This window comes from Arthrobacter zhaoguopingii (assembly GCF_009828595.1).
Classification (GTDB): Bacteria; Actinomycetota; Actinomycetes; order Actinomycetales; family Micrococcaceae; genus Arthrobacter_D; species Arthrobacter_D zhaoguopingii.
In genome coordinates this window covers 1-56100 of sequence record NZ_WPNY01000008.1, presented here as the reverse complement: position 1 = coordinate 56100, position 56100 = coordinate 1, and the positions used below count along the sequence as shown (strand labels likewise).

Here is a 56100-nt window from a genome sequence, read left to right as displayed (position 1 = left end):
GATACCGGCATCGCGCGGGCTGATCCGTCCCTCGGGGCTGACCGCGGCGGCCTCCGTGATGATCATCGCCGCACCGCCGGTCGCAAACTGGCCGAGGTGCACCAGGTGCCAGTCCGTCGGGACCCCGGGGGCGCCGACCGGATCGCAGGAGTACTGGCACATCGCGGCCACCCACCCCCGGTGGGGCACCGTCAGCGAACGCAGGGTGATCGGGTCGAACAGGCCGGGGGTGGTCGTGCCGGAGGCGGTGGTGCCGGAGGTCATGGAGTCCTAACGAAAGTGGTGTTGCGGAACGGCCGGCGAGGCGGCCTAGAAGAGCGCCCGGGCGAGGGCGGCCCGGGCCTTGGTGACGCGGGGGTCGGTGGGGCCGACGATCTCGAACAGTTCGAGCAGCCGCTTCCGGGCCGTTTCCTTGTCCTCGCCGGCGCTGCGGGCCGCGAAGGAGGTGACGCGTGCGAAGGCGTCCTCGACGTGTCCCCCGCTCAGGTCGAGGTCGGCGACGGCGAGCTGGGCCTCGACGTCGTCCGGGCGCTCGGCCCCGGCGGTGCGGATCGCGACCGCGTCGGACCCTTCGAGGCGCTGCATGAGTTCGACCTGCGCGAGGCCGGCCTTCGCGTCGGCGTCGGCCGGCTGTTCGGCCAGTGCCCGGCGGTACGCCGCGGCGGCCGCGGCGTAGTTCCCGGCCTCGATGGCGTCGAAGGCCTCCTGGTGCAGCGGCGGCAGTTCGGGTTCCGGCGCTGGCGCCGCGGGCGGCGCCTGTGCGCCGTCGTTGAGGGTGCCGGTGACCCCGTTGGCCTCGGCGACCTTGAGCAGTTCGTCGATGAAGGCGCGGATCTGCTCGGCCGGCAGCGCTCCCTCGAACATGGGCACCGGCTGGCCCTTGACCACCGCCACGACGGTGGGAGCGGCCTGCGCCTGGAACGCCTGAGCGATCTGCGGCTGGGCCTGGAGGTCGGCCTTGGCCAGCAGGAACCGGCCGTCGAAGTCGATGGCAGCTGCCTCGAGGACGGCGCTGACCTGGGCCGACTGCTCACTCCAGGAGGCACCGAGGTCGACGATCACCGGAACCGAGGCGGACAGCTGGATCAGCTGCGGGAACGTCTGCTCGGTCACCTGGACGATGTACGGGCTGGCGGCGGCGGGCCGGTCCGCGGCCGGCCGGGCCGCCGCCTCCGCGCGGGCCTTGACGGCGGCGAGGTCGACGGCGCCGTGAAGGTTCATTGACGGCGGCACGTTGCCGCGGCCGGCTGGTGTGGACAATGGCTTGCCTTTCGGATCAGGAGTTCGTGAACGGGGGTGCCGGAGGCGTCTACTTGAGCTTGGCGGCCAGCAGCTGCTGCGCGGCGCCGATCACGCGGATCTTGTCCTTGCTGCCCGCCGGTGGTACGTACATCATCACGGCCTCACCGTAGTTGACGTCAATTCCTTTTTCGGTCTTTTCCCGGCCGGTGAGGGTCTCGTAGATCGTCCCGTTGAGGTCGATGGAATCGCCCCTGCCCTTCGGCACGCTCGAGTAGGTGTGCTTGAGGTATCCAAAGACGACGGCGCCGCCTTCCTCGGTGCCCAGCGCCCGGGTGTTCGGCGCCTGGGCGACGTGGCGGAAGGAGATGGTGGCCGCGGCGTTGTCCCGATCGGCCACGACACCCGACTGGAATCCGGTAATGGCGTCGGCGAAGGAGTTGGCCTCGAAGGTTCCCTTGTGCTTGCCCTTGGGCGAGGTCAGGAAGTCGGCGATGGCGGCCACCGCGGTCTGCGGTGCCATGGCGAGCCCTTCGTCGGCGTCGGGCGCCAGTTCCTTGAGCGCGCCGTCGGCCGCGGAGGCCGGGAAGGTGGTGCCCGGAAGCATCTGGATTGCGGAGACCAGCTTGTAATTGGTCCGCGGATTGTCCTGGGTCAGCACCAGTGCCTGCGGGACGGGGTTCCCCTCGCCCTTGGTCAGGGCCACAACCGTGCGCGGCCACTCCCCGGCGGTGGGGATGATGCGGGTGAGCACCGGTGACCCGGCCACCGGCGCGGGGGCCGAGGCCTTCTTGTCCTTGGCGCGCACCGCGTATCCGGCGGTGCGCAGTTCGAGCGCCGCACCGCCGGCGCGGGGTTGGAGCAGCTTCGAGTCGGCGGCGGCGTCGGCCTCGGCGACCGTGGTCGCGACGGACTCAAGGATGCGCTCGAGTTGGGATTCGAGCACGGCCGGGGCACCCGGCTTTGCCGTCCCGGAGCCGCCCCCGGGGGCTTTGGTCTGCTGCTGGACTGCCGGCTGCGCGGCGGCCGGGCCTGCCACGGCCGTTCCGGCCAGCAGTACTGCGGCGGCCGCGGCCACCGGGTGGACCATGCGGCGCGCACGGACCCCGCGGTCCGCGAGGGCGCGCTGCTGGCGGAGGTAGGCCCGCGAACCCTCGGGCGCCGGGGTCGGGCGGCCGCGGCCGGATCCGGTGCTGCGCGGGGAGATGAAAAGCAGTGCGATCCCCAGGACCGCGAGGAGGGCGCCGGCGACGATCAGGGGCACGGCCAGCGGTGTCGAGGCGTCGTTCGGCTCGGTGATGGAGATGTCCGAGGGCGCAGCGGCGGTTCCGTCGGATACGAGCAGGATGGAGAAGTCACCCTCGGCAGGGTTGATCCAGCGATGGGTCACCGAGCCCTCCGCCGTCTCCTCGCTCGTCCACAGGTCCGCGCCGCGGGGATCGGGCACGGTGGCCTCGCCCTCGGCGAACTCCGTCGTGAGCTCCTCGTCACCGACGCCGGTGACCCGCAGGTGGGCTGCGTCGCCGACCCACGCGTCGACGTCCGCCGCCCTGCCCACGGCAAGGGTGAACGGACCGCCGCTCTTCACGGTGATATCGACGTCGCCTGCGTCGTCGTTCCGGGCGGCGGCGTCGATGACCGTCACCGGCCCGGCCTCCGCCCCGGCGGGCACGCTGAAGGTCACCGTCTCCGGTGGGGCCCAGAACGTGCGCTGGCCGATGCCAATCAGCATCAGCAGCACGCCGGCAATAATGATCGGGACTGCAGTTTTCACGCGCACGCGGGTACCTATTCGTTGTCGTGTGGAGCGGACCTCCCGATCCGCGGCGCACCGCCGGCCGTCCGCGGGCACGCACGGGCCAGGCTGCACTTTCTCTCGATTTAGTCTTCCCATGGTAGCGAAGTTGCCCGTGGGGAACTGATTCATGTGTACCGGCTCACTCCGCTCCGGCGCCAGCGCCCGCCGCCCGGGGCGCACCACGGCCGCCCGGAGTGCGCGGAAAGGCCTGCCTTCCCCGAAGCCCGGCTGTAGTGTTTCGCTTGTGATTCAAAGTGGAATGCAGCACCAGTGAAAGCAGACCGCAGCGTGACGAACAATGAGGAAGTGCCGGTCAACGCGCCCCTGCCGGGGCCGGACGGCGAGTCGGCGGTCCATAACGGCGACGGCGGCGGAATCGACCCTGCCGGCAGCGGAGCCGACCCTGCCCTCGCCCAGGGCCGGATGGCTGCGCTGTTCACCCGGCTGCGGCGGCCGATCCCCGGGGCCCAGCCGCGGCGGCGGTTCGAGTTCCCGCCCGAGGTGGACCCGCTGCCCGTCCCCGTCGACCCCTCGGTGCAGCTCACTGACGAGCGGCTGAAGTTCGGCGGGCTGCCTCCCCGCTCGATGCGCCAGCACCCGATCCACTTCGGGTTCATGGCCAGCGTCGGGGCGGGCCTGGCACTGCTCGCCTACTTCATGATCATGAACGTCGGGCAGCTGCTGCTGTGGATCGGGGCGGCCCTGTTCATCGCCCTGGGACTCGACCCGATCGTGAGGTGGCTCGACGAACGCGGGGTGCCGCGCCCCGCCGGCATCACCCTGTCCCTGACGGTTCTGGTGGGCCTGGTGGTGGGGTTCTTTGCCACGCTGATTCCCACCATCGTGAACCAGACCTCCCAGATCATCGAGCGCGGCCCGGCCTACGCCCAGACCTTCCTCAACTCCGACTTCTTCCGCACCGTGGACCGGCAGTTCCAGGTCCGTGACCGGGCCTTGGTGGAGATCAACAACTTCTTCGCCGAGGACGGCATAGTCAGCGGGATCTTCGGCGGCGTCCTGGGGGTGGGTACCGTCATCCTGAACGGCCTGTTCGGCACCCTGATCGTGCTGGTCCTGACCCTTTACTTCCTGGCCTCGCTCCCCTCGATGAAGAAGTGGGCCTACCGGCTCGCACCCCGGTCGCGGCGGGCCCGCGTGCAGTCATTGTCCGAGGAGATCACCCGCAGCGTGGGCATGTACGTGATCGGGCAGGCCTGCGTGGCCCTGCTCAACGGCGCGTTCGCCTTCATCGTCATGTCCATCGCGGGCGTGCCGTTCTCGGTGCTGCTGGCCTTCGTCGTCGTCCTGCTGGCGTTCATCCCGCTGGTGGGGGCGCTCATCGCCGCCTGCTTCGTCAGCCTGGTGGCCCTGACCGTCGGGTGGCAGACCGCGCTGCTGTTCGCCATCCCGTACCTCGCCTACCTGCAGTTCGAGGCCTACTTCATCTCCCCGCGCATCATGCAGCGGGCCGTGGCGGTCCCCGGCGCTGTCGCCGTCATCGCGGTGATCGCGGGAGGCAGCCTGCTCGGCGTACTCGGCGCCCTCATCGCCATCCCCACCGCGGCGGCGATCATGCTGCTGCTCAAAGAGGTCTTCATCGCCCGGCAGGACCAGCAGTAGGGGCGCCGGCCGGCGCTCAGGAGGCGGTGGCCGCCTCGCCCTCCCACTGGGTGGGCAGCGGTGAGGCCTGCCCGGGAAGGACGACCTCGACGATCTCGTTCAGCGCCCGGGCAGCGTACTTCTCCCCCACCCACAGGTGCTTGGCACCGTCGACCGGGGTCACCACCGCCTGCGGAACGGCGGCGAAGCGTTCCTGCGCGGCCGGCGGGCGGAGGTAGTCGTCAAGCTCGGGGACCAGCACCGTCAGGGGCAGTCCCGAAGCGGCCCAGGTGTCCAGGTCGGCGTCGTCAGCACGGTGGAGCGGCGGGGAGATCAGGACCGCGCCTTCGATGTGCTCGGCGACCTGGTCGGAGGCGCCGTACTTCAGGCACAGCTCGGTGCCGAAGGACCAGCCCACGAGCCAGATGTTCTTCAGGCCCTGGTCGACCGCCCACCGGACCGCCGCCTCGACGTCCAGGCGTTCGGCGCCGCCGCCGTCGAAGGTTCCCTCGCTGCATCCCCGCGGAGAGCAGGTGCCGCGCGTGTTGAACCGCAGCACGGCGATCCCGGCGAGGGCCGGCAGCCGGAAAGAGGCCTTGCGGAACAGGTGGGAGTCCATGAACCCGCCGTGGGTCGGCAGCGGGTGGAGGGTGACCAGGGTCGCCTTCGGCTCCCCGTCCAGGGGTGCGGCGAACTCGCCGACGAGCGTCAGTCCGTCGGCGGTCTTCAGCTCGATGTTCCGCCGCTCGGCGGGCAGCACCGTCGAGGCGCGGATGTCGATCGGTCCGGTGCTTGGGGTGAACTCGTAGTCCTGGGGATCACTGGCCATTTCCCCATTCTAGGTGCCCGCCGGCGGGCCGCCCTCAGTACCGGTAGCTGCGGGTGTTCCAGCAGTGCACATGCCAGTGCCTGCGGTCCGCCAGGGCCGACTCCGCCCCGAGCAGCGAATCCTCACGCCACACCACGAGATGGGCGACCCCGGGCGGAATCACCCGGTGGCACCCGGGGCAGGTGTACTCCTTGGCCGCGTTGCGCTCGGTGATGCGGCGCACCGACCATTCGCCGTCCGGGGCGCTCACTCGCAGCGGAAAGCCGGCCCGTGCCCGCTCCAGGTCGAGCTCCGCCGGAACCGGCGCCGTGCCGCGGGAATGGCCCCTGGTGCGGCGGGGGCGGTTCGAGCGGGGCATGGTCCAAGTCTGCCCGAACTTCCGTCCGGGCCGAAACCCCGCCGGCGGCCGGGCCGGCGCGCCGCGGACACGCTCCGGGGCCGCCGGCCCGGCGGCCGGCCGCCAAACGGTACAGTGAAGCGTGTGCGTCTAGTCATTGCCCGCTGCTCCGTCGATTACATCGGCCGCCTCCGCGCCCACCTGCCGCTGGCCACCCGCCTGCTGATGGTCAAGGCCGACGGCTCCGTGCTCGTCCACTCCGACGGCGGCTCCTACAAGCCGCTGAACTGGATGAGCCCGCCGGCCTCGCTGCGCGTCAGCGCCCCCGACGAGGCCGACGCCGCCGAGGGGATCTCCGAGGTGTGGACCGTCCAGCACGCCAAGAGCGATGACCGGCTGGTGATCAATATCCGCGAGCAGCTCCACGAGTCCTCGCACGACCTCGGCGTCGACCCGGGCCTGGTGAAGGACGGGGTCGAGGCGGACCTGCAGCGCCTGCTGGCCGAGCAGATCACGCTGCTCGGCGAGGGCTTCACCCTGATCCGGCGGGAGTACATGACCGCGATCGGGCCGGTGGACATCCTGGCGCGCGACGGCTCGGGCGCCACCGTGGCCATCGAGCTCAAGCGGCGCGGCGACATCGACGGCGTGGAACAGCTCACCCGCTACCTTGAACTGCTCAACCGCGACCCCCTGATGTCGCCGGTGCGCGGCGTCTTCGCGGCCCAGCAGATCAAGCCCCAGGCCCGCACCCTGGCCGCGGACCGCGGCATCGACTGCCTTACGCTCGACTACGATGCGATGCGCGGCGTCGACGATAAAGAGTCCCGTCTGTTTTAGCAGTACGTCCGGCTCCGGCACGGGCCGGTTCCGGCGCATAGAATCGGACCATGGCCAACCTGCAGGGCACGTCCAACCACCTTTCCGGGCGGATGGTGACCGATTCGGGCATCATCGAGGACGCCGTGCTCAGCTGGGAGGGTTCACGCATCACCTACGCCGGGCCGGCCCGGCCGGCCGACGGGGCGGGCACCCCGCCGCTGCCCGAGGGAGCGCTGATCCTCCCCGGGCTGGTCGACCTCCACTGCCACGGCGGCGGGGGCGGCGACTTCACCTCCGGCAGCGCCGAGGACATCCGCACGGCCGTCTCCTTCCAGCACCGCCGCGGGACGACGACGCTGCTCGCCAGCACGGGCGCCGCCCCGGGCGAGGACTTCCTGGGGGCATTTGCGCTCCTGTCCGCCGCAGCCGATGAGGGCCTGATCGCGGGAATCCACGCCGAGGGCCCGTTCCTGTCCCCCGCACGCGCGGGCATGCACGACCCGGCTCATCTCCAGGACCCGGATGAGGGCCTGCTGACGGACCTGGCGGCCGCGGCGGGGGGCCATCTGATCTCCATGACGTACGCCCCGGAACTCGAGGGCACCGACACGCTCGTCTATGACCTGGTCACGCACGGGGTCATTCCCGCCATCGGGCACACCGACTGCACCGCCGAACAGGCCTCCGCCGCCCTCGACCTGATCAATGAGGAACTCGCCTCGACCGGTTTCGACGGGTTCAGCGGCCGGCCCATGGCCACGCACCTGTTCAATGCGATGCCCGCCATCCACCACCGCTCCCCCGGGCCGGTCCCGCTGCTGCTCGAGCGGGCGCGCGCCGGGGAGATCGCCGTCGAGCTCATCGCCGACAACGTGCACCTGCACGCCGACACCGCACGGATGGCCTTCACGCTCGCCGGACCGGCCAATATCTGCCTGGTCAGTGATTCAACAGCGGCCGCGGGGCGGGAGGACGGGGTGTTCCGGCTGGGCCGCAGTGAGATCACGGTGCGGAACGGCGTGGCCCGCAGGGGAGGGTCCGAGGCGCCGGCCGGTGGGACACGGACGCTGCTGGAGGTGGTGCGCTGCGCAGTGGAGGCCGGCGTGGAGCTCCACGATGCCGTGGTTTCGGCGTCGGCGGTCCCCGCCGGCGTTCTTGGGCTGGCCGATGAACTCGGCAGCCTGCGCCCCGGCCTGCGCGCCGACGCGGTGATCGTCTCCCCCGGGCTCGACCTGCTGGGGGTTCTGAGGGCCGGGGTCTGGCTGAAACTGCCCTGACGCCAGGGGCTGCTCAGCGCCAGGTGCCGATGCCGATCACCGGACCGGCCTCAAGCCAGGAGGACAGGCCCGCATAGACCGGATATTTCATGGCCAGCTGCAGCTCGGAGCCTTCGTAGGCCAGCGTGACCACGATGCAGCCGGGCAGTACGCGGCCATCCTCGGCCTCGGTGGGCTGGCGCCACCCCTTGAGCTCAAGCGAGCTGCGCAGGTAGCGGTGGGGCGGCACGGGGCTGAGCGACATCAGCCGCAGCCATTCGAGGTGGGTGTCCGTATAACGACAAACCCCCATCCGCCACCCCTTGTCGGGGAGGCGGATGGAGGCGTCGAAGGTACCGAGCGTCCGGCCCAGCTGGTAACGGCGCAGCAGGAACGCGCCGACCAGCAGGACCAGCACGCCGAAGACGGCCGCAATGAGAATCAACAGCAGACTCAGACCGTCCATGGTGGTGGTGTCAGCGGTTTCCCGCGGAAACCGAATCGCCGATCGTGGCGTTGTCGGCAACGATGACCACACGGTTGCTGTCGACGGAGAAGAATCCGCTGTCGACCGCCACCACGACGCGCTCACCGCTCACCGGCTGGATGGCAAGTTCGCCTTCCCCGAGCAGGGCGAGCACCGGAGAGTGACCGGGAAGGATCCCGATCTCGCCCTCGCTGGTGCGTGCCTTGACCATGGTCGCCTGGCCGGACCACACGAAGTGGTCGGCCGCGACGATTTCGACTTCGAGCTCTGCAGAGGCCATGAGCTTTACTTTCCGGTCCGCTCTTGGATCTTCGCCCACTGGCGCTCGACGTCGTCGAGCCCGCCGATGTTGAAGAACGCCTGCTCGGCGATGTGGTCGAGGTCACCGTTGCAGATGGCGCTGAAGCCTTCGATGGTGTCCTTGATGCTCACGGTCGAGCCTTCAACGCCGGTGAACTGCTTGGCGGTGTAGGTGTTCTGCGAGAGGAACTGCTGGATGCGGCGCGCACGGGAGACGACGATCTTGTCCTCTTCGGACAGCTCGTCGACACCCAGGATCGCGATGATGTCCTGGAGTTCCTTGTTCTTCTGCAGGATCTGCTTGACCCGGACCGCGGTGTTGTAGTGGTCGTGGCCGATGTACTGCGGATCCAGGATGCGCGAGGTCGACGCGAGCGGGTCGATGGCCGGGTACAGTCCACGTGAAGCGATTTCGCGGGAGAGCTCGGTCGTCGCGTCGAGGTGCGCGAAGGTGGTTGCCGGCGCCGGGTCGGTGTAGTCGTCGGCGGGGACGTAGATCGCCTGCATCGAGGTGATCGAGTGGCCCTTCGTCGAGGTGATGCGCTCCTGCAGGAGGCCCATCTCGTCGGCGAGGTTCGGCTGGTAGCCCACGGCCGAAGGCATGCGGCCTAGCAGGGTCGACACCTCGGAACCGGCCTGGGTGAAGCGGAAGATGTTGTCGATGAACAACAGCACGTCCTGCTTCTGGACGTCGCGGAAGTACTCGGCCATGGTCAGGGCCGACAGCGCGACGCGCAGGCGCGTTCCCGGCGGCTCGTCCATCTGGCCGAATACGAGCGCGGTGTCCTTGAGCACGCCCGCCTCTTCCATTTCGACCCAGAGGTCGTTGCCCTCGCGGGTACGCTCACCCACACCGGCGAAGACGGAGGTGCCGCCGAAGTTCCGGGCGACACGGGTGATCATTTCCTGGATGAGGACGGTCTTGCCGACGCCGGCGCCGCCGAACAGGCCGATCTTTCCACCCTTGATGTAGGGGGTGAGCAGGTCGATGCTCTTGATGCCGGTCTCGAGCATCTCGGTCGAGCCCTCGAGGGAGGCAAATGAAGGAGCCTTGCGGTGGATGGGCCAGCGCTCGGTGATCTGCAGGGCGGATTCCTCGACGTCGAGGGGCTTGCCCAGCACGTTGAAGATGTGGCCCTTGACGCCGTCGCCGACGGGCACGGAAATCGCCGAGCCGGTGTCGTGCACCACGGTGCCGCGGACGAGTCCGTCGGTCGCCTGGAGCGAGATCGCCCGGACCAGGTTGTCGCCGAGGTGCTGCGAGGTCTCAAAGGTGATCATGTGCGTCTCACCATTGAGGGTGATCTCGCAGGTCAGCGCGTTGTAGATTGCGGGGATCGCGTCAGCCGGAAACTCGACGTCGACAACCGGGCCAATGACACGTGCAATACGGCCGGTAGCTCCGGGGGCAACTGAGTCCGTACCGTGTTCAACAGTCTGGGCAGTCATCTCTCTCACTTCATTTACGTAGATGGCGTGGAACTAAGTTTATCTTGTGGATCAGGAGGCGCTGAGCGCGTCGGCGCCGGCAACGATCTCCGAAAGCTCCTGCGTGATCTCCGCCTGGCGGGCGGTGTTCCTCAGGCGCGTGTACTTCTTGATCAGTTCGGTGGCGTTGTCCCCCGCCGACTTCATCGCCCGCTGACGGGCGGCGAGTTCGCTGGCGGCTGCCTGCAGCAGAGCCGCGAAGATCCGGGACTCGATGTACCGAGGCAGGAGGGCATCAAGGACACGCTCCGGCTCCGGCTCGTACTCGTAGAGCGGCAGCAGATCCGAGGCATTCGAGGTTTCCTCTTCAACGACCTCGAGCGGAAGCAGCCGGATGACTGTTGGCTCCTGCGTCACCATTGAACGGAAGCGCATGTACACAACGTGGATCTCGTCGACGCCGCCGTCTTCGTAGCCGGTGATGAATTCGTCGACGAGCGCGGTGCCGATCTCACGGGCGGTGGCGAACTCCGGCGCGTCGGTGCCGCCGGTCCAGGCCTTCTCGTAGGAACGGTTGCGGAAGTCGAAGTACGCCTGTGCCTTCCGTCCGACGAGGAACGACTTCACTTCCTTGCCCTCGCTGCGGAGCATCTCGAGCAGCGATTCGGCCTGCTTGAGCACGCTGGCGGAGTATGAACCGGCAAGGCCGCGGTCCGAGGTCATGATCAGCACCGCGGCGCGGCGCACCTCGGTGTGCTCGGTGGTCAGCGGGTGGTCGATCTCCGACTGCGACGCCACTGCGGAAACGGCACGGGTGATCGCATTGGCGTAGGGCAGCGACGCCGCGACGCGGGTGCGCGCCTTGCCGATGCGAGAAGTCGCGATCAGTTCCATCGCCTTGAAGATCTTCCGCATCGAGGTCGTTGAGGAGATCTTCTGGCGGTAGACCCGAATCTGGGCTCCCATACTTGTCCTTTCCTTCGCTCCCCGTCCGGGGAACGACTAAGGCTCCAGGCGCCGGCCGCCGTCCCGCATTCCTGCGGGACGGCGGCCGGTGGCCCTTAGCGCTTCTGCTTGACGATCTTTTCCTGGTCCACTGCGTCCTCGGAAAGGGCGTCGTGCTTCTCGTTGGCCGTGAGGCTTTCGGGACCCTGGCCGAAGAAGCCCTGCTTGAAGGCCTCGACCTGGCTCTCAAGCTCCTGGACTGTCGAGTCCTCGAGCTTGTTCGTCTGGGCGAGGGTCGTCAGGACCGACGAGCGGTTCCGCAGGTGGTCAAGGAATTCGCTTTCGAACTTCCGGACGTCGCTGACGGGAACCTCGTCGAGGTGGCCGTTGGTGCCGGCCCAGATCGAGACAACCTGCTCCTCGACGGGCATCGGGGAGTACTGGCCCTGCTTCAGCAGTTCGGTCAGGCGCGAGCCGCGGGTCAGCTGCTGGCGCGAGGCCGCATCGAGGTCCGAGGCAAACATGGCGAAGGCCTGCATGTCGCGGTACTGTGCCAGGTCGAGCTTCAACGTGCCCGAGACCTTCTTCATGGACTTGACCTGCGCCGCACCTCCGACGCGGGACACCGACACACCGACGTCGACCGCAGGACGCTGGTTGGCGTTGAAGAGGTCGGACTGGAGGAAGATCTGTCCGTCGGTGATGGAGATGACGTTGGTCGGGATGTACGCCGAGACGTCGTTGGCCTTCGTCTCGATGAGCGGCAGACCCGTCATCGAGCCGGCGCCCAGCTCGTCGGAGAGCTTGGCGCAACGCTCGAGCAGGCGGGAGTGCAGGTAGAACACGTCGCCCGGGTAGGCTTCGCGTCCCGGCGGGCGGCGCAGCAGCAGCGACACCGCACGGTAGGCCTCGGCCTGCTTGGACAGGTCGTCAAACACGATCAGGACGTGCTTGCCGCCGTACATCCAGTGCTGGCCGATGGCCGAGCCCGCGTAGGGTGCGAGGTACTTGAAGCCGGCGGGGTCGGAGGCCGGGGAGGCCACGATCGTCGTGTACTCCAGGGCGCCCTTGTCCTCGAGGGTCTGGCGCACGGCCGCGATGGTCGAGGCCTTCTGGCCGATGGCGACGTAGATGCAGCGGACCTGCTTGTTCACGTCTCCGGAGGCCCAGTTGTCCCGCTGGTTGATGATCGTGTCGATCGCGATCGCGGACTTGCCGGTCTGGCGGTCACCGATGATCAGCTGGCGCTGGCCGCGGCCGATCGGGATCATCGCGTCGATGGCCTTCAGGCCGGTCTGCATCGGCTCGTGGACCGACTTGCGCATGGTGACGCCGGGGGCCTGGAGCTCGAGGGCGCGGCGGCCCTCCGCAGCGATCTCGCCCAGCTCGTCGAGCGGCTGGCCGAGGGGGTCGACGACGCGGCCGAGGAAGGCGTCACCGACGGGAACCGAAAGGATCTCACCGGTGCGGTGGACTTCCTGGCCCTCTTCGATGCCGCCGTAGTCGCCGAGGACGACCACGCCGATCTCGCGGGTATCAAGGTTCTGGGCCAGGCCCAGCGTGCCGTCCTGAAAACGCAGCAGCTCGTTCGCCATGACCGAAGGCAGACCCTCAACCTTGGCAATGCCGTCGCTAGCGGTGGTGACGCGGCCAACTTCGACGCGCTCCGCATTTCCGGGTTCGTAGGACGCCGCAAATTCGTTCAACGCATTACGGACATCTTCGGCGTTGATGGTCAATTCGGCCATCTGCAGTCCCTGCTCTCCTGTGTTGCGATCACCGCCGACGGCGGTGACCTGTGTGTAATTCAATGTTGGATGTTGCTTGGCGCGAAAAGGCGCCTATCCCGCCAGCCTGCGGCGGAGCTCGGACAGCCTCGTGACCACCGTGGAATCGACCATTTCGTCGCCCACGCTGACCCGCACACCGCCGATCAGGGAAGGATCAACGTTGAGGTTGACCTGCAGTTCGCGCCCGTAAAGGCGGTTGAGGCCGGCAGCAAGCCTGGACTGCTGCTCCGCCGTCAGCGGACGGGTGACGCTGACAGTGGCAATCCAGCGCTGCTGCCGGGCGGCAACCAGTTCAACGAAGCGCTTGACGAGCGCCGCCGGCTTGAGCCCGCGCGGTGCGGTCACAGCCTGGCGGATGAGGAGTTGAGCCGCATCACCGGCCTCGGGGACGAGACGCAGCGCAAGGGCTGCCTTCGCCTCCGGGCCCGCCTGGCGGTCGGACAGCGCACGCTGAAGATCGTGGTTCGAATCGACGACGGCGATGAAGGAGAACAGGTCGCTTTCCAGCTTTTCCAGCCCCTGCGGGCCGCTCCCCTGGGATTCCGCCACCGAGATGGCCACCGTCGCAGCGAGCGTCTCCAGGGCATCGCCGATGTCGCGGGCGTTGGCCCACCGTTCGGCGACGAGCTCCTTGACCACTGCAACGGCGTCAGCCGAGACCCTGCCCGCCACGAGCTGGTCCACCAGCGTGGCCTTGTCCCCGCCCGTGCGGGAAGGGTCGGTCAGCGCACGGCGCAGGCCCGCATTGCTGTCGAGGATGGAGAGGACTCCGAAAAGCTCCTCGGCCAGTGACAGCGGGGCGCCGGGGAGCCGCGTTTCGAGCTCCCGGCGGACCGTGGCGAGGGACTGGCTTGATACACCGGCCATTATTTCGCTGCACCTGCGCTCTGGTTGTCCAGATCGGCGAGGAAGCGGTCAACGACGCGCGCAGAGCGTGCGTCATCGGCCAGGGACTCCCCGACGATGCGGCTTGCCAGCTCGGTGGCGAGCGTGCCGACCTCGGCCCGCAGGGACACCACGGCGGCCTGGCGTTCGGCCTCGATCTGGACGTGGGCCTGCTCGGTGATGCGTGCCGACTCGGCGGCCGCCTTCTCCTTGAGCGAGGCGAGGATCTGTGCACCTTCGGCGCGGGCCTCCTCGCGGATGCGGTTGGCCTCCGCGCGGGCGTCCACAAGCTGCTGCTTGTACTCCTCGCGTGCCGCATTGGCTTCGGCCTGGGCGGCTTCCGCCTTGGCGATACCGCCCTCGATGGCCTCCGTGCGTTCTGCGAACGTCTTCTCGAACGCCGGCATGACGAACTTGATGACGATGAACATCAGGACCGCGAAGCCCGCTAGCGTGACAAGGATTTCCCACCCGTTCGGGATGAGCGGGTTTGCGCCCTCTTCCGCTGCCATAATGGCTGCATTAAACATGTTTCACCCGTCTTTCTTCAACTGGTCTTCGGATTTCCAGCCTGGAGTTCTTAGGCGCCGATGACGAAGGCGAAGACCAGACCGAGGATCGCGAGGGCTTCGGTCAGAGCCAGGCCCAGGAAGGCGATCGGCTGAAGAACGCGCTGTGCCTCGGGCTGACGTGCTACGCCGTTGATGTAGGCGGCGAATACGAGACCCACGCCGATACCACCGCCGATTGCGGAGAGACCGTATCCAACGAGGTTGAGGCTACCCTGTACTTCCATTGTGTTCCTTTCAAGATGCCGCCTTGGTGCGGCAGGTTGTTTGGGATCATCCCCGACGGGGAAGAATTTGTGATCAGTGGGCGTCGGCGTGAAGCGCGCCCTCGATGTAGATCGCGGCCAGCAGGGTGAAGACGTACGCCTGGAGGACCATGATCAGAGCTTCGAGCATATACATCGCCACCGCACCGCCCAGGACGAGCACACCGGTTCCCTGCAGCAGAATGCTGCCCGAGAGCGCCATGTATTCGATTGCGGAGCCCGCAAGGGTGATGATCAGGTGGCCGGCGAGCATCGTCGCGAAGAGCCGGAGCGAGTGCGTGACAGGCCGGACGAGGAAGTTGGAGATGATCTCGATCGGGATCAGCAGCGGCATGATGTACCACGGCACGCCCGAGGGCACGACGGCCAGCTTGAAGTAGCGCAGGCCGTGCTTCTTGACGCCGATGGCGATCCACAGGATGTAGAAGATCGCGGCGATGGCGTAGGCGCTGCCCGGGTGGGAGAAGGTCGGGATCTGCAGCAGCGGGATGGCGCCGAAGATGTTGTTGACCAGGACGAAGAAGAATGCGGCGAACAGCCAGGGAACGTACTTCAGGTAGTCCCGGCCGCCGATGATGTCCTTGCCGATGGAGTTGCGGACGAACCCGTAGGCGGACTCCCCGAGGAACTGCAGCTTGCCCGGAACCATCTGGCGGCGGCGCGAGGCGGCCATGAAGAAGGAGGCGATCAGGATGACGGAGAAGATGACAAGGAGCATCTGCTTGCCGAAGCCACCTTCGAACCAGACGCCGTATTCACCGCCCCAGGGGAGGATGTCCGGATAGTGGGTGTCTTCAATCGTGGGGGCAACGAAACCCTCATCGGTTGTTGCGGCCGGGAGCGCAAGCGCGATCAACGCGTTTCCTCTCTGCAGTGTCCATCGTTGGGCATGATTCCACCGGCGACAGCGACACTGCTCCGGCTGATTAAGTTTTTAGGCATCACTTCGGGCTGATCTCTGGAGGCTCGGGGCGGCCCTGCGGCGCGCTGCCGGAATCAGAGAGTTGCGATCGGGTGAGGTTGTGCATGTGGGAGAGGTAGAAACCGCCCCCGGCACCCAAGAGAGCCCCTGCGAGCACTATCCAACGTGTTCCCAGAAGATTATCCAGCCCCCACCCTATCAAACTCCAGACCAGGATCCCGCCAGCGATGTAGCTGAACACGGCGATTCCAGCGTTGTAACCGCCCTCGCCGTACCGGCCCCGATCGTCCTGCCCTCGGCCCGCTGCGGGCCCTGGTTTACGGCTCACGGCCGGCCTCCGAATCGTCGTTGTAGAGCTGATGGCGCGCCTTCGAGAAGACGAGGACCTCGACGACCTGCCAGAGGACGACGGTGCCGACGGCGGCACTGAAGAACCAGGTGCTCTCGAGCCACGGCGGGGTGCCCAGCACGAACAGGACCGCGGCGAACCCCACGACCTTGATCGCGTAGGTCACGGCGAAGAGCCCGAGGGCGCCCGAGGGGTTGGTCTTGCCCGCGAAGTGGCCGATGAGGAGGCTGATACCGAAGAACAGGGCGACGACGGCGTAGCCGAAGGCGGCGCTGAGCGCTGCCCCGCCTCCGGCGATCAGGCCGGCCGCAGCGGACACCAGGAGTGCGGCGGCGCCGGTGGCGAGCAGGCACTTCCTGAGGATGTCCAGCCACGGCGAGGCCGTGGGGCCGGAAACACCGGGCGGTGCCGGGCTCCCGTTGACACCCGGGGCGTCCGATGTACTCAATGCATTCCGTCCGTGGAGGGGAGGTGGTGGGCTGCGGGCCCCGCTGGGCCGCGGCCGAGGCAGCGGCTGGCGCTCCCGCAGGCCTTTCTATTCTACAGCAGATAGAATTCGCCTGCTGCTGCGGGCGGGCCGCGCCGGAGCCCTAGGCGGTGCGGCGCACCCGGCGGGCCGCGCCGGCGGCGAACATCCGCGGCGAGTTCACGTAGAGGGCGACGACGGCCGCGGCGAACAGCGAGCCTGCCACCGCCACCGGCGCCTGGGCGGTCGCGACGGCAAATCCCGCGGCGCCGGTCAGCGCCGAGCAGAGCGTGACCAGCAGGGCCACCTGCACGTGGCCCAGGCCCGTGTCGGTCAGCCGCTGGTACACATGGGAGCGGTGGGAGGCGTAGAGGCGCTCGCCGCGGCGGGCGCGGCGCAGAAAGGTGGTGAAGGTATCGGCGAGGTAGATGAGCACCGGGGAGAGCAGGTACTCGAGGTACACCCCTGCGAGCAGCCCGGTGATGGCCGTGGCCGCGATCGAGGCGCCGAGCAGGTAGCTTCCGACGTCGCCGAGGAAGACGAAGCCGCGGCCGAGGTTCCATGGCAGGAAGGCGAGGAACGCCATCGCGATAACGAGGCCGGTCACGGTAAGCCACTGCTGGCCGCTCAGGACTCCCCCGATGGCGTAGAAGATGCCGACGACGGCCCCGTGCATGCCGGAGATACCGTTGATGCCGTCCATGAAGTTCGCCGCATTGATGTAGGCCGCCACGGCCACGGCACCGACGGGCACCCACCAGTAGCTCTGGCCGATGGCGGCGGCCAGTGCCGCGGTTCCGAGCGCGCCGATGAGCAGCTGAAGACCGGCGCGGGTGAGGATTGAGACCCCGCGCAGGTCCTCGATCCAGCCCAGCACGGCGGCCGCGCCGAGCATGGCCAGGATGATCAGGACCAGCGACCGGTCGACTGCGACGAGACCGGTGAGCAGGGCGAGCACCAGGCCCACGGTGATTCCGCCGGCGACGGCGATGCCCATTCCGCGGATCACCACGGTGGTGTGCGAGGAGCGGTCGTTGGGCACGTCGAGGACCCCCAGCCGCCCCAGGAGGGGCTTCACCGCGAAGGGAAGCACGGCGCTGACGGCGAAGGCCGCGCCGGCGACGAGGAGCAGCAGGACGTTCACGAGAGCGCCCTGCCCTCGGGGGTCTTCGGGAAGCCGGCCTGCGCCACCGCGGTGAAGGAGCCGCGGCTCCTCCATTCCTGCAGGTCGAGCCGTGCCGGGTCCAGCGGGGCGACCGGGGTATGCGAGATCTTCGGGTGCAGCGGGCGCGAGTCGTTCTCGTCGATTCCGACGAGGTCCTCGTGCAGCTTCTCCCCCGGCCGCAGTCCGGTGAAGACGATCGGGACCTCCTTGCCGGACATGGCGATCATGCGCTGGGCGACATCGAGGATCTTCACCGGCTCCCCCATGTCGAGGATGAGCACCTCGCCGCCGCGGCCGATGGCTCCGGCCTGCACCACGAGCTGGCAGGCCTCGGGGATCGTCATGAAGAACCGGGTCACCTCCGGGTCGGTGACGGTGACGGGTCCGCCGCTGCGGATCTGCTCGGTGAACAGGGGAAGCATCGAACCCCGGCTGCCGATCACATTGCCGAAGCGCACCGAGACGTATTTCTGTCCTGTGCTCGCCGCGTGCCACGCGGTGACCTTCTCGGCCACCCGCTTGGAGTGCCCAAGGACCGAGGTGGGGTCGGCGGCCTTGTCGGTGGAGATATTGACGAAGTTGGTGACGCCCGCCGCGGCCGCGGCCCGCAGCACGTTCACCGTGCCCTGCACGTTCGTCTTCCACGCCTCCTCGGGGTACTGCTCAAGCAGCGAGACGTGCTTGAGCGCCGCGGCGTGGAAGACGACCTCAGGGCGGCGGTCTTCGAAGATATTGAGCAGCGTGTCGGCGTCGCGGATGTCCGCGAGCACCGTGTCCCGACCGGTGAGCAGGCCCCGTCCCGTCAGGGAGATCTGGGTGGTCTGCAGGCCGGTCTCGTCGCGGTCGAGCATGATCAGTTCGGCGGGGTGGAAGCCGGCCAGCTGGCGGCACAGCTCAGAGCCGATCGAGCCACCGGCGCCGGTGACCAGCACCCGCCGTCCGGTGATGTAGCCGGAGACCTCGTCGGCGTGGATGTCCACCGGGCGGCGTCCGATGAGGTCCTCCACGGCCACCTCGCGGAAATCGGAAAGCCCGGAGCCGGCGTCGAGCATCTCGCGCAGCGGCGGCAGCACGAGCACCTTGATGTTCAGCCCGGCGACCAGGTCCGAGACTCTGCGCACCGTGGCGGCCTCGACGTCGGAGAACGCGATCACCAGCACCGAGGGCCGGGTGCGGGCCACCACCTCGGGGAGGTCATCGAGCCGGCCGAGCACGGGCACCGTGGCGAGCCGCAGGTGCTTCTTGGCCGGGTCGTCGTCAATCAGCCCGACCGGAAAGTAGGGCGACTCGGGGTCCTGCATCATGCGCGAGACCAGCGAGTTGCCGAGGAACCCGGCACCGTAGATCAGGGTGCGCTGGGCGTTTTCCCCTGGCCGGGCCTTGCTTTCCACGTACATGCGCTTGAGGTAGCGCGTCGAGGCAAGGAAGATGCACGCGAACGGGAACGCGATGATGCCGATGCTGCGGGGGATCTCGATGACCGTGAAGAAGGCGACGCTGACGAGCACCAGCAGCACCGACACGATCACCGTGACGATCACCAGCAGTTTCGCCTCGTGGAAGCTGCCGAAACTGTACCGCCCGCGGTACAGGGCGAAGCTGAGGCCCACGAAGAGCTGCGCCACGACCGCGACGGCGCAGAAGACCACGACACCCCCGGCATTGATGTCGTTGACGATCAGCTCGTACCGCAGGACCAGGGCGAGGAGGATCGCGACAACCCAGGCGGCGGCGTCGAGCAGGTACTGGGACCAGAGCCAGAGCGCGGGCTTGTCCGTCCTTGGCCGTCCGGGCTCGGTGCCCGGGCCCCTGGATTCACTGGTGCCGTCGGTTCGTCTCATGGTTCCTAACAACGTCGTGCAGAAGGTTCAGCGCCGACGCGCTACCGCGTCGGCAGGCCCGGCCGGCGGCCTGTGGCGGTGTAATAGACTCGTTCTACCCGAGAATACTAGCCGCACTACCTCCGCACGCCCCTTGCCGGGCGCGCGCCGCGGGTCCGGAAGGAACAGCTTGAACGACATCGAGGCCGCCGCTGCACCCGGTGCGCTGCAGGGGCAGAACCTGATGCTCGTGATCACCACCTACAACCGCTCGGACTACCTCCGCGGCCTGCTGGACTCGGTTCGGGCGCTTCGTCCCGCGCCCACCGCTGTGGTCGTCGTCGACAACGCCAGCACCGACGACACGCCCGGGATCATCGCCGAGGCGGCGGCGCAGACACCCTTCCCGGTGTATCACCACCGGCTCGCCACCAACACCGGCGGCGCCGGCGGATTCGCGGCCGGCATGGAGCGGGCGCTGGCCGAGGGAGCCGACTGGCTGTGGATCATGGACGACGACGTCACCGCGGTGCCCGGCGCCCTGGCGGCCCTCGCCCCGTTCACCGAGCAGCACAAGTGCCTCCACGGCCGCCGCTGGGACGCCGCCGGGCGGCCGTTCTTCTGGCAGCACCGGTTCGTCGACTTCCTCGGGATCCACCTGCCGGTGCCCGGGGATGTCTTCCGGGACTCCCCCGTCTTCCGCACGAACGTCGGCTGCTTCGAGGGGATGCTCGTGCACTCAAGCGTTGTCCGCGAGGTGGGGCTGCCCGACGCCCGGTTCTTCCTCGGCGGCGACGACTCAACCTACGGGTGGCTCATCTCCCAGACCCATGAGGTGGCCTACGTCGACGCGTACGTGCTCTCCAAGGCCCGCCCCCAGCGCCAGATCAACCTGGGGATCCGGCACCTCAACGATTCGAGCGACCTCAGCAGGTTCTACTCGATGCGCAACCGCGGCCTGGTCGCCCAGTACCTGCGCACGCGGGGGCGGTACACCCCGGCGGGATTCGCCCTCGGCACCCTGCTCACGGCGGGCAAGGAAGTGCTGCGCCTGGTGGCCGTCGAACGCTCGGTGAGCGGACTTCCCGCCCTGGCCCGCGGCTGGCGGGAAGGGCGGAAGATCCGCCGGGACCCGGACTGGCAGCCGATGCCCCCGCTGACCGGGGCGGCCCGCTGAGCTGATCAGCCCCGGTCCGGCTGGTGCTGCACCGGGCCCCGGCCGGGCTCCCCGGCCGGCGCGGCGTCTGCGGCTGCTGCCCCGGCTGGCACGTCTGCTTCCACGGCGGGTACGTCTGCTTCCACCGCCGGTACGTCTGCTCCTGCGGCGTGCGCGCCTGACGCGGGGGCAGCTCCGCCGGCCGGATCGGGTGCCTGCCCGTCGGCCCCCACGATCGCGGGCACCACCTCGCGCAGCCGCTCAAGGGACAGCGTGCCCTGGCGGACGACCCGCAGCACCCCGGCGGTGGCGTCGACGATCGTTGAGCCCACGGCGTTCTGAGGGCGCGGGCCGTCCTCGAGGTAGACGGCCACCGTGCCGTCGAGCTGCTCGAGGGCCTCGGCCGCGGTCCGCGCGGCGGGCTGTCCGGTGCGGTTGGCCGAGGAGACGGCGAGCGGGCCGGTGAGCGTCAGCAGGTCAAGCGCCACCCGGTCGTCGGGCATCCGCAGGGCAACGGTGCCGAGGGTTTCTCCGAGGTCCCAGGTGAGCGAGGGCTGGGCGTGGAGGATGAGCGTCAGCCCGCCGGGCCAGAACGCCTCGGCCAGGGCACGGGCGTCGGGGTGGATTCCCGTGGCGAGGCCCTCCATCGTCTGCGGCCGGGGAATCAGCACCGGGGGCGGCATGTTGCGTCCCCGCCCCTTCGCGGCGAGCAGGGCGGCAACCGCACGGGGCGAAAAGGCGTCGGCCGCGATTCCGTACACCGTGTCCGTCGGCAGGACCACGCACTGCTGGGAGGCAAGGGCCCGCTGGGCGGCGGCGAGTCCCTCGCCGCGCTGGGCGGGATCGGTGCAGTCGTAGGTTGTTGTCACAAGACCATTCTTTCACTGCGCAGGTCTTTACCAGCGCGGGTCAATACCAGCGGGCTATGCATGCGGCGGGCGCACGGGCCCACCGGCCGCGGACTTCAGCGGGCTGTGCTCTTCATCAGCTCCTCCGGCGCCCCGAAGCCCCTGCCGCGGAAGCCGGCCGAATAGGCCCGGGCCCAGCGCACCAGGCCTCCGCCGTCCCGGACCGAGAGGAAGTAGTACGGGAAGCCGACGATATCCGCGGCGAACCAGCGCAGGTTGCGGTAGCGGCGGGTGAGGTAGCCGCGGTTGCGGAAGTAGCAGTACCGCTTGAAGTCGCCCTCGGGGATGACCGGGGTGATGAAACCGCGGAAGATGGGCTTCATCTCGGCCCAGGACGCGGGGTGGCGCACCGCGACGGTCGCCACCGTCCCGTATTTCAGGCCGGCCTTCCGGACCTTCGCGAGGAAGTCCACCTCGTCTCCGCGGATGAAGAACTTCAGGTCCGGCAGGCCCACGGTGTGGAAGACCTCCCGGCGGATCAGCGCCCCATTGAAGAAGTGAAGCATGTCCGGCAGGTACCCCAGCGGTTCGAGCCGGGTGCGGTCGTTGGTCAGCAGACCGTTGATGCGGAAGTTGAACGAGAGCCGGTTCGGGTCCTCGGTGGCGACCACGAGGGGGCTGACGATGTCGAGCCCGTGCTCCTCCGCGGCTTCGAGGAGGACCTCGAGGCAGCGGGCGTCCTCAGGGTGCCCGTCGTCGTCCATCAGCCAGATCCAGTCGGCGCCGCTGGCCAGCGCGGCGAGGATGGCGTAGGCGAAGCCCCCGGCTCCACCCAGGTTTGCCTCCGAACGGAGGTAGTTGATGTTGCCGTCCGCTGCGGCAACGACGTCGGCCGCCGGGCGCGTGCCCGAATCGACGAGGGCGACCGAGGAAACGGGAACGCTCTGCTGGGCGAGGCCCTTGAGCAGCAGCCCGAGTTCCTCGTGGCGGTCAAAGGTGACGGCCGCTACGGCTACGTTGGTCATGCATTCGTCCTTGGGTCGGGGAGGCCTGCCGCCGCGGAGGTGCCGGCGGGTCGGGCGGGGTAAAGGGTCTGTCCGGGCTGAACCTGCACGGCGCTGGTGGCCCGCTGCCTGCCGTTGAGGTCGAGGTGGGTGGTGACGTCCGAGAAGGTGCCGGCCCGCCGGAGCATCGCCGCGATGGCTTCGGCCTGCACTTCGGCGTGCTCCATCACGAAGAAGCCGCCGAGCTTCAGCAGCCGCGCCGCTGAGGCCGCCGCCGCCGTGGGGAGCACCATGCCGTCCTCTCCCCCGCCGTACAGGGCCTCGGGCGGATCGTGGAGGGCCACCTCGGGTTCATGGGGAGTGGCGGCGGCGGGAATGTAGGGAGGGTTCGACACGACGATGTCGAAGCTGCCGTCGTGCTCGGGAAGCGCCGTCGCGAGGTCGCCGCGGACCAGCCTCACTCCGCGCGGGAGGAGGTTGACCTCGGCCCAGGCGGCGGCGAGTTCGCTGAGTTCCACGGCGTAAATCTGCGCACCCGGGACCTCGTCGGCGAGGGCGGCGGCGATGGCGCCGGAGCCCGTTCCCAGATCGACGATCTTCAGGGCCGGCCGCTCCCCCGCCGCGGCACCCGGCGCGTCCCCGGCGGTGCGGTCGGTGGGTGAGGCGGGAAGTCCGGCGGCGAGGCCCGCCGCGTGGTCGACCACCAGCTGCACCACCGACTCGGTTTCAGGCCGCGGGATGAACACCCCGGGTCCCACAGCCAGTTCGACGTGTCGGAAGTAGGCAGTCCCGGTCAGGTGCTGCAGCGGGATCCGCTGGGCCCGCTCGGCGACGAGCCCGGCGAAGCCTGCGGGGATGGTTGCGCCGGTCAGCGCCAGGGCGCGGACCCGTCCGACGCCCACACCCAGCAGGTGCGCCGCCAGCAGTTCGGCGTCGACGCGGGGGCTGGGCACCCCCGCCGCGGCCAGCGTGGCCGCTGCGGCGCGCAGCCCGTCGCTCAGCGGCGTGTCGGGATCCACCGGATCAGTCGTCCGTGCCGATGGCGTCCAGGCGGGCCTGCTCGTCCATCTCGATGGCGGACTGCACCACCGGCTCGAGGTCGCCGTTCATGACGGCGTCCAGGTTGTAGGCCTTGTACCCGGTGCGGTGGTCGGCGATCCGGTTCTCGGGGTAGTTGTAGGTGCGGATGCGCTCGGAGCGGTCCATGGTGCGGATCTGCGACTTGCGGATGTCGGAGTTCGCCGCGTCGATCTTCTCCTGCTCGTGCGCGAGGATGCGCGAGCGAAGCACGCGCATGGCAGCCTCGCGGTTCTGCAGCTGGGACTTCTCGTTCTGCATGGCCACCACGATCCCGGTGGGAAGGTGGGTGATGCGCACCGCGGAGTCGGTGGTGTTGACTGACTGGCCGCCCGGGCCGGAGGAGCGGTACACGTCGATCTTCAGGTCGTTCTGGCTGATCTCGACCTCTTCGGGCTCGTCGACCTCGGGCAGGACGAGGACGCCGGCGGCGGAGGTGTGGATGCGGCCCTGGGACTCGGTGACCGGAACCCGCTGCACGCGGTGGACGCCGCCTTCGAACTTCAGGCGTGCGTACACGCCCTCCGCGGGGTCGTTGGAGCTGCCCTTGATGGCCATCTGCACATCCTTGTAGCCGCCGAGGTCGGACTCGGTGGCGGAGATCAGCTCGGTCTTCCAGCCGCGGGATTCGGCGTACCGGACGTACATGCGCAGCAGGTCCCCGGCGAACAGTGCCGCCTCGTCGCCGCCCTCGCCGCCCTTGACCTCGATGATGACGTTGCGGCTGTCGTTGGGGTCGCGGGGGATCAGCAGGCGGCGCAGGCGTTCCTGCGCTGCCGCCAGCTGCTCCTCGAGCACGGGCACCTCGGCGGCGAGCTCGGGGTCCTCCCCCGCCATCTCACGGGCCGCCTCGTGGTCGTCCTCGAGCGCGCTCCAGCGGTTGTGCGCGTCGACGATGCGGCCGAGCTCGGCGTACCGGCGTCCGAGTTTCCGTGCCAGCGACTGGTCGGCATGGACCGCGGGGTCGGACAGCTGAAGCTGAAGTTCCGCGTGCTCGTCGAGCAGGCCCTGGATGGACTCAAACATTGGTGCTACCTCTTTCGGCTCGTGCAAGCCAGTCTAGTGATTACTCGAGGACGCAGAAATCGCAGGGGCACCCCCGCGGGGTTTGTATCTGCTGCGCCCTCGACGCCGTTAACGAAACAGCCGCCCCGGGGCGTGCTGACCACGAAAGTGGCCTGCACGCCCGGAGGCGGCTGGACGGACGCTAATCCGAGTCTTTGGACCCCAGGGTGGTCTTCTGGACCTGCATCAGGAACTCGACGTTGGACTGCGTCTCCCGGATCTTGTTGGTCAGCAGCTCGAGTGCCTGCTGCTGCTCGAGCCCGGAGAGCACCCGGCGGAGCTTCCACATGATCTTGACCTCGTCCGGCGACAGGAGGTTCTCCTCGCGCCGGGTGCCGGAGGCGTTGACGTCAACGGCCGGGAAGATGCGCTTGTCGGCCAGGTGGCGCGACAGGCGGAGCTCCATGTTGCCGGTGCCCTTGAACTCCTCGAAAATGACCTCGTCCATCTTGGACCCGGTCTCCACCAGCGCGGTGGCGAGGATGGTCAGCGAACCGCCGTTCTCGATGTTGCGCGCCGCACCGAAGAAGCGCTTCGGCGGGTACAGCGCCGCCGAGTCGACGCCACCGGAGAGGATGCGGCCCGAGGCCGGAGCGGCCAGGTTGTAAGCGCGTCCCAGGCGGGTCATCGAGTCGAGGAGGACGACGACGTCCTTGCCCATCTCCACGAGGCGCTTAGCGCGTTCGATGGAAAGTTCGGCCACGGTGGTGTGGTCGTCGGCGGGACGGTCGAAGGTCGAGGCGATGACCTCGCCCTTGACGGTGCGCTGCATGTCCGTGACTTCTTCGGGACGTTCGTCGACGAGGACCATCATGAGGTGGACCTCAGGGTTGTTGATGGTGATCGCATTGGCGATGGCCTGCAGGATCAGCGTCTTACCGGCCTTGGGCGGGGACACGATCAGACCACGCTGGCCCTTGCCGATGGGAGCCACGAGGTCGATCACACGCGGACCGATCTTCTTGGGCTCGGTCTCCAGGCGCAGCCGCTCGGACGGGTAGAGGGGCACCAGTTTGGCGAACTCCACCCGGTCCCGAAGGTCTTCGGCCGGGATGGCGTTGACCGAGGTCACGCGCACCAGGGCGTTGAACTTCTGGCGGGTGCTGGCCTGGGTCTCGCCGTCGCGGGGTGCGCGGATGGCGCCGACAACGGCGTCGCCCTTGCGGAGGTTGTACTTCTTGACCTGGGCCAGGGAGACATAGACGTCGTTCGGGCCCGGCAGGTAGCCGGAGGTGCGCACGAAGGCGTAGTTCTCCAGGATGTCGAGCACGCCGGCGACGGGCAGCAGCACGTCGTCCTCGGTGACCTCGACGTCGTCGACGTCCGGATTGGCGTTGCGGCCGCGGCGGCGGTCGCTGCGCTCGTTGCGGTCGCGGAACCTGCTGGTGCGCTCTTCGTCGCGGGAGTTGCGCCCGGTGCGGTTACGGCGGTTGCGGCCACGGCCCTCGTCCTGGCTGTCCCCGCCGCGGTCGGCCCGGTTGTCGTTCCGGGAATCAGACCGGTTGTCGTTCCGGGTGTCGGCCCGATTGTCGCTCCTGCTGTCCCCGTTCCGCTCACCGCGGGTGTCGTCATCGCGCTCGCCCCGGTTGCGGCTGCGGCGCTCGTTGCGGTCACGGCCCTCGCCCTGCTGCGCGTTGCCGGAATCGCCGGCGGTGCGGGTCTCCTCGGCGTCGGCGCCCTCGGTGGTCGAGACCTCGCCGCGGTCATCGCCCCGGCGTCCGCGCCGGTTGCGCTGGTTGCGTCCCGAGCCTTCGCGGTCGCCGTTGCCGCGGTCTGCGGTCTCGGCGGGGGCTTCGGCGGCGGCGGTCTCGACAGCGGTGTCGGAAGCTGCCTCAGGGGTGCCCTGGGCGGTGACGACGCCGTCGCTTCCGGCGCGGCGGTTGCGGTTGCGGGTGCGCGGGGCGCGCTCGGCCGGGGCGGTGCTGTCGGCGGCCTCAGAGGCGGCGTCCTGGCGCGCGGCCGGGGCCTGCTGGCGGTCCGCGGCCGGGGCCTGCTGGCGGTCCGCGGCCGGGGCCTGCTGGCGGTCGGCAACGGCGGAACCGCGCTGGTGGTCTGAAATTGCGGAAACCAGGTCGCTCTTGCGCATCCGCGAGCCGCCGGTGATTCCCAGCTGTCCGGCAAGCGCCTGGAGCTGGGCCAGCTTCAGGCCTGCGAGTCCGCTGCTCTTTGAAGCCGGTGCGCTGACTGGTTCAGCGCTGGATGTATCCACACCTGGCAACAGGTCAGTGGTATCAGTCACGAAGGATCCTTCCCCCTCGTCGGGCGGCCACTTTCGAAGTGTGCCGCGTAGGTTAGCCCCGCTGCCGCTCTAGATGGACAGGAGGTGTTCGGCTGACCCGTTATGGTCGGGTTCGCCGCATGTGCTGGAAGCCTGGGGAATTCTGCGCGTCAGGTCGGACCTGGCCGCACAACGATGATTTCGGAGGCTACACCGGAGATTGCGCCACTGCTGATAAACCTGCAGTTTCTCGGCGGTCTAAGACAAGGACGGCCGGCTCAACAGAGGCACTCTTCAGAACCGTAAGTACGGTTCCTACCTTTGGTGCACTTCCACTTTAGCACCTTCCCGCGCAACATCGAGCCGAAGAATCCGCCAGCCGCCCGGCGTGTCGGACGCGGCGGCAAGGGCGCGGGCGGCCCCGAGTGCCCGCGCTGCCTCCTCCTCGCCGACGGCGAGGGTCATGACGGTCGGCCCGGCACCGGAAATCACCGAAGCGAACCCCTGCGCCCGCAGTGACTGCATCAGGGCCGCGCTCGGAAGCATGGCCGAGGCGCGGTACTCCTGGTGCAGCGCATCGCGGGTCCCGGGATGGAGCAGGTCCGGCCTCACGGTCAGGGCATGTACGAGCAGCGCCGCGCGGCCGGCGTTCGCCGAGGCACTCCCGTGCGGCACCGACGTCGGCAGCAGCCCGCGTGCGCTCTCGGTGGACAGGGCGGTGTCGGGAATGACGGCGATGGGGATGATGTCGGGGTGGACCTCCACCCGGGTGCTCTGGAAGGCCCTTCCGGTCTCCCAGGAGATGGCCAGCGAGCCGAGCAGCGCCGGGGCGACATTGTCGGGGTGGCCCTCAAGGGTTGAACACCACTGGAGCACCGCCGCGTCATCGAGCCGGTGGGCCTGGGGCAGCAGCGCGTTCGCGGCGAGCACCCCCGACACGATGGCCGCGGCGGAGGAGCCCAGTCCGCGTCCGTGGGGGATCACGTTGACCGTCTCAATCTCGAGCCCGGGCGCCGACCAGCCGGCGTTGGCGAGGGTTCCGAGCAGGGCGCGGGCCACGAGGTGCGAGCCGTCGGTGGGCAGGTCCCCGGCGCCCTCCCCCGTGGGGAGCACCTCGGTCGTGCCGGAGTCGAGGGTGCGCACGCGCACCGTATCGAACAGGCCGAGGGCCAGCCCGAGGCTGTCGAACCCGGGGCCCAGGTTCGCGCTCGTGGCCGGCACGGTGACCCGAACGGCCTGGCCGGAGTCGACGAGGCGTGCGGGGGCCGAGAGCACGGCGTCCTCAGGCACGTGCGCGGTCCGCGGTCTCTTCGAGCCCGAGGGCGGCCGCGACGCTCACGACGTCGAACTCGACCTTGGTGGGCTCGACGTCGGAGCCGTCGGCGGTGCGCAGCGCCCACTGGGGGTCCTTCAGCCCGTGGCCGGTGACGGTGATGACGATGGTCTTGCCCACGGGGGCGAGGCCCTGGCCGTGCTTCTTCAGCAGCCCGGCCACTCCGGCGGCGGAGGCCGGTTCGACGAAGACGCCTTCGCGAGCGGACAGCCAGCGGTGCGCCTCGAGGATCTCGTCGTCGCTGACGGCCTCGATCAGACCGCCCGATTCGTCGCGCGCGGCGACCGCGAGGTCCCAGGAGGCCGGGTTGCCGATCCGGATGGCCGTGGCGATGGTGTCGGGCTCGGTGACGGGGTGGCCCTTCACCAGCGGCGAGGCACCCTCGGCCTGGAAGCCCCACATCACGGGGGTCTTCGTCGCCACCGGGGCGAGTTCTCCCTCCGCGGTGGCATAGGGCGCCGCGTATTCCTTGTAGCCCTTCCAGTACGCGCTGATGTTGCCCGCGTTCCCGACCGGAAGCAGGTGGTAGTCAGGGGCGTCCCCGAGGCTGTCGACGACCTCGAACGCGGCGGTCTTCTGGCCCTCGAGCCGCGCCGGGTTCACCGAATTCACGAGGAACACCGGGTAGGCCTCGGCGAGCTTGCGGGCGACATCGAGGCAGTTGTCGAAGTTGCCGTTGACCTGCAGCAGCTGGGCACCGTGGGCGATGGCCTGGCTGAGCTTGCCCATCGAGATCTTCCCGTCGGGCACCAGGACGGCGCAGGTGATGCCGGCCTGGGTGGCGTAGGCCGCGGCAGAGGCCGAGGTGTTGCCGGTGGAGGCGCAGACGACGGCCTTGGCGCCGGCGGCGACAGCCGCGGTCATTGCCATGGTCATGCCGCGGTCCTTGAAGGAGCCGGTGGGGTTCATCCCCTCGACCTTGAGGTACACCTCGGACCCGGTGAGCTCCGAGAGGGCCCGGGCGCGCACGAGCGGGGTGCCTCCCTCACCGAGTGTGACGACTTCGGTGGACTCGGTCACGGGCAGTCGGTCGGCGTATTCGCGGATTACCCCGCGCCACTGGTGGGCCACTTAGATTCCCTCTACTCGAAGAACGGATGTCACTGAACGAATGACGGGCAGCGCCGCGACCTGCTTGACGGTCGCCGCGAGCGAGGCCTCGGTGGCGCGGTGGGTCACGATCCGCAGCTCCGCGGTCCCCTCCGCGCCGGGGTCCGGCTGGTGGATGCTCTGCCTCATGGTTTCGATCGAGACGCCGTTGTCGGCGAAGATCGCCGCGATCCGGGCCAGCACCCCCGGCTGGTCGGCGACGTCGAGGCCGATGCAGTAGCTGGTGCTCACGGTGTCGATGCTCAGCGCCGGGACGTGCCCGGTGGTGGTCTCGGTGCGGCCCGGGCCCCCGAGCACCATGCGGCGTGCGGCGCTCACGACGTCGCCGAGCACGGCCGACGCGGTGGGGGTGCCGCCGGCGCCCTGGCCGTAGAACATCAGTTCCCCGGCATTTTCGGCCTCGACGAACACCGCGTTGAACGCTCCGTGCACCGCGGCCAGCGGGTGGTCCCGGGGCAGGAGCGTCGGATGCACCCGCACGCTGACCCCGGGGTCGCCGGCCTCGTCGGACAGCAGTTCCGCGATGGCCAGGAGCTTGATGACGTACCCGTCGGCCTTGGCCGCTGCGATGTCGTCGGCGGTCACCTGCGTGATGCCCTCGCAGTACACGTTCTCCAGGGCGAAGCGCGTGTGGAAGGACAGCGAGGCGAGGATTGCGGCCTTCGCCGCGGCGTCGTGCCCCTCGACGTCGGCGGTGGGATAGGCCTCCGCGTAGCCGAGCTCCTGCGCGGCACGCAGGGCATCCGCGAACTGCGCCCCGGTGGTGTCCATCTGGTCCAGGATGTAGTTCGTGGTGCCGTTGACGATGCCGAGCACCCGGGTGATGCGGTCCCCCGAGAGACTGTCGCGGATGGGCCTCAGGATCGGGATCGCGCCGGCGACGGCGGCCTCGTAGGAGAGCTGCACACCGGCGGCATCGGCCTTCTCATAAAGGGCCGGGCCGTCCTGGGCGAACAGCGCCTTGTTGCCGCTGACCACCGTGGCTCCGTGCTCGATGGCGCGAAGGATCAGCGAGCGGGCCGGTTCGATGCCGCCCATCAGTTCGATGACGATGTCGGCGTCCTCGACGAGCGACTCCGCGTCGGTGGTCAGCAGGGCGCGGGGGATGCCGGGGCCGCGGTCGCCCTCGAGCGAGCGCACGGCGATGCCGACGAGCTCAAGGGGCGCGCCGGCGCGGGAGCCGAGCGCCGCGGCGTCGTCGAGGAGGATGCGGGCGACCTGGGAGCCGACGTTTCCGGCGCCGAGCAGGGCGACGCGCAGGGGGTTGGCGGGGGCTTCGGAAAGACTCATGCGCTGGATCGGGCTCCTGGGGTCGGGGTGGCGGCGCGCTGGACGTCGCGGGCCAGCAGGTCCGCCTCGGTCTCGCCGCGGACGATCAGCCGGGCGGTGCCGCCGGCGACGGCCACCACCGGCGGGCGGCCGAGGTAGTTGTAGTTGCTCGAAAGCGCCCAGCAGTAGGCACCGGTGCCGGGCACGGCGAGCAGGTCCCCCGCGGCGGTGTCGCCGGGAAGATAGACATCGCGCACCACGATGTCCCCGCTCTCGCAGTGCTTGCCGACGACGCGGGACAGCGCTGGGCCGGCACCGGAGACGCGCGAGGCGAGCACCGCGGAATAGTCGGCGTCGTACAGCACGGGCCGTGCGTTGTCGCTCATCCCGCCGTCGACCGAGACGTAGCGCCGCGGCTCGGTGGCGGGCTGCCCGGGCCCGGCCGGGACGGTGTCGACGTGGACCGTCTTGGTGGTGCCGGTGGTGTAGAGGGTGAAGGTCGAGGGGCCGACGATCGCGCGCCCGGGCTCGATCGAAATCCGGGGGACGGCAAGCCCGAGGTTGGCGCAGGTGGAGCCGACGACGGCGGCCATCGCGCCGGCGATCTCCTCCGGGCCGCGCGGCACATCGGCCTCGGTGTAGGCGATGCCGTAGCCGCCGCCGAGGTCGAGTTCGGGGAGTTCGACGCCGTGCCGGTCCCGGACGGCTGCCAGGAAGCCGAGCAGGCGGCGGGCGGCGAGTTCAAAGCCTTCGGCCTCGAAGATCTGCGAGCCGATGTGGCAGTGGACCCCGAGCAGGCGCAGGCCGGGGTGCGCGAGCGCGGCGTCGACGGCTCGGGAGGCCGGCGAGGCGCCCTCGGGATCGGACGGGTCGGCGCCCAGCGACAGGCCGAACTTCTGGTCCTCGTGCGCTGTGGCGATGAATTCGTGGGTGGAGGCGTGGACGCCCGGGGTCAGTCGCAGCAGCACGTTAGCGCGCACCCCGCGGGCCTCGGCCAGGTCGCCGACGATCACGATCTCCTGAAGACTGTCGACGACGATCCGGCCAAGGTCCAGGTCCAGCGCCCGGTGAATCTCCGCGGCCGACTTGTTGTTCCCGTGAAGGCCCAGCCGCTCCCCGGGCAGCCCGGCGCGCATGGCGACGGCGAGCTCACCGCCGGAGCAGGTGTCGAGGTTCAGCCCCTCCTCGGACACCCAGTGGGCGATCTCCGAGCAAAGGAAGGACTTGCCGGCGTAGTACACGTCCACTTCCCCGCCGATGACGGCGAACGCGGCCCGGAACGCGTCACGGAAGCCGGCGGCGCGGGCGCGGAAGTCCGCCTCCGAGACCACGAACAGCGGCGTGCCGAACTCGGCGGCCAGCTCCTCGACGGACACGCCGTCGACGGCGAGCACCCCGTCGGCGGAGCGCGCCACGTCGCGGGCCCACAGTTTGCGCTCCAGCGCGGCGGGGTCGGCGGGGACGGTGAGCCAGTCCGGGGCGAGGGGTGATCCGGCCGCCATGCTCACATCCTTTCCGGGGCGGAGACCCCGAGCAGCGTCAGTCCGTTCGCGAGCACCTGCTGGGTGGCGTTGTTCAGCCAGAGCCGGCTGCGGTGGACCTCCTCGACGGGCTCCCCGCCGATAGGCGCGATGCGGCAGGCGTCGTACCAGCGGTGGTAGGTGCCGGCGATGACCTCGAGGTGGCGGGCGACCCGGTGCGGCTCCCGGAAGGCCGCGGCCTGCGCCACGACGCCGGGGAACTGTCCGAGTGCGGCGAGGAGTTCGCCCTCGGTGGGGTGGCCCAGGGTCGAGGCGTCAAAGCTGCTGGTGTCGACGCCGGCGGACACGGCGTTGCGCTCAACGGCGTGGGTGCGGGCGTGGGCGTACTGGACGTAGAAGACGGGGTTCTCGTTGCTGCGCTTGGTCAGCAGGTTCAGGTCGATGTCGATGTTCGAGTCCGCCGAGAACCGCGCGAGGGTGTAGCGGGCGGCGTCGACGCCCACCGCCTCGACGAGGTCCTCGAGGCTGACGACGGTTCCCGCACGCTTGGACATCCGGACGGGCGTGCCGTCCTTCACCAGGTTCACGAGCTGGCCGATCATCACCTCGATCGTGTCGGGGTCGTCGCCCAGCGCCGCGGCGGCGGCCTTGAGCCGGGCCACGTAGCCGTGGTGGTCGGCGCCGAGCATGATGATGTTCAGGTCGAACCCGCGCTGGCGCTTGTTCACCATGTAGCCGATGTCGCCGGCGATGTAAGCGGGCGTGCCGTCGGAGCGGATGACCACGCGGTCGCGGTCGTCGCCGAAGTCGGTCGACTTCAGCCACCAGGCGCCGTCCTCGAAGAAGAGGTTGCCTGAACCCTTGAGCTGCTCGAGCAGGCCTTCGACGAAGTTGTTCTCGAAGAGGGAGTGCTCGTGGAAGTAGACGTCGAAGTCGACGCCGAACTCGTGGAGTGATTTTTTGATGTCGCCGAACATGAGGTCAACGCCGATGGCGCGGAACTGCTCGAGCGCGTCGGCCTCGTCCAGCGAGGGGATCGAGGGATCCTTCGCGAGCACCCGGTTGGCGATGTCGACGATGTAGTCCCCGCCGTAACCGTCCTCGGGTGCCGGCTGGCCCAGGGCGCTGGCGTAGAGGGAGCGGGCGAAACGGTCGATCTGTGCCCCGTGGTCGTTGAAGTAGTACTCGCGGGTGACGTCGGCGCCCTGCGACTGCAGGATGCGCGCGAGCGCGTCGCCAACGGCCGCCCAGCGGGTGCCGCCGATGTGGATGGGGCCGGTCGGGTTGGCCGAGACGAACTCGAGGTTGATCCTGCGGCCGGCAAGGGTGGTGTTCGTTCCGTAGGCGGTGCCCGCCTCGACGATGGTGCGGGCGAGTTCGCCGGCGGCTCCGGCGTCGAGGGTGATGTTGAGGAAGCCCGGTCCGGCGATGTCCACCGAGGCGACGCCGTCGATCGCCTCGAGGCGGTTCTTGAGGATCCCGGCGAACTCGCGGGGATTCATGCCGGCCTTCTTGGACAGCTGCAGGGCGATGTTCGTGGCCCAGTCCCCGTGCTCGCGGTTCTTCGGCCGCTCGACGCGCACTTCCGCCGGGAGCTCGATGTCGAACTCCCCGTCGGCGACGGCGGTCTTCAGGCAGGCGGAAATAGCGGAGGAGAGTTCTTCAGGAGTCACCCGTCCAGCATAACGGCGCACGCCGCGGCTGCCGTTTTGTGTGACGGGTGGGACAGCCGGGGCACGGAAGGGGTCCCGGACGCCATCCGGGCCTCCGCCGGGAACGAATACAGGGCAGCCGGGTTGTTCCTGCCGGGTTGTTCCTGCCGGGCTGCTGCACAATTGTTGAGTCACCAGTGTCCGCCCGGCGCAAGCAGCCGGGCGATTCCCGGGCCCTACCGTCAAGGAGATAACCGCCGTGAAAGACCTCGAAGCCGGATCCGCCGACACCCGCACCCGCAGCATCACCGGGAAGCGCGTGCTCCACGCACTGGCGGCGGCATCGCTCCTGGGTGTCGCGGGCTGCGCCGGAACGGCCCCATCGCCGGGCTCGGAACCCGCAGCGGAGGGCGCGAGCAGCGCCCCGGCCGAGGCACCGGCCAGCAGCGCGGCACCCGAGGCACCGGCCAGCGCCGGGCCGACCGAAGCGGGCCCCGCCGCGTCCGACCAGACATACGAGGACGGCGAGTTCACGCAGGTCGGCTCCTACGTCTCCCCCGGCGGCACCGAGGAGATCGGGGTGACCCTGACTCTCGAGAAGGACGTCGTGACGGCGGTGACCACCGAGCCGATGCCGTCCAACCCCACAGCCAAGCTGTACCAGGAACGCTTCAGCGGCGGCATCCAGGAGGAGATTGTCGGCAAGAAGCTCGACGATCTGAAGGTGGACAAGGTGGCCGGGTCCTCCCTGACCAGCGGTGGCTTCGCCGAGGCGACGGACCTCATCAAGAGCGAAGCTCAGCTCTAGTCGATGGCGGTCGGGGGCAGCTTCATCTTCGAGGCCATCGGGACCCGCTGGCAGATCGACACTGCCGCTCCGTTGGAGCCCGGGGTCCGTACCGCCATCGCCGGCCTCATCGAGGACTACGACGCCCTGTATTCGCGCTTCCGCCCCGACTCCGCGGCGGCCGCCCTCGCCCACGGCGGCGGGCGGCTCGAGCTTCCCGCGCACGGCGCCTCCCTGGGCCGGCTGTACCGGAGGCTGTACCGGCTCACGGACGGCTCGATGTCTCCGCTGGTCGGGTCCGTCCTTGAGCACCAGGGCTACGACGCGCTCTACAGCTTCACGCCCAAGGGGCCACCCGCCCCGGCCCGGGCCTGGGATGCGGCGCTCGACTGGGTGGGCACGGTCGTCACGGCCTCCGGGCCGGTCACCCTCGACGTCGGCGCCGCCGGAAAGGGCCAGCTCGTCGACCTCGTGGGCGGTCTGCTCGCCGACGCGGGGCAGACCGAATTCCTCGTCGACGCCAGCGGCGATATGCTCCACTCGGGCACCACGGCCCTCACCGTGGGGCTCGAACACCCCTATGATCCGACGCGCGCAATCGGCACCGTGCAGCTTCACGGCCGGGCGCTGTGCGCCTCCGCCTCGAACCGCAGGGCCTGGGGCGATGGCCTCCACCACGTGGTCGACGCCCGCACCGGCACCAGCGTCTCGACAGTGGTGGCGACCTGGGTCCTCGCGGCGGACACCATGACCGCCGACGCCCTGGCCACGGCGTTGTTCTTCGCCGAGCCCGAAGTGCTGGGCGAGGAGTTTGCCTTCGACTTCGTGCAGGTGTTCTCCGACGGGCACTCCCGCTTTTCCCCGACCCTGAACGGAGCACTGTTCACCCCATGAGCGGTATCGACCAGCTGCTGGGCCGGATCTCGATGTACCGGCTGACCCTTTCCCTCCTGATCCTGCTCACCGCGGTCTCGCTGGGGTTCTCGGCCGCGGGCCTGCTCGCCTTCCGCCCCTCGGAGCTCACCGCCACCCTTGCCACCGCCCTGGTCTCCACCTGGGGCGGCACCCGGATCATGGCGATGATCCTGCGGATGCGGCCGCACAATGAGTCGGCGCTGATCACCGGCTTCATCCTGTTCTTCATCATGTTTCCCACCCTGGACGGGCCCGGGCTCGGCGGCATCGCCGCCGCCGGGCTCGCCGCGGCGGCCTCGAAGTTCCTCCTCGCGGTGCGTGGCCGCCACATTTTCAACCCGGCGGCCGCCGGCGCCGTCGTCGCGACGCTGCTTGGACTCTCAGCCGCCGGCTGGTGGGTGGCCAACCCGTACCTGCTCCCCTTCGTCCTGTTTGGTACCCTCGTGCTGCTGTACCGGACGCGCAAGCTCGTCATGGGCGCCGTCTTTGTGGCGCTGAGCACCGGCATCCTCGTCGCGGGCCTGGCCTCGGGCGGGCTTGCGCCGCTGGCCGCGGGCCAGCTGGTCCTGGTGTCCTACCCGGTGCTCTTCCTCGTCGGGTTCATGCTGACCGAACCGCTCACCCTGCCGCCGCTGCGCTGGCAGCAGTTCGTCACCGCCGCCGTCGTCGCCGTCGTCTTCGCCGCCCAGCCCTCGCTCGGCCCGGTGTTCCTCGGACCGGAGTTCGCGCTCGTCATCGGCAACGCCGTCGCTTTCCTGATGGGCCAGCGGCGCAGCGTCCGGCTGAGGTTCACCGCCCGCCGGGACCTCACCCCGACGAGTTCGGAGCTGGTGTTTGCTCCGTCCCATCCGGTGCGGTTCGAGGCGGGCCAGTACATGGAGCTGAACCTGCCGCACGAACGCACCGACGGGCGCGGGTCCCGGCGGGTCTTCAGTATCACCTCCGCCCCGCAGGACCGGGACACCCTCAGCTTCGGGCTGCGCGTGAGCGAACCGGGAAGCAGCTTCAAGAAGGCGCTGCTGGGCCTGAAGTCCGGCGCCGTGGTGACGGGCACCCTGGTCGGCGGGGACTTCCGGCTGCCGAAGGACCCGTCAGTTCCGCTGCTGCTCGCGGCCGGCGGGATCGGCATCACCCCGTTCATCAGCCAGCTCCGCGACGTGGCCCGGCGCGGCCAGGACCGCGACGCCGTGCTGGTGTACGCGGTGCGGTCCACTGAGGAGATTGCCTACCGGGAGGAGCTCGCGGAGCTCGGCACGCCCGTCGTCCTCTTCGCCCCGCACGACCCGGCTGACGACGGCGTTCACCTGCCCCCGCGCTGGCGCTACGCCGGGGCGGGCTACCCGAGCGCGGACCAGCTGTCCGCCGAGGTGCCCGATCTGCCCTCCCGGCGGGTCTACGTCTCAGGCTCGCCGCTGATCATTTCGCACCTTCGCGCCGCCGTGCGGAAGGCCGGCGGAGGCAGGGTCACCACCGACGCGTTCCTCGGCTACTAGCTGTAGCTGGCCATGACGTTGGCCGGGGAACCGCGCGTTTCCACTCCGCCGAGTGCACCTGCTAAGCTCATTAAGTCCCTTACGGAGACGGAGAAAAACCGTCCCATGCCTTCGTAGCTCAGGGGATAGAGCGTCTGCCTCCGGAGCAGAAGGTCGTAGGTTCGAATCCTATCGAGGGCACCACCGGCCGGGTGGAACAACCGGCATCCCGGCGCCGCCGTCCTTCGGGACGGCGGCGCTTTGCTTTGCCTCCGGTGCGCGCCCTTACCCCTTCGCGGGACCGTCCCGGTACAGGTCGCGCAGCAGGGCGACCTCCGCGAGGTGGTGGATCATCTCCCGGTTGATGTGGAGCACCAGGGCCGACATCGGGTACTCGGCGAACGGGCCCTCGGCGGGGCCGACCGGGCGGGCGAGTTCCTCCCCGCTCAGGCCCGACACGGCACGGGTCCACTGCCCGTAGAGCCCGTCGAGGCGCGCCAGGGCGGCGCCGGCCGTCTCCGGGTATTCGAAGCCGCGGTAGGTGATCGGTTCGCCGCCGAAATGCGAGCCGACCCGCTCCCCCAGCACACCCACGATCAGGTGGCACAGCCGCCAGGCGATGGTGGTGAACGGGGCGGGATCGGGCTCCGGAATGGCGAACTCGAGGACGAACCGCCCAACGCCTGCGGCGACCGGCGCGCGTGCCTCCTCCCGCGGACGTAGGCTCCAGCAGCCGGGCACCGGTTCCCAGAAGTATTCGGCGTCGGTCAGCCCCTCGAGCCGGGGCCGTGCCTGGTGCTCCCAGTGCCAGGAGAGCTGTTCGGCGAGTTCTCCAGCGGTGCTCATTCGGCCTGCGCCTCCATCAGCTGGTAGATCCCGCGCACATCGCGCTTACCCCAGAACAGCAGCCAGCTTCCGAGGGTCTCCTGGTCCATGACGTCGAGCGTTCGGAAGATTTCGGCGGCGAACTCCACGGGCGCCCAGGACCCCGCGGTAACGACCCGGCGATCGCTCACGGTGAGCTCCTCCCGGTACAGGGCGGACCCCGAGTAGCCCTCGTGGGCTGCGAGGGAGTCGGCGCTGTTCCCGGTGTGCGCGACATCGTTGAGCAGCCCCGCACCGGCCAGCGCGTCGACGGCGCCGCAGATGGCCGCTACGGGGGCGCCCCGGTCCTTCAGCTGGGACGCGAGGTCAAGCACCTCCACATTGGCGGCGGAGTCCCAGCTCGTCCCGCCGGGCAGGATCAGCGCGTCGATCTGCTCGCCGGCGGTGTCGGCGAGCGCCGTGTCCGGAACCACCGTCATGCCGCCCATGGTGCGGATCGGGCCGCCGCCGGCCGAGGCGGTGGAGAGGAACACCTGCCGCTCCGGGCGCAGGAACTGACCGCCGGAGAGTTCGGCGGACGCATAGCCGACCTCCCAGTCGGCCATCCCCTCGGGAAGGTACAGCAGAACATTCAATGGCGTGCCCATGGCGTCTCCTGAGGTCGTGGGCCTGCGGCGCAGGCCACCGGTTGAATTCTCCCCCCAGCCTAGGAATCGATGAGGACAGGTTTTGTCCTCGGTCCGAGGTAGTTTGGGTTCATGCTGGAAACCTCGGCCCGCCTCCTCCACCTGCTCTCCCTCCTGCAGATGCGCAGGGAGTGGACGGGCCCCGCCCTTGCCCAGCGCATGGAGGTGACCGAGCGGACGGTGCGCCGGGACATCGGCAAGCTGCGCACTTTGGGCTACCCCATTTCGGCGTCCCCCGGCATCGCCGGCGGCTACCAGCTCGGTGCCGGGGCGCAGCTTCCGCCGCTGCTGCTCGATGACGACGAGGCCCTCGCCGTGGCGATCGGCCTGACCGCCGTCACCGCCAGCCCCGTGGCCGGCGTCGGGGAAGCCTCGGTGCGGGCGCTCACCAAACTGGAGCAGGTGCTGCCCGCGCGGCTGCGGCCCCGGTTCTCGGGGCTGCGGTCGGCGGTGACCCGCATGGCCGCGCCCAGCACCCCGGTCGATCCTGCGGTCCTGACAGCACTGTCGGCCGCAATCACCGAGCGCCGTATCGTGGCCTTCCGCTATGAGCGGCACGACGGCGAGTCCTCCCGCCGCCTCGTCGAACCGTACCGGCTCGTGGACACCGGGCGGCGCTGGTACCTGGTGGCGTGGGACACCGTCCGGGAGGACTGGCGCACGTTCCGGGTGGACCGCTGCCGGAGCATCCCCTCCCCCCGCGCGCGGTTCACGGCCCGGCCGCTGCCCGCGGCGGACCTGGCCCGGTACGTGCAGAAGTCCATCACCCGCTCCCCCTACAGCTACGACGCCGTCATCCGCCTCTCGGCGGGGATCCGGGAGATCGAACAGCGGATTCCCGCGGAGATCGCCGAGCTGACCAGCGACGGCCCCGACGCTACGATCCTGCGGGCGGGCTTTGATTCGCTCGACTACCCGCTGATGCAGCTGGCCTCCCTCGACGTTGAGTTCGAGATTCTGGAGCCCGAGGCCATGAGGGAGCGGGCCGCCGAGCTCGCGGGGCGCCTGCGGCGGGCCGCCGGCCGGGCCGGAACCGGGTACGCCCGCTGACGCGCTCAGCGGGCAGGTGCGCCGAGGGGATCCCGGACGGCGGGCACGCTCCCCTCCCGGCTGCTCCCTGCCGCCCGGCCCACCAGGCGCCGGAGCACTAGACTGGAAGCAACTATGGCACTGACAATCTCCTACCCCGCGGATCTTCCCGTCTCGGCCCGCCGCTCGGACATCATGGCGGCCATCGCGGCGAACCAGGTCACCATCATCGCGGGCGAGACCGGCTCGGGTAAGACCACCCAGATCCCCAAGATGTGCCTGGAGCTCGGCCTGGCCGACTCCGGGCTGATCGGCCACACCCAGCCCCGCCGCCTCGCGGCGCGCACCGTGGCCGAACGCATCGCCGAGGAACTCGACGTCAAGCTCGGCGAGGAGGTCGGCTTCCAGGTCCGGTTCACCGGCCAGGTGGGCCGCAGCACCAAAATCAAGATCATGACCGACGGCATCCTGCTGGCGGAGATCCAGCACGACCGCATGCTGCGGAAATACAGCACGATCATCATCGACGAGGCCCACGAACGCAGCCTCAACATCGACTTCATCCTCGGCTATCTGAAGCGCATCCTGCCCCAGCGGCCGGACCTGAAGGTCATCATCACCTCCGCGACCATCGATCCGGAACGCTTCGCCCGGCACTTCGCCGCCGACGCCGCCGTCACGGACACCGCGCCGGCGCCGATCATCGAGGTCTCCGGGCGCACCTTCCCGGTGGAAATCCGGTACCGGCCGCTGGATCAGCCCGCCGGCGACAACGACTCCGATGACGACCTCGAGGAGGCACGCGACCCGGTCGACGCGGTGTGCGACGCCGTCGACGAACTCTCCCGCGAGGCCCCCGGGGACATCCTCGTCTTCTTCTCCGGCGAGCGCGAGATCCGCGACGCGGCCGACGCCCTTCGGGCCAGGATCCAGAACACCCAGCGCCTGCGCGGCACCGAAGTGCTGCCCCTGTTCGCCCGCCTGTCCCTGCAGGAGCAGCACCGCGTGTTCAGCGCCGGCGGCTCCAACCGGCGCATCGTGCTGGCCACGAACGTCGCTGAAACCTCCCTGACCGTTCCGGGCATCAAGTACGTGATCGACACCGGCACGGCCCGCATCTCCCGGTACTCCCACCGCACCAAGGTGCAGCGGCTGCCGATCGAACGCGTCTCGCAGGCCTCGGCGAACCAGCGCTCCGGGCGTTCGGGCCGCGTCTCCGACGGCATCGCGATCCGCCTCTACTCCGAGGAGGACTTCGAGTCCCGGCGCCCGTTCACCGAGCCCGAGATCCTGAGAACCAGCCTGGCCGCGGTGATCCTGCAGATGACCGCCATGGGCGTCACGAAGAGCCCGCGCGACATCGCCGAGTTCCCCTTCGTCGAGCCGCCCGACGCAAAGGCCATCACCGACGGCGTGGCCCTGCTGCGCGAGCTCGGTGCCCTGAACGACGACGGCGGGCTCTCCGGCGTCGGCCGCAAGCTCGCCCAGCTGCCGGTCGATCCACGGCTCGGCCGCATGATCGTCGAGGCGGCCGGCCGGGGCTGCGCCAAGGAGGTCATGATCCTCGCTGCGGCCCTGACCATCCAGGACCCCCGCGAACGGCCGTCCGCCGACCAGCCGGCCAAGCAGCAGAGCGCCGCCGAAAAGCACAAGCGCTTCCTCGACGAGCACTCGGACTTCACCGGGTACCTCAACCTGTGGCGCTACCTCGAAGAGCAGCAGAAGGAACTGTCCTCGACCCAGTTCCGCAGGCTGTGCCGCAATGAATTCATCAACTACCTTCGGGTCCGGGAGTGGCAGGACCTCTTCGCCCAGCTGCGCCAGCTCGCCAAGCCGCTGGGCATCACCCTCGCCCCGGGCGCCATCGACCCGGTGGGCAACAGCGACGCCATCCACATCAGCCTGCTCTCTGGCCTGCTGAGCCACATCGGGCTCTACGACCAGCGCAAGCGGGAGTACGCCGGCGCCCGCGGGACCCGCTTCGCGGTCTTCCCCGGCTCGGCCCTGTTCAAGAAGTCCCCCGACTGGGTGATGGCCGCCGAGCTCGTCGAAACCTCCCGGCTGTGGGCCCGGGTCGCCGCCCGGTTCGATCCGCTGTGGGCCGAGCAGGTGGCTCCCCACCTGGTGAAGCGCAGCTACAGCGAACCGCACTGGTCAAGCCGGCAGGGCTCGGTTATGGCGTACGAGAAGGTCACCCTCTACGGGGTGCCCATCGTGCCGCAGCGGCGCATCAACTACGGCCGTGTGGACCGCGAGGTGGCGCGCGAACTGTTCATCCGGCATGCCCTGGTGGAGGGCGACTGGAAGACCCACCACAAGTTCTTCTCCCGCAATCAGGCCCGGCTGGCGGAGATCGAGGAGCTCGAGAACCGGCTGCGCCGCCGGGACCTGAGGGTCGACGACGAGACACTCTTCGACTTCTACAACGCCCGGGTGGGCCGGGAGGTCGTCTCCGAACGGCACTTCGACTCGTGGTGGAAGCAGGCACGCCAGGCGGACCCGGACCTGCTCGACTTCGATCCGGAGGACCTGCTCGCCGAGGACGCCGACGCGTTCGACGATTCGGCCTTCCCCACCACCTGGCACCAGGGCGGCTTCGAGCTGCCCCTAAGCTACGAATTCTCCCCCGGCGCCCCCGGCGCGGCCGACGGGGTCACGGTGCGGATCCCCGTGCTGTTCCTCAACCAGCTCGAGTCCGGTCCGTTCCGCTGGCAGATCCCGGGCCTGCGGGTGGAGCTCGTCACGGCGCTCATCAAGTCCCTGCCCAAGGGCATCCGCAAGAACTTCATCCCGGCGCCGGACGTGGCCCGGTCCGCCGTCGCCGCGCTCGAGGCGGACTTCGATCCGGCGGTGGACGACCTCGAGGCCTCCCTCGAACTGGTCCTGCGCCGCCTGAAGGGGCACATCATCCCGCCCGGATCGTGGAACTGGTCGGTGCTGCCCCCGCACCTGTCGATGACCTTCACCGTCGTCGACGCCAAGGGGAAGGTCCTCGACGAGGGCCAGGACCTGAACGCCCTCAAGGCCTCCCTGGCGCCCGCCGTCAGCCGGGCCATCGCCGCGTCCCTCGGAGCGACCCCGTCAAGCACCCGTCCGGAGGGCTCGGGCACGGCCAAGGGCCCCCGCGGCGGCCGGGCCCCGGCGGCCGACGGTGGAACCACCGCAGCACCGCAGCCCGCGGCCGCCGACGCGCGCGCCACGCCGTCGGCCGGGGGCACGCCGGGACTTGAGGAAGTGACAGGGGCGACGGCGTGGACCTTCGGGACGGTGCCGCGCGAGGTCTCCCGCACAGTGGCCGGGCACCTCGTGACCGGCTATCCCGCCCTCGTCGACGAAACCACCTCGGTGGGCCTGCGGGTCTTCCCCAGCCCGGCCGAGCAGGCCGGGGCGATGCGCGCCGGCGTCATCCGGCTGCTGTCCCTGCGCGTGCCCAGCCCGGCCAAGTACGTCCTTGAGCACCTGAGCAACACCGAGAAGCTCACCTTCAGCCAGAACCCCCACGGCAGCGTTGCCGCGCTCATCTCGGACTGCTCGCTGGCCGCCATCGACAAGCTGGTCCCCGAGCAGCTGCCCTGGACACAGAAGGAATTCGACGCGCTCTACGAGCTCGTGCGGGCGGAGCTGATCGACACGGTGTTCACCGTGACGGCCACCGTTGAGAAGATCCTCTCAAGCCACCGCAGGATCTCCAAGCAGCTCAAGGGCACCACGAGCCTGGCGATGATCACCGCGCTCAACGACATCCGCAGCCAGCTCGAACAACTCGTCTACCCGGGGTTCGTGGCGAAGACCGGCTACGCGCAGCTCAGCCACCTCCCCCGCTACCTCCGCGGCATTGAGATGCGCCTCGAGAAGCTCGCGTCGAACGTCGCCCGCGACAATGCGGGCACCGCCGTCGTGCAGCGCCTCGAGGACGAATACGACGACGCCGTGGCGGCGCTGGCGGCCGGCGCGCGGAAGACTGCGCCTGACCTGAAGCGGGTGCGCTGGATGCTTGAGGAGCTGCGGATCAGCCTGTTCGCCCAGGAGCTGGGCACCGCCTACAGCGTATCCGAAAAGCGCATCCGGGCCGCCCTGGGCGAGGCACTCGCCGCCTGAGGGTGCCCGGGTCCGACATCTTGTAACGGGTTCAGGCGAGGTCCTCAGAGTTCAGCAGCCGGCGGCGGGCGCTGAGCAGGTCCAGTTCGGGGCGGGCCGCGACGAAACGCTCGACGGCGTCGAGCACCTCGACGGCGTGCCGCCGGTCGGCCGCCACGACGGAGGCGCCGATGCCGGCGCGGCGGTGCAGGTCGAGGCCTTCGACCTCCGCGGCGGCGACGTCGAACCTGCGCCGGAGGTCGGCCACCAGCGGGCGGACCACGGAGCGTTTGCCCTTGAGCGAATGGACATCGCCGAGCAGCAGGTCGAATTCGATGGTGCCGATCCACATGTCGGCTCCTTCCACCGGCGGTGCGGGACGAGGCGCCGGCTCAGGCCGAGGGGACGGCGGTGGAGCCGGCCGCGCGCAGCGCCTCGCGGAGGGAGTCAGCGGCGGCGTCGAGGGCGGCCGGGTCGGGGTTCCGGTCAACGTCGTGGACGTCGAAGTCCTCGGGGCCCTGCGCCGGCCAAACGTGCACGTGGAGGTGGGGCACCTCGAAGCCTTCGAGCAGCACCCCCACCCGCTTGGCGCCGAACGCCTGCTCCTGGGCCCTGCCGATGGCCTGGGCCACGGCCATCACCCGGGTGAGCGTCTCCGGGTCGGCCTCGAGCCAGTGCGGAACCTCCCGGCGCGGCACCACGAGGGTGTGCCCGGGGGTGATCGGGGCAGCGGTGAGGAACGCGACGACATCGTCGTCGGCCCAGACGAAGCGTCCGGGAATCTCGCCGCGGATGATCCGGGTAAAGACAGTGGTCACAGGCCCTCCTTCGCCAGGGGCGCGCCCCGCTCCCCTGGCAGGGATGGTTCCCCGCAGCGGCGGGGGCGAGGGACGTCCGGGGTTCATGCCTCGACGCTACCTGCTGGGCACCGTCCCTGCCAGCCGGGGCGGAGACGGTGCCCGTCCCGGCCCCGGCCTGCAGCTCAGGCTCCCGTGGCCACCGGAAGGTCGGGCCGGGAGGACCACTGGGACCAGGAGCCCGGGTACAGGGCGGCAGGGATGCCGGCGATCTCCAGGGCGGCGATCTCGTGGGCGGCCGTGATGCCGGAGCCGCAGTAGACGGCGACGCTGCCGGCTCCCGCTACTCCGAGGCGGGCGAACCGCTCCCGCAGTTCCGCCGGCGGCCGGAAGGTCTTATCGGCCCGAAGGTTGTCCGTCGTGGGTGCGCTGCGCGCCCCGGGGATGTGCCCGGCCTTCGGGTCGACCGGCTCGTACTCGCCGCTGAAGCGTTCCGGGGCCCGCGCGTCGAGCAGCAGCAGGTCCTCCCCGCCGCGGCGCACGCCGTCGAGGTCGATCACGGGCATCCCGCCCCGGCCCAGTTCGACCGAGCCCAGACAGTGCTGTTCCTCCCCGCCCTCGAGTTCGTACCCTGCGGCGCGCCAGGCGGTCAGCCCGCCGTCGAGGAGGTGGACCGAGCGCAGCCCGGCATCCCGCAGCAGCCACCACAGGCGTGCGGCGGCAAGGTTGCCCGAGTCGTCGTAGGCGACGACGACGTCGTCGGGCCGGTTGATGCCCCACTGCCGGGCCGTCTCCTGGAACGCGTCCGGGTCCGGGAGCGGGTGCCGTCCAAGGGCCGGAACCGGGCGGGAGCACAGCTGCTCCTCCAGGTCCACGTACATGGCCCCTGGGATGTGCGATGAGCGGTAATGCCCATGGCCGTGGGGATCACCCAGCGACCACCGGACATCGAGCAGCACTGTCTGCAGCCCGGAGGTCATCCGGTCCCGCAGCGTCTGCACGTCCATCAGAGTCTTCATCAAGATCTCCTTAGATAATTGAGCCGGCACCGGGCCGGTCCTGATGCACGCCAGTCCACCACAGGCACCGGGCCGACACCAGTAGCGCTTGTAGGCTGATCCAATGATCACCTACAGCGCCTCCGCCGGCCGCGCCTGGACCGCAGACGCTGTCCAAAGGATCGAGGCCGAAAACCGCCGGTCCGCCGACACGCACCTCTTCGCCGTGCCCCTCCCGCCCGGATGGCAGGTCTCGGTCTACCTGAAGGACGAATCGACGCACCGCACGGGAAGCCTGAAGCACCGGCTGGCCCGTTCCCTGTTTCTCTTCGGGCTGGTGAACGGCTGGATCACCGAGGGCACGACCATCGTTGAGGCCTCCAGCGGGTCGACCGCTGTCTCCGAGGCCTACTTCGCCCAGCTTCTCGGCCTGCCGTTCATCGCGGTGATGCCGCGCACCACGAGTTCCCAGAAGATCGCCCTGATCCAGCAGTACGGCGGGACCTGCTCCTTCGTCGACGACGCCGGCCAGGTCTACGCCGAGGCCGAGCGGATCGCCCGCGAAACCGGGGGCCACTACCTGGACCAGTTCACCTACGCCGAGCGCGCCACGGACTGGCGGGGAAACAACAACATCGCCGAGTCGATCTTCGGCCAACTGGCCCTCGAGGAGCACCCGGTCCCCGAATGGATCGTCGTCGGCGCCGGCACGGGCGGCACCTCGGCGACCATCGGCAGGTACCTGCGCTACAACTGCCACTCGACCCGGCTTGCCGTCGTTGACCCCGAAAACTCGGCGTTCTTTCCCGCCTGGGCGGACCCGTCGGGGCCGGCAACCGGCCGGGCGTCGCGGATCGAGGGCATCGGACGGCCGCGGCAGGAGCCGAGCTTCGTTCCCGGGGTCATCGACGCAATGATCCAGGTGCCCGATTCGGCCTCCGTGGCGGCCGCGCGGCACCTCAAGCGCCTCACCGGGCTGCACGCCGGACCGTCGACGGGAACGAACCTGTGGGGGGTGTGGCAGCTCGCGGCGGCCATGCGGGCCGAGGGGCGGGCCGGGAGCATCGTGTCCCTGATGTGCGATTCCGGAGATCGATATGCCGGATCCTACGAGGACGATGCCTGGCTTAAGGGCCGGGGGCTGGACCCGGAACCGTTCGAGGCGGTCCTGGAGGAGTTTTTCGCGACCGGCCGCTGGCCCGAGTGAGGGCCGCGGAGGCCGCGGGAGCCCACGGTGGGCACCGGGCCCCGTCCTAGGGGCGCCATTCCCTGCGGTAACCGGGGTGCCCGGCATACGGCAGGGCCAGCAGCCGCATAAAGACGACGGCGTCGTCCCGGCCGTCCGGCTGGTTCCTGGACCAGTCGATGCTTGAGTAGTGGGCCACCATCCGGCGCTTGGCCTCGCATTCGGCGAGCGCCCGGTCCAGCACTGCGACCGACTGCTGGTGCCACCAGGAGTGGACGTTCTCTTCGTCCTCCTCGATGCGCGCCAGGAGGAACTCGATGAGGTCGCTCATGCCTCCGACCCTACAGACCCTCCACCCGTGCGTCTCCCCGAACCGGTGCGGTAACGGTCGTACAACGGTCCGCCGAAGATCGCATTACCTTCCCATCCGGAGCCCGCCCGAGTGCGAATTAGCGGTGGAAACCACAAGTTCCCATTCCGCACACCTTCAGGAGAAGACTCATGACAACATCACAGCACTCGCGCACAAACTCAAGGACAGCCGTCCAGAAGGCGTCCCTGGCCGTCGGCGCCGTCTTCCTTCTCGTCGGGCTCCTCGGATTCGTTCCGGGCATCACCTCGCAGTACGAACAGCTCGCCTTCGCCGGACACCACTCCGGCGCGCTGCTGTTGGGCCTTTTCCAGGTTTCCGTGCTGCACAACGTCGTCCACCTGCTGTTCGGCGTTGCGGGGATTCTGCTCGCCCGCAGCGCGTCGGGTGCCCGGTCCTACCTGCTCGTCGGGGGCATCATGTACCTTGTGCTCTGGATCTACGGCCTCGTGATCGACCAGGAGTCGGCGGGCAACTTCGTACCGCTGAATGCGGCCGATAACTGGCTGCACCTGCTCCTCGGCGTCGGCATGATCGCCCTTGCCCTGGTGCTGCGCAAGAAGCACACCGCCCGCGTCTGAGGAAACCCGCAGCGGCCGGGGACCGGGGTCTGCATCCGGTACCCGGCCGCTGTGCGTTAGCCGCCCGCCCGGCCCCGGACTGCCGGCCCGGGGCCCTGCGGACTTTTGGCCCTGCCACAACCGCCCGTCCGGGTGGATCATGGGGAGCACGGCAGCGTCCGGAATCTCGGATGTGCCGCGAATCCGATGCTGGATGAGGAGGCGCGATGAACCGCCACGAACCAGGCGACCCGCAGCCGGGGCCGACCGGAACCACCACGGTGTTCATCCTCGACGACCACGAGCTGGTGCGGCGCGGCCTGCGCGACCTGCTCGAGGGCGAGGGATTCGCCGTCCTGGGTGAGTCAGGGTCCGCCGAAGAGGCCGCCCGCCGGATCCCCGCCCTGAACCCCGACGTCGCCATCCTCGACGCCCGGCTGCCCGACGGCACCGGAATCGAAGTGTGCCGCAACGTCCGCTCCGTGGACGAAAGCCTCCGCTGCGTCATCCTCACCAGTTACGACGACGAGCAGGCCCTGCGCGGTGCGGTCCTGGCCGGTGCCGCCGGGTACATCCTCAAGGAGGTCCTGGGTACGGACCTGGTGCATAAGGTGCGCCGGGCCGCCCGAGGCGAATCGCTGTTCAACCCTGAGGTCAAGGAAAAGATCTCCGCCGGACTCGCCGAGTCGGGGGGCGAAGACCCCCGGTTCGATGCCCTGACTGCGCAGGAACGCAAGGTGCTCCACTACATCGGCGCGGGGCTGACCAATAAGGAAATCGGCCAAACCATGTTCCTCGCGGAGAAGACCGTGAAGAACTATGTGTCCTCCCTGCTGGCCAAACTCGGGTTCCAGCGCCGGACCCAGGCCGCCGTCTTTATCGCGACCGCGCGCGGCTGGCCCGAAGAGTGACGGCGGCCCGGGGACTGACACGCCGCGAAGGCTGACGACGGGCCGGGCCCGCCGACCCTCCTCCCCCGATAGCCCCGGCGGGCGGGTACGGCAGGGGGCGGACGAGTTCTGGACTACCGCCGGCTGCCGGTTCCGGGACCCGGCTCCAGCACGGTGAGCCAGCAGGGGGCGCCGGCCGGATCGACCGTGGCCGGCAGGCGCCGTTCGGCCGCGCTCGAGTGGAGCGCCTGGAGCGCGTCGGCCTGCGCCTGCGCCCCTGTGAGGTCGACAGTGATGGGCATTCCGGGCTGCAGGCCGTTGGTGCGCCGGGCAATGCAGTAGAGCGCATACAGGTTGGCCGGGGTGAGAACGCCCCGGACGCAGATGCGCGCCGACGCGAGTTCGGGATCCAGACGTACAAGGATCCTCAGCTTGCGCGCCCCGATGCTCGATGGGTGGTTCTCCATCGCCCGCCGCCGGGCATGTACTGCCGGGCTCCCCTCGTGGGCGGGCCGGGAAAACCCTGCGTCCCGGCCGATCCGCCCACCGGGCGGGGTCGTTTGTGCCATTGCAGTTCCTTTTCCGGTTCGTGCGTGCGCAACGATCCTTTCTAAGGTTCGTCTGCGCACCGCCCGGAACTACAGGGGCGAAAGGCCCTAATTCGCCTCGACCGCCCGTTTCCACTCCGCCGCGAAGGCATGCGGAGCGGGCGGGTCAGGTCAGATCGGCGACAAGGGCCATCGACGCGCAGTCCCGGAGCCCGTTGATTCCGTCGACCGTCGTCTCCTTGTCTTCGTAAGGTTCACTGGTGATGAGGGTCGCCCCGTCTTCACCGGTGAGCCGGAAGCGGAACTGTTCCTGGTCGTCGCGGAAGATTTCGAATCTGCCTGCCATCACGCCCCCTTGCGTCGCAGCTGCCATTGTCCCCCGAGGCTAACCGCGGCCCGCACCGGAAGGAAGGCCCGCTCCGCGCGGAATTCCTGCTTGACCGGCAGGGGCCGTCCTGTCCGGGGCCGCCTACACCTCGGTGGTCTGGCCGGGCGACAGGTGCTCATAGCGCGATCCGGCGGACCCCCCGAACCGGGCGAGAAGGGACTCGACCAGGCCGATCCCGCCGTCGGTGAGCAGTGAGTCGTGGATGGGGTAGGCCTTGGCCGCACGGACGGAGGCGATGAAGTCGATCACCTCGGCGGTCTTTGACCACGGCGCGTGGACCGGGACCAGCAGGGTTCGAACCTCGGTGGCGTCGGGCACGATGAAGGAATCCCCCGGGTGGTACACGTTGTCGTTGATGAGGTAGCCGACGTTCGCGATCATGGGCACGTGCGGATGGATCAGCGCATGCTGGCCGCCGAAGGTCCGGACGTCGAATCCCCCCGCCGTGAACTGGATGGCCGGCTCGCTGACGTGCACCCCGTCCGCAGCGCCGGCTCCCAGCCGGGCTCTCAGGGCGGCTGCCGCCGCTGCCGGGGCCCACAGCTGCAGACCCGGGTCGGCGGCCATTCCCTCCGCGACCCGCTCGACGTCGAGGTGGTCGGGGTGTTCGTGGGTGATGAGCACCGCCGATGCTCCCCGGAGGGCCTCCTCGACCTCGGAGAAGCTGCCCGGATCGATCACGAGAGCCGACCCGTCCTGTTCGAGCCGGACGCAGGCGTGGGTGTACTTTGTGAGCTTCATAGCGCACAGGATACCTCCAGCCCCTGCTGATAATCTTGATGCTGGTTCATCCTTCCCTCCGCCGAAAGGGCTCACCATGCGATCCGAAGTGGAGCACCCGCGTAAGGGCTCCGAACAGCGGGTCACCCGTCAGCGGCTGGCCGTCAGCGCCGCCCTTGACGAGCTCGAGGACTTTGTCAGCACCCAGGAACTCCACCGGCTCCTAGGCACCCGGGGAGACTCAGTCTCCCTCCCCACGGTCTACCGGGTCCTCCAGTCAATGGCCGACGACGGCCTGGTGGATGTCCTGCGCCGGGGCGACGGGGAAGTCGTTTACCGCCGGTGCGCCGTCGAGCATCACCACCATCACCTGCTGTGCCGGAACTGCGGGCGCACCGTGGAGGTTGAGGCCCCTGCGGTGGAGCAGTGGGCGGTCCGGACGGCGGCCGCGCACGGATTCACCGAGGCGGCCCACACCGTCGAGATCTTCGGGCTGTGCCCCGAGTGCACCGCGGCGAAGGCGGGGCGCTGACCCTGGACGCCCGGCGCCGGGGGTTCAGGCCGCGGTGCGGACGCGGGCCGGTCTAGCACTGCTTCTCCGGCTGCCCAGGATCCGGCACCCGAGGTAGATCGCGAAGGAAATCGTGGTCACGTAGGGGCTGATCGGGATGCGGCCGCCGAGGGCAAGCAGGATCCCGCCGACCACCGACACACAGGCGAAGGCGATGCTCAGGAGCACCACGAGCAGCGGCGTCGAGGTGACCTTCAGCGCGGCCGCGGCCGGGGTGATCAGCAGCGCCAGCACCAGCAGCGCCCCCACCACCTGAATGGACAGCGCCACCGAAACGCCCAGCAGCACCATGAAGAGGATCGACAGGGCCCGCACCGGCACGCCGCGGGCCTCGGCGAGGTCCGGATCGGCGCTGGCGAAGGTCAGCGGACGCCAGATCAGGGCAAGTGCGGCCATCACCACGACGGCGCAGCCCGCGAGCAGGTTCAGCTGAACATTGTCCACGGAGACGATCTGCCCGGTGAGCAGGCCGAACTTGTTCGCCGCCCGTCCCTCGTACAGAGCGAGGAACAGGATGCCGAGCCCCAGCCCGAAGGGCATGACGACGCCGATGATCGAGTTGCGGTCCCGGGCCCGGATCCCCATCACCCCGAGCACCAGGGCCGCGAGCACCGAACCCACCAGCGAGCCCAGGACGACGTTCGCCCCGACCAGGAGCGCGAAGGCGGCCCCCGCGAAGGAGAGCTCGGCGATGCCGTGGACGGCGAAGGCGAGGTCGCGCATCATCACGAAGGTCCCGATCAGCCCGCCGAGCAGGCCCAGCACGGCGCCGGCCCAGATCGAGTTGCGCACCAGCGGCAGCAGCTCGGAATAGTTGTCAAAGTTGAAGACCGCCTCCATGAACGACTGAAAATCCATGATCAGACCTCTCCGGCGGGATGGTGGTGGTGGGCCGTGGTGCCGGGCAGCCCGACCACAATGATCCGCCCTTCGTGGTGAAGCACCTCCACGGGGCTGCCGTAGAGGTCGGAGAGCACCTCGCTGGTCATGACTTCCTCCGGGGCTCCGACCCGGAACCGGCCGCCGGCGAGGTAGAGCACCCGGTCGACGTAGTCGATGATGGGGTTGATCTCGTGGGTGACGAAGACGACGGCGCTGTTCTTCTCGTGGCACTGCCGGTTGATCAGGCCGCTGACCGCCTGCTGGTGGTGCAGGTCGAGTGAGAGCAGGGGCTCGTCACACAGCAGGACGCGAGGCTCGGTGGCCAGCGCCTGGGCCACGCGCAGGCGCTGCTGTTCCCCGCCCGACAGCCTCCCGACAGGGGCGTCGGCGTAGGAGGAGGAGCCGACCTCGGCGAGCAGCGCGTCGACCGTGTCCCGGTGACTGCGGCCCCGGAGGCGGACCCCCCAGCGGTGGCCGTCCACGCCCAGGCCCACGAGGTCCCGCGCCCGCAGCGGCGTGTCCGCGGCGAACGGGCGCTGCTGGGGGATGTAGCCGATGCCGCGGTTGCCGCGCTGCAGCGGTCCGCCATTGATGGTGGCGGTGCCGGAGCCGAGGGCCTGCAGCCCCAGGAGCACCTTCAGAAGACTCGTCTTGCCGGAGCCGTTCGGGCCCAGCACGGCGAAGAACTCGCCCGGGTGGATGTCGAGGTCTAGCCCCTCCCACAGCACGCGCTCACCGAAGGAGAGCCCGGCGTTGCGCAGGCTCACAACCGGTGCACGTCCCGGCCCTCCGGGGCCCGCTTCGACACTCACCCGGCGTTCAGCGCCTCAAGGACCGATTCCGCGTTGGTCTCCATCCAGGTCAGGTAGTCTTCACCGTCCGGCAGCGTCTCGGTGAAGTCGACGACGGGAACGCCGGCCTCCTCCGCGGCCAAACGCACGGCCTGCGTCTGCGGTCCTTCGGTCTGGTCGTTGTAGGCGAGGAACTTCACGCTCCCCGAGGCGAGCAGCTTCCGCATCTCGTTGAGCACCCCAATAGGTACGTCGTTGCCCTCTTCGACGGCTTCGGTGTACTCGGGCACGGTGGCGTCGGTGAGTCCGGCCGCCTCCAGGAGGTAAACCGGGACGGGCTCCGTGGCCGCGAAGTTGCCCTCACCCCCTGCCGCGAGACGGTCTTCGATCTCCGTGAGGGAGTCCTGGAAACGCTCCGCCCGCTCCTCGTAGCCGGCGGCATTCGCCTCATCGAGGGAACCGAGCCTGTCGCCGATGGCACCGGCGAGGGCCTTCATCGCCTCGGGGCTGTACCAGACGTGCTCGTTGAACGAGCCGTGTCCATGCCCGTCACCCTCCTCGCCTTCGGCGTGCGACTCGTCGGCATTCTCGTCCTCCGCCGGTGCACCCTCAAGGCCCGAGACGCTGACGGCGGTCACCACCCGGTCGTGGTCGAGGCCTGTCTCGTCGGCGAGGCGGTGCAGGAAGGCGTCGTACCCTCCGCCGTTCTCCACCAGCAGGTCGGCCTTCGAGACCGCAAGCTTGTCCTGGACGGTCGCCTCGTAGGAGTGCGGGTCCTGGCTCAGGCTGTCGACGATCGCCGTGACTTCCACCCGGTCCCCGCCGATCGCTTCGACGATGCTCCCATAGACATTGGTGCCGGTGACCACCTGAAGCGGCTCCGACCCGGTGTCCGCGGCGTTCCCGGCGCCGGCGTTCCCTCCACACGCCGAAGCCGTCAGTGCCAATACGGCGAGTCCTGCCAGTGAAGCCGTGCGGCGCATGGGTGCGCGGGACATACCTGCCTCGATCCACTCTAATGAGAATTGTTTACGTTAGCGGATCAAGTCTAGCCTAGATCACCGCACGCCCGCCCTACGGCAGCCGCCCCTCCTGCAGCGGGTTGCCGCTGTGCTCGGTCATCGCCTCGCCGAGCCGGCGTGCACCCTGGTTCTGGGTGGCGTCCCGGATCTCCCCGACGAGCTGTTCGATCACGTCCTCAAGGAAGAGGACACCCATGGTCTCCCCTCCCGGGCCGAGCACCCGCGCCAGGTGGGAGCCGGTTTTCTGCATCACCGCGAGGGCGTCCTCGATCTCGTCAGAGAGACGGAGGTTCGCAAGGGCGCGCACCTTGTTCTCGGTGATCGGCTTCTGGTAGAGCGCCTGCGGAATGGACATGATGTCCTTCAGGTGCAGGTACCCGGTGAGATTCTCCTTCTCGTCGACGAGGGCGAACCGCGAAAAACCCGTGCGCCCTACGGCCCGCTCGAACTCTTCCGGCGTGGCATCGGTGCGGAGGGTGACGAGGTCATGCAGGGGAACCATTGTCGTCTCGGCGGTCTGGCCGGAGAACTCGAGTGCGCTGGTGATCAGGCCGGAATCGTCGTCGACGAGGCCGTGCTTGGTGGATTCCTCCACCATCGACTGCACCTCCTCGAGCGTGTACGAGGAGGTGACCTCGTCCTTCGGCTCGACCTTCAGTGCGCGCAGGATCTGGTTCGCCAGCCAGTTCAGCGACGAGATCACCGGATGCACGATGCGGGCGATCATCACCAGCGGCGGTGCAAGGATCAGCGCCGCCCGGTCGGCAGCGGAGACCGAAATGTTCTTGGGCACCATCTCGCCGAAGGTGACATGGAGGAAGGTCACGATCAGCAGGGCGATGCCGAAGGCGGCGCCGTCGGCCACACCCTCGGGAATCCCCAACGCTTCCAGCGGCACCACGAAGAGGTGGTGGATCGCGGGTTCTGCAACCTGGAGGATGAGCAGCGAACACACCGTGATGCCCAGCTGCGCGCAGGCGAGCATGAGTGAGACGTGCTCCATGGCCCACAGCGTGGTCTGGGCACGCTTGGACCCCGCTTCGGCACGCGGCTCGATCTGGCTCCGCCGCGCGGACATGATGGCGAATTCGGCGCCCACGAAGAACGCGTTGCCGATCAGCAGCACCACCAGCCAGGCAATTCCGGCCCAGTCGCTCATCGGAGGCCCCCCTCGCCCAGGGCGTGGGCGCCGGTGCGGGTCGCATTCTCCCCGGTCCGGCCTGGCAGGAAACGGACGCGGTCGATCCGGCGCCCGTCCATCCGCTCCACCTCAAGGGTGCCGCCGGAGACCGGAACGGTGTCCCCCTCGGCGGCGATCCGGCCAAGCTCTGCCATCATGAAGCCTCCAACGGTTTCATAGCCCGCTTCGTCGGGCACGGTGAGCAGGGGAATCTGCTCGGTGACCTCATCGGGGCGAAGCATTCCCGGAAAGTACCAGGTGCCGGAGGCGCTCTGCAGCACCCCGGGCTTGAGCTTGTCGTGCTCGTCCGCGACCTCGCCGACGATCTCCTCGACGAGGTCCTCAAGCGTCGCAACCCCCGCGGTTCCGCCGTACTCATCGAGCACCACGGCCAGCTGCAGGTTCGCGTCGCGCAGCTCGCGCAGCAGCGAGTCGAGGTGGACGGTCTCGGGGACCCGCAGGACGTCGGTCATGATGGTGCCCGCAGGCAGGGACGCCCGGCGGTCGCGCGGCACCGCGACGGCCTTCTTGACGTGGACGACGCCCCGGATGTCGTCGGCCGACTCCCCGATCAGGGGGAACCGGGAGTACCCGGTGCGCCGGGCCGCCTCGACGACGTCGGCGACGGTCTGGTCGGAATCGATGGTTTCCATCCGGATGCGCGGGGTCATGACATCGGCCGCCGTCCGGTCGGAAAAGCTGAAGGTGCGGGCAAGGAAGTTCGCCGTGCCCTGGTCGAGCGTGCCCAGCTGGGCCGACCGGCGCACCAGCGAGGAGAGTTCGGCCGGCGAACGCGCGCCGGAAATCTCCTCCTTGGCCTCGAGCCCGAAGATGTTCAGCACGCGGTTGGAGAACCCGTTGAGCACGAAGATGGCCGGCCGAAGGACCGCCGTGACCATCAGCTGCGGCCGCGCCAGGGCGCGGCCGATCTTGAAGGGCAGGGCAATCGACATGTTCTTGGGCACCAGTTCACCCAGCAGCATCGAGAGCAGGGTGGCCAGGGCGATCGCGATAATCAGCGACGCCGAGGACGCCACGCCCCCGGAAAGCCCGAGCGAGGCCAGCGGGCCCTGCAGCAGGCGCCCGACCGATGGCTCCATGACATAGCCGGTGAGCAGCGTGGTCAGGGTGATGCCGATCTGGCAGCTCGAGAGCTGGGTGGAAAGCGACTTGAGGCAGCGCAGCAGCGGTACGGCCTTCTTGTCGCCCTGCTCGATCGCCCGCTGAACGGAGGTCTGGTCAAGGGCGACGAGGGCGAACTCGACGGCGACGAAGAAGCCGGTGCCGAGGATGAGCAGCAGGCCCGCCGCTAGATAGATCCACTCCATAAACGGTTCACCGCCCGGCCGGGGACGGCAGCAGAAGAAAGGTGATGGGCATTAAGTCGGGGTCTGCCGGCCTCGGACGAAGCCTGGCCGGCGCGGTCACGGTTCCGTGGCGCCTGCTGGTTCGTCGGCCGGCCCCTAGAGGAGCTGTCCATAAGGGCTTCAGTTTACCCCAGGCACCCCGGGCGGGAAACGGAGTCCCACCCGGGGCGGTTCGGTTACCAGCTTTGTGGGAGGGGGCGGCCTTCTTCGTAGCCGGCGGCGGACTGGATGCCGACCAGGGCGCGGTCGGAGAATTCGGCCAGGGTGCGGGCTCCGGCGTAGGTCATGGAGCTGCGCACGCCGGCGGTGATCATGTCCAGCAGGTCCTCCACGCCGGGACGGGCGGGGTCCAGGTACATTTTGGAGGTGGAGATGCCTTCTTCGAAGAGTCCCTTCCGGGCCCGGGCGAAGACGTCCTCGGCCTGGGTGCGGTTTTGCACCGCCCTCGCGGAGGCCATGCCGAAGCTTTCCTTGTAGCGGCGGCCGTCGCTGTCGGTGTGCAGGTCCCCGGGGCTCTCGTAGGTCCCGGCGAACCAGGACCCGATCATGACCTG

At 69.3% G+C, this 56100-nt stretch carries 56 protein-coding genes and 1 tRNA gene (1 of these 57 only partly in view); 14 read left to right on the top strand and 43 right to left on the bottom strand.

What is annotated here, in order from left to right; all coding sequences use genetic code 11:
* The 3 genes in view from GVV86_RS11740 to GVV86_RS11730 are tightly spaced (at most 49 nt apart) and all read right to left on the bottom strand, a layout consistent with a single transcriptional unit that may run on beyond the window.
* On the bottom strand, positions 1-264 hold the 5' portion of the coding sequence (locus GVV86_RS11740) for an NADH:flavin oxidoreductase/NADH oxidase (RefSeq protein WP_159802906.1). Its footprint begins 867 nt before the window's first position; only the first 264 of its 1131 coding nucleotides appear in the window; its start codon is at positions 262-264; its stop codon lies beyond the left edge, outside the window.
* Positions 265-309: 45 nt separating this feature from the next.
* A complete protein-coding gene (locus GVV86_RS11735; RefSeq protein WP_159802905.1) occupies positions 310-1260 on the bottom strand; it encodes a tetratricopeptide repeat protein in 951 nt (316 codons plus the stop codon).
* A gap of 49 nt (positions 1261-1309) precedes the next feature.
* The gene (locus GVV86_RS11730) at positions 1310-3013 is read right to left on the bottom strand and encodes a DUF8094 domain-containing protein (protein WP_159618484.1); all 1704 of its coding nucleotides are present in this window, start codon (positions 3011-3013) and stop codon (positions 1310-1312) included.
* Positions 3014-3460: 447 nt separating this feature from the next.
* Here GVV86_RS11730 and GVV86_RS11725 point away from each other — a divergent pair, with 447 nt between their 5' ends.
* Positions 3461-4657 carry an AI-2E family transporter gene (locus GVV86_RS11725; RefSeq protein ID WP_159618602.1) on the top strand — a complete coding sequence of 399 codons (1197 nt, stop codon included), beginning with the start codon at positions 3461-3463 and terminating at the stop codon, positions 4655-4657.
* Positions 4658-4673: 16 nt separating this feature from the next.
* Here GVV86_RS11725 and GVV86_RS11720 read toward each other — a convergent pair whose 3' ends face one another.
* Both GVV86_RS11720 and GVV86_RS11715 read right to left on the bottom strand, forming a co-directional pair.
* A complete protein-coding gene (locus GVV86_RS11720; protein WP_159618485.1) occupies positions 4674-5465 on the bottom strand; it encodes an alpha/beta hydrolase in 792 nt (263 codons plus the stop codon).
* A 34-nt stretch (positions 5466-5499) separates the two neighbouring features.
* On the bottom strand, positions 5500-5823 hold the full coding sequence (locus tag GVV86_RS11715; RefSeq protein WP_159618486.1) for a hypothetical protein: 324 nt from the start codon (positions 5821-5823) through the stop codon (positions 5500-5502).
* 123 nt (positions 5824-5946) lie between these two features.
* Between GVV86_RS11715 and nucS the strand changes: the two genes are divergently transcribed.
* Positions 5947-6642 carry an endonuclease NucS gene (nucS, locus tag GVV86_RS11710; RefSeq protein ID WP_159618488.1) on the top strand — a complete coding sequence of 232 codons (696 nt, stop codon included), beginning with the start codon at positions 5947-5949 and terminating at the stop codon, positions 6640-6642.
* A gap of 50 nt (positions 6643-6692) precedes the next feature.
* Positions 6693-7901: an N-acetylglucosamine-6-phosphate deacetylase gene (locus tag GVV86_RS11705; protein ID WP_159618490.1), complete on the top strand. Its 1209-nt coding sequence runs from the start codon at positions 6693-6695 to the stop codon at positions 7899-7901.
* 13 nt (positions 7902-7914) lie between these two features.
* Here GVV86_RS11705 and GVV86_RS11700 read toward each other — a convergent pair whose 3' ends face one another.
* The 13 genes from GVV86_RS11700 to GVV86_RS11645 form a co-directional block, all read right to left on the bottom strand.
* Complete coding sequence (locus GVV86_RS11700) at positions 7915-8346, bottom strand: DUF2550 domain-containing protein (RefSeq protein ID WP_159802904.1); 432 nt, start codon at positions 8344-8346, stop codon at positions 7915-7917.
* A gap of 10 nt (positions 8347-8356) precedes the next feature.
* Complete coding sequence (locus GVV86_RS11695; RefSeq protein ID WP_159618494.1) at positions 8357-8647, bottom strand: F0F1 ATP synthase subunit epsilon; 291 nt, start codon at positions 8645-8647, stop codon at positions 8357-8359.
* Between the two features lie 5 nt (positions 8648-8652).
* Positions 8653-10116 (bottom strand): F0F1 ATP synthase subunit beta, encoded by a 1464-nt coding sequence (gene atpD, locus GVV86_RS11690; protein WP_159618496.1) that lies wholly within the window; start codon positions 10114-10116, stop codon positions 8653-8655.
* A gap of 51 nt (positions 10117-10167) precedes the next feature.
* Positions 10168-11061, bottom strand: a complete 894-nt coding sequence (locus GVV86_RS11685) for a F0F1 ATP synthase subunit gamma (protein WP_159618498.1) — start codon at positions 11059-11061, stop codon at positions 10168-10170.
* Positions 11062-11156: 95 nt separating this feature from the next.
* Positions 11157-12788, bottom strand: a complete 1632-nt coding sequence (gene atpA, locus GVV86_RS11680) for a F0F1 ATP synthase subunit alpha (protein ID WP_120165203.1) — start codon at positions 12786-12788, stop codon at positions 11157-11159.
* 93 nt (positions 12789-12881) lie between these two features.
* Complete coding sequence (locus tag GVV86_RS11675) at positions 12882-13697, bottom strand: F0F1 ATP synthase subunit delta (RefSeq protein WP_159802903.1); 816 nt, start codon at positions 13695-13697, stop codon at positions 12882-12884.
* Positions 13697-14245 (bottom strand): F0F1 ATP synthase subunit B, encoded by a 549-nt coding sequence (locus GVV86_RS11670; protein ID WP_120165201.1) that lies wholly within the window; start codon positions 14243-14245, stop codon positions 13697-13699. Before GVV86_RS11670 ends, GVV86_RS11675 begins: the two co-directional genes overlap by 1 nt.
* A gap of 50 nt (positions 14246-14295) precedes the next feature.
* Positions 14296-14511 (bottom strand): ATP synthase F0 subunit C, encoded by a 216-nt coding sequence (locus GVV86_RS11665; protein ID WP_019481292.1) that lies wholly within the window; start codon positions 14509-14511, stop codon positions 14296-14298.
* A gap of 73 nt (positions 14512-14584) precedes the next feature.
* Entirely contained in the window at positions 14585-15406 is an 822-nt protein-coding gene (gene atpB / locus GVV86_RS11660; protein ID WP_159618502.1) for a F0F1 ATP synthase subunit A, read from the bottom strand.
* A gap of 85 nt (positions 15407-15491) precedes the next feature.
* Positions 15492-15800, bottom strand: coding sequence for a hypothetical protein (locus GVV86_RS18695; RefSeq protein WP_246669968.1), 309 nt, complete (start codon positions 15798-15800; stop codon positions 15492-15494).
* Complete coding sequence (locus GVV86_RS11655) at positions 15790-16269, bottom strand: Cg1360 family ATP-synthase-associated protein (protein ID WP_159802902.1); 480 nt, start codon at positions 16267-16269, stop codon at positions 15790-15792. Before GVV86_RS11655 ends, GVV86_RS18695 begins: the two co-directional genes overlap by 11 nt.
* A gap of 142 nt (positions 16270-16411) precedes the next feature.
* A complete protein-coding gene (locus GVV86_RS11650) occupies positions 16412-17431 on the bottom strand; it encodes an MraY family glycosyltransferase (protein ID WP_246669967.1) in 1020 nt (339 codons plus the stop codon).
* Entirely contained in the window at positions 17428-19293 is a 1866-nt protein-coding gene (locus GVV86_RS11645; protein ID WP_159618508.1) for a polysaccharide biosynthesis protein, read from the bottom strand. Before GVV86_RS11645 ends, GVV86_RS11650 begins: the two co-directional genes overlap by 4 nt.
* 169 nt (positions 19294-19462) lie before the next feature.
* Between GVV86_RS11645 and GVV86_RS11640 the strand changes: the two genes are divergently transcribed.
* Positions 19463-20449, top strand: a complete 987-nt coding sequence (locus GVV86_RS11640) for a glycosyltransferase (RefSeq protein ID WP_159802900.1) — start codon at positions 19463-19465, stop codon at positions 20447-20449.
* 5 nt (positions 20450-20454) lie between these two features.
* Here GVV86_RS11640 and GVV86_RS11635 read toward each other — a convergent pair whose 3' ends face one another.
* The 10 genes from GVV86_RS11635 to argS form a co-directional block, all read right to left on the bottom strand.
* Positions 20455-21297 (bottom strand): L-threonylcarbamoyladenylate synthase, encoded by an 843-nt coding sequence (locus GVV86_RS11635; protein ID WP_159802899.1) that lies wholly within the window; start codon positions 21295-21297, stop codon positions 20455-20457.
* Positions 21298-21392: 95 nt separating this feature from the next.
* Positions 21393-22301, bottom strand: coding sequence for a glycosyltransferase (locus GVV86_RS11630; protein WP_159618514.1), 909 nt, complete (start codon positions 22299-22301; stop codon positions 21393-21395).
* Positions 22298-23299: a peptide chain release factor N(5)-glutamine methyltransferase gene (prmC, locus tag GVV86_RS11625; RefSeq protein WP_159802898.1), complete on the bottom strand. Its 1002-nt coding sequence runs from the start codon at positions 23297-23299 to the stop codon at positions 22298-22300. The genes GVV86_RS11630 and prmC overlap by 4 nt, the downstream gene beginning before the upstream one ends.
* 4 nt (positions 23300-23303) lie before the next feature.
* Positions 23304-24383: a peptide chain release factor 1 gene (gene prfA / locus GVV86_RS11620; RefSeq protein ID WP_159618518.1), complete on the bottom strand. Its 1080-nt coding sequence runs from the start codon at positions 24381-24383 to the stop codon at positions 23304-23306.
* A 181-nt stretch (positions 24384-24564) separates the two neighbouring features.
* Entirely contained in the window at positions 24565-26661 is a 2097-nt protein-coding gene (gene rho, locus GVV86_RS11615) for a transcription termination factor Rho (RefSeq protein ID WP_159618520.1), read from the bottom strand.
* A gap of 294 nt (positions 26662-26955) precedes the next feature.
* The gene (thrB, locus tag GVV86_RS11610; protein ID WP_159618522.1) at positions 26956-27930 is read right to left on the bottom strand and encodes a homoserine kinase; all 975 of its coding nucleotides are present in this window, start codon (positions 27928-27930) and stop codon (positions 26956-26958) included.
* Complete coding sequence (thrC, locus tag GVV86_RS11605; RefSeq protein WP_159618524.1) at positions 27923-29044, bottom strand: threonine synthase; 1122 nt, start codon at positions 29042-29044, stop codon at positions 27923-27925. The genes thrB and thrC overlap by 8 nt, the downstream gene beginning before the upstream one ends.
* Complete coding sequence (locus tag GVV86_RS11600; protein WP_159802897.1) at positions 29045-30373, bottom strand: homoserine dehydrogenase; 1329 nt, start codon at positions 30371-30373, stop codon at positions 29045-29047.
* Positions 30370-31854: a diaminopimelate decarboxylase gene (lysA, locus tag GVV86_RS11595; RefSeq protein ID WP_159802896.1), complete on the bottom strand. Its 1485-nt coding sequence runs from the start codon at positions 31852-31854 to the stop codon at positions 30370-30372. Before lysA ends, GVV86_RS11600 begins: the two co-directional genes overlap by 4 nt.
* 2 nt (positions 31855-31856) lie before the next feature.
* Complete coding sequence (argS, locus tag GVV86_RS11590; protein WP_159618530.1) at positions 31857-33506, bottom strand: arginine--tRNA ligase; 1650 nt, start codon at positions 33504-33506, stop codon at positions 31857-31859.
* 238 nt (positions 33507-33744) lie between these two features.
* On the opposite strand from argS, the gene GVV86_RS11585 reads away from it, so the two are divergent.
* The 4 genes from GVV86_RS11585 to GVV86_RS11570 all read left to right on the top strand — a co-directional run bounded on the left by GVV86_RS11585 (position 33745) and on the right by GVV86_RS11570 (position 36863).
* The gene (locus tag GVV86_RS11585; RefSeq protein WP_246669966.1) at positions 33745-34293 is read left to right on the top strand and encodes a hypothetical protein; all 549 of its coding nucleotides are present in this window, start codon (positions 33745-33747) and stop codon (positions 34291-34293) included.
* A 3-nt stretch (positions 34294-34296) separates the two neighbouring features.
* Positions 34297-35166 carry an FAD:protein FMN transferase gene (locus GVV86_RS11580; protein ID WP_159802895.1) on the top strand — a complete coding sequence of 290 codons (870 nt, stop codon included), beginning with the start codon at positions 34297-34299 and terminating at the stop codon, positions 35164-35166.
* The gene (locus tag GVV86_RS11575) at positions 35163-36680 is read left to right on the top strand and encodes an FAD-dependent oxidoreductase (protein WP_159802894.1); all 1518 of its coding nucleotides are present in this window, start codon (positions 35163-35165) and stop codon (positions 36678-36680) included. Before GVV86_RS11580 ends, GVV86_RS11575 begins: the two co-directional genes overlap by 4 nt.
* A 107-nt stretch (positions 36681-36787) precedes the next feature.
* Positions 36788-36863 (top strand) — tRNA-Arg (locus GVV86_RS11570).
* 81 nt (positions 36864-36944) lie between these two features.
* On the opposite strand, the gene GVV86_RS11565 is transcribed toward GVV86_RS11570, so the two are convergent.
* Together GVV86_RS11565 and GVV86_RS11560 are read right to left on the bottom strand one after the other, a co-directional pair.
* Positions 36945-37505: a DinB family protein gene (locus tag GVV86_RS11565; RefSeq protein ID WP_159802893.1), complete on the bottom strand. Its 561-nt coding sequence runs from the start codon at positions 37503-37505 to the stop codon at positions 36945-36947.
* Positions 37502-38131, bottom strand: a complete 630-nt coding sequence (locus GVV86_RS11560; RefSeq protein WP_159618538.1) for a DJ-1/PfpI family protein — start codon at positions 38129-38131, stop codon at positions 37502-37504. The genes GVV86_RS11565 and GVV86_RS11560 overlap by 4 nt, the downstream gene beginning before the upstream one ends.
* A gap of 111 nt (positions 38132-38242) precedes the next feature.
* Here GVV86_RS11560 and GVV86_RS11555 point away from each other — a divergent pair, with 111 nt between their 5' ends.
* Both GVV86_RS11555 and hrpA read left to right on the top strand, forming a co-directional pair.
* Entirely contained in the window at positions 38243-39220 is a 978-nt protein-coding gene (locus GVV86_RS11555; RefSeq protein ID WP_159618540.1) for a helix-turn-helix transcriptional regulator, read from the top strand.
* A gap of 114 nt (positions 39221-39334) precedes the next feature.
* Entirely contained in the window at positions 39335-43297 is a 3963-nt protein-coding gene (hrpA, locus tag GVV86_RS11550) for an ATP-dependent RNA helicase HrpA (RefSeq protein WP_159802892.1), read from the top strand.
* A 31-nt stretch (positions 43298-43328) separates the two neighbouring features.
* On the opposite strand, the gene GVV86_RS11545 is transcribed toward hrpA, so the two are convergent.
* From GVV86_RS11545 to GVV86_RS11535, 3 genes are all read right to left on the bottom strand, one after another.
* On the bottom strand, positions 43329-43628 hold the full coding sequence (locus GVV86_RS11545; RefSeq protein WP_159802891.1) for a DUF503 domain-containing protein: 300 nt from the start codon (positions 43626-43628) through the stop codon (positions 43329-43331).
* Positions 43629-43668: 40 nt separating this feature from the next.
* Complete coding sequence (locus GVV86_RS11540) at positions 43669-44094, bottom strand: HIT family protein (protein ID WP_159802890.1); 426 nt, start codon at positions 44092-44094, stop codon at positions 43669-43671.
* A 164-nt stretch (positions 44095-44258) separates the two neighbouring features.
* Positions 44259-45092, bottom strand: a complete 834-nt coding sequence (locus GVV86_RS11535) for a sulfurtransferase (RefSeq protein ID WP_159618548.1) — start codon at positions 45090-45092, stop codon at positions 44259-44261.
* Positions 45093-45195: 103 nt separating this feature from the next.
* On the opposite strand from GVV86_RS11535, the gene GVV86_RS11530 reads away from it, so the two are divergent.
* Positions 45196-46278, top strand: coding sequence for a PLP-dependent cysteine synthase family protein (locus tag GVV86_RS11530; protein WP_159802889.1), 1083 nt, complete (start codon positions 45196-45198; stop codon positions 46276-46278).
* Between the two features lie 46 nt (positions 46279-46324).
* Here the strand turns inward: GVV86_RS11530 and GVV86_RS11525 are convergent, their stop codons facing one another.
* Complete coding sequence (locus tag GVV86_RS11525) at positions 46325-46588, bottom strand: DUF6221 family protein (RefSeq protein WP_159618552.1); 264 nt, start codon at positions 46586-46588, stop codon at positions 46325-46327.
* 170 nt (positions 46589-46758) lie between these two features.
* Here GVV86_RS11525 and GVV86_RS11520 point away from each other — a divergent pair, with 170 nt between their 5' ends.
* Together GVV86_RS11520 and GVV86_RS11515 are read left to right on the top strand one after the other, a co-directional pair.
* Positions 46759-47208, top strand: a complete 450-nt coding sequence (locus GVV86_RS11520; protein WP_159802888.1) for a DUF4383 domain-containing protein — start codon at positions 46759-46761, stop codon at positions 47206-47208.
* A gap of 206 nt (positions 47209-47414) precedes the next feature.
* The gene (locus GVV86_RS11515) at positions 47415-48098 is read left to right on the top strand and encodes a response regulator (RefSeq protein ID WP_159618556.1); all 684 of its coding nucleotides are present in this window, start codon (positions 47415-47417) and stop codon (positions 48096-48098) included.
* A 113-nt stretch (positions 48099-48211) separates the two neighbouring features.
* On the opposite strand, the gene GVV86_RS11510 is transcribed toward GVV86_RS11515, so the two are convergent.
* The 3 genes from GVV86_RS11510 to GVV86_RS11500 form a co-directional block, all read right to left on the bottom strand.
* Positions 48212-48646, bottom strand: a complete 435-nt coding sequence (locus GVV86_RS11510; RefSeq protein ID WP_159802887.1) for a hypothetical protein — start codon at positions 48644-48646, stop codon at positions 48212-48214.
* A gap of 145 nt (positions 48647-48791) precedes the next feature.
* A complete protein-coding gene (locus GVV86_RS11505; protein WP_159618560.1) occupies positions 48792-48971 on the bottom strand; it encodes a YegP family protein in 180 nt (59 codons plus the stop codon).
* A 123-nt stretch (positions 48972-49094) separates the two neighbouring features.
* Positions 49095-49754, bottom strand: a complete 660-nt coding sequence (locus tag GVV86_RS11500) for an MBL fold metallo-hydrolase (RefSeq protein WP_159802886.1) — start codon at positions 49752-49754, stop codon at positions 49095-49097.
* A 76-nt stretch (positions 49755-49830) separates the two neighbouring features.
* On the opposite strand from GVV86_RS11500, the gene GVV86_RS11495 reads away from it, so the two are divergent.
* Entirely contained in the window at positions 49831-50265 is a 435-nt protein-coding gene (locus tag GVV86_RS11495) for a Fur family transcriptional regulator (protein WP_159618564.1), read from the top strand.
* Between the two features lie 24 nt (positions 50266-50289).
* On the opposite strand, the gene GVV86_RS11490 is transcribed toward GVV86_RS11495, so the two are convergent.
* From GVV86_RS11490 to GVV86_RS11465, 6 genes are all read right to left on the bottom strand, one after another.
* Positions 50290-51162, bottom strand: coding sequence for a metal ABC transporter permease (locus tag GVV86_RS11490; RefSeq protein WP_159618566.1), 873 nt, complete (start codon positions 51160-51162; stop codon positions 50290-50292).
* A gap of 2 nt (positions 51163-51164) precedes the next feature.
* Positions 51165-51953 carry a metal ABC transporter ATP-binding protein gene (locus tag GVV86_RS11485; protein ID WP_159802885.1) on the bottom strand — a complete coding sequence of 263 codons (789 nt, stop codon included), beginning with the start codon at positions 51951-51953 and terminating at the stop codon, positions 51165-51167.
* A 41-nt stretch (positions 51954-51994) separates the two neighbouring features.
* Positions 51995-52975, bottom strand: a complete 981-nt coding sequence (locus tag GVV86_RS11480; RefSeq protein ID WP_246669965.1) for a metal ABC transporter solute-binding protein, Zn/Mn family — start codon at positions 52973-52975, stop codon at positions 51995-51997.
* A gap of 76 nt (positions 52976-53051) precedes the next feature.
* Complete coding sequence (locus GVV86_RS11475; protein ID WP_159618570.1) at positions 53052-54158, bottom strand: hemolysin family protein; 1107 nt, start codon at positions 54156-54158, stop codon at positions 53052-53054.
* Positions 54155-55507 carry a hemolysin family protein gene (locus tag GVV86_RS11470; RefSeq protein WP_159618572.1) on the bottom strand — a complete coding sequence of 451 codons (1353 nt, stop codon included), beginning with the start codon at positions 55505-55507 and terminating at the stop codon, positions 54155-54157. Before GVV86_RS11470 ends, GVV86_RS11475 begins: the two co-directional genes overlap by 4 nt.
* Before the next feature lie 215 nt (positions 55508-55722).
* A partial coding sequence (locus GVV86_RS11465) for an IMP dehydrogenase (RefSeq protein ID WP_201291445.1) occupies positions 55723-56100 on the bottom strand: 378 nt, incomplete at its 5' end.

Coding starts and splice junctions, on each gene's coding strand:
- GVV86_RS11470 (WP_159618572.1), bottom strand. CDS start 55,507: ATGGAGTGGATCTATCTAGCGGCGGGCCTGCTGCTCATCCTCGGCACC.
- GVV86_RS11505 (WP_159618560.1), bottom strand. CDS start 48,971: ATGGCAGGCAGATTCGAAATCTTCCGCGACGACCAGGAACAGTTCCGC.
- GVV86_RS11725 (WP_159618602.1), top strand. CDS start 3,461: ATGGCTGCGCTGTTCACCCGGCTGCGGCGGCCGATCCCCGGGGCCCAG.
- GVV86_RS11630 (WP_159618514.1), bottom strand. CDS start 22,301: ATGACCAACGTAGCCGTAGCGGCCGTCACCTTTGACCGCCACGAGGAA.
- GVV86_RS11515 (WP_159618556.1), top strand. CDS start 47,415: ATGAACCGCCACGAACCAGGCGACCCGCAGCCGGGGCCGACCGGAACC.
- GVV86_RS11480 (WP_246669965.1), bottom strand. CDS start 52,975: ATGTCCCGCGCACCCATGCGCCGCACGGCTTCACTGGCAGGACTCGCC.
- GVV86_RS11560 (WP_159618538.1), bottom strand. CDS start 38,131: ATGGGCACGCCATTGAATGTTCTGCTGTACCTTCCCGAGGGGATGGCC.
- GVV86_RS11700 (WP_159802904.1), bottom strand. CDS start 8,346: ATGGACGGTCTGAGTCTGCTGTTGATTCTCATTGCGGCCGTCTTCGGC.
- lysA (WP_159802896.1), bottom strand. CDS start 31,854: ATGGCGGCCGGATCACCCCTCGCCCCGGACTGGCTCACCGTCCCCGCC.
- GVV86_RS11600 (WP_159802897.1), bottom strand. CDS start 30,373: ATGAGTCTTTCCGAAGCCCCCGCCAACCCCCTGCGCGTCGCCCTGCTC.
- GVV86_RS11565 (WP_159802893.1), bottom strand. CDS start 37,505: ATGAGCACCGCTGGAGAACTCGCCGAACAGCTCTCCTGGCACTGGGAG.
- GVV86_RS11545 (WP_159802891.1), bottom strand. CDS start 43,628: ATGTGGATCGGCACCATCGAATTCGACCTGCTGCTCGGCGATGTCCAT.
- GVV86_RS11685 (WP_159618498.1), bottom strand. CDS start 11,061: ATGGGAGCCCAGATTCGGGTCTACCGCCAGAAGATCTCCTCAACGACC.
- GVV86_RS11490 (WP_159618566.1), bottom strand. CDS start 51,162: ATGGATTTTCAGTCGTTCATGGAGGCGGTCTTCAACTTTGACAACTAT.
- GVV86_RS11575 (WP_159802894.1), top strand. CDS start 35,163: ATGAGCGGTATCGACCAGCTGCTGGGCCGGATCTCGATGTACCGGCTG.
- atpA (WP_120165203.1), bottom strand. CDS start 12,788: ATGGCCGAATTGACCATCAACGCCGAAGATGTCCGTAATGCGTTGAAC.
- GVV86_RS11715 (WP_159618486.1), bottom strand. CDS start 5,823: ATGCCCCGCTCGAACCGCCCCCGCCGCACCAGGGGCCATTCCCGCGGC.
- GVV86_RS11525 (WP_159618552.1), bottom strand. CDS start 46,588: ATGAGCGACCTCATCGAGTTCCTCCTGGCGCGCATCGAGGAGGACGAA.
- atpD (WP_159618496.1), bottom strand. CDS start 10,116: ATGACTGCCCAGACTGTTGAACACGGTACGGACTCAGTTGCCCCCGGA.
- GVV86_RS11510 (WP_159802887.1), bottom strand. CDS start 48,646: ATGGCACAAACGACCCCGCCCGGTGGGCGGATCGGCCGGGACGCAGGG.
- GVV86_RS11695 (WP_159618494.1), bottom strand. CDS start 8,647: ATGGCCTCTGCAGAGCTCGAAGTCGAAATCGTCGCGGCCGACCACTTC.
- GVV86_RS11675 (WP_159802903.1), bottom strand. CDS start 13,697: ATGGCCGGTGTATCAAGCCAGTCCCTCGCCACGGTCCGCCGGGAGCTC.
- GVV86_RS11645 (WP_159618508.1), bottom strand. CDS start 19,293: ATGAGACGAACCGACGGCACCAGTGAATCCAGGGGCCCGGGCACCGAG.
- GVV86_RS11555 (WP_159618540.1), top strand. CDS start 38,243: ATGCTGGAAACCTCGGCCCGCCTCCTCCACCTGCTCTCCCTCCTGCAG.
- GVV86_RS11580 (WP_159802895.1), top strand. CDS start 34,297: ATGGCGGTCGGGGGCAGCTTCATCTTCGAGGCCATCGGGACCCGCTGG.
- prfA (WP_159618518.1), bottom strand. CDS start 24,383: ATGTTTGAGTCCATCCAGGGCCTGCTCGACGAGCACGCGGAACTTCAG.
- GVV86_RS11500 (WP_159802886.1), bottom strand. CDS start 49,754: ATGAAGCTCACAAAGTACACCCACGCCTGCGTCCGGCTCGAACAGGAC.
- GVV86_RS11530 (WP_159802889.1), top strand. CDS start 45,196: ATGATCACCTACAGCGCCTCCGCCGGCCGCGCCTGGACCGCAGACGCT.
- GVV86_RS11495 (WP_159618564.1), top strand. CDS start 49,831: ATGCGATCCGAAGTGGAGCACCCGCGTAAGGGCTCCGAACAGCGGGTC.
- GVV86_RS11705 (WP_159618490.1), top strand. CDS start 6,693: ATGGCCAACCTGCAGGGCACGTCCAACCACCTTTCCGGGCGGATGGTG.
- GVV86_RS11670 (WP_120165201.1), bottom strand. CDS start 14,245: ATGTTTAATGCAGCCATTATGGCAGCGGAAGAGGGCGCAAACCCGCTC.
- GVV86_RS11665 (WP_019481292.1), bottom strand. CDS start 14,511: ATGGAAGTACAGGGTAGCCTCAACCTCGTTGGATACGGTCTCTCCGCA.
- GVV86_RS11535 (WP_159618548.1), bottom strand. CDS start 45,092: ATGAAGACTCTGATGGACGTGCAGACGCTGCGGGACCGGATGACCTCC.
- hrpA (WP_159802892.1), top strand. CDS start 39,335: ATGGCACTGACAATCTCCTACCCCGCGGATCTTCCCGTCTCGGCCCGC.
- GVV86_RS11520 (WP_159802888.1), top strand. CDS start 46,759: ATGACAACATCACAGCACTCGCGCACAAACTCAAGGACAGCCGTCCAG.
- GVV86_RS11475 (WP_159618570.1), bottom strand. CDS start 54,158: ATGAGCGACTGGGCCGGAATTGCCTGGCTGGTGGTGCTGCTGATCGGC.
- GVV86_RS11720 (WP_159618485.1), bottom strand. CDS start 5,465: ATGGCCAGTGATCCCCAGGACTACGAGTTCACCCCAAGCACCGGACCG.